The sequence below is a fragment of the Streptomyces sp. NPDC043746 genome, assembly GCF_056436485.1.
The window spans coordinates 1-55,428 of the sequence record NZ_JBWKCM010000028.1 but is presented as its reverse complement, the minus strand read 5'-3'; the positions used below and the strand labels follow the sequence as shown (position 1 = coordinate 55,428).

The 55,428-nt window shown below is 70.8% G+C and carries 61 protein-coding genes (1 of these 61 only partly in view); 29 read left to right on the top strand and 32 right to left on the bottom strand.

Annotated features, from left to right (window positions below; genetic code table 11):
• The 15 genes from AC0682_RS25630 to AC0682_RS25560 all read right to left on the bottom strand — a co-directional run.
• A protein-coding gene (locus tag AC0682_RS25630; RefSeq protein ID WP_478535350.1) for a hypothetical protein crosses the window boundary here: on the bottom strand, positions 1-84 show its start. 900 nt of this gene lie to the left of the window's left edge; 84 of the gene's 984 nt are visible here — the first part of the coding sequence; it begins with the start codon at positions 82-84; its stop codon lies off the left edge, out of view.
• A 15-nt stretch (positions 85-99) separates the two neighbouring features.
• Positions 100-1,005: a phage distal tail protein gene (locus tag AC0682_RS25625; RefSeq protein WP_478535349.1), complete on the bottom strand. Its 906-nt coding sequence runs from the start codon at positions 1,003-1,005 to the stop codon at positions 100-102.
• 3 nt (positions 1,006-1,008) lie between these two features.
• Positions 1,009-3,414 carry a phage tail tape measure protein gene (locus AC0682_RS25620; RefSeq protein ID WP_478535383.1) on the bottom strand — a complete coding sequence of 802 codons (2,406 nt, stop codon included), beginning with the start codon at positions 3,412-3,414 and terminating at the stop codon, positions 1,009-1,011.
• A gap of 15 nt (positions 3,415-3,429) precedes the next feature.
• The gene (locus AC0682_RS25615; protein WP_359350472.1) at positions 3,430-3,654 is read right to left on the bottom strand and encodes a hypothetical protein; all 225 of its coding nucleotides are present in this window, start codon (positions 3,652-3,654) and stop codon (positions 3,430-3,432) included.
• Positions 3,651-4,130: a DUF7426 family protein gene (locus tag AC0682_RS25610; RefSeq protein ID WP_466557526.1), complete on the bottom strand. Its 480-nt coding sequence runs from the start codon at positions 4,128-4,130 to the stop codon at positions 3,651-3,653. Before AC0682_RS25610 ends, AC0682_RS25615 begins: the two co-directional genes overlap by 4 nt.
• A complete protein-coding gene (locus AC0682_RS25605) occupies positions 4,130-4,672 on the bottom strand; it encodes a phage tail tube protein (RefSeq protein ID WP_478535347.1) in 543 nt (180 codons plus the stop codon). Before AC0682_RS25605 ends, AC0682_RS25610 begins: the two co-directional genes overlap by 1 nt.
• Positions 4,673-4,684: 12 nt before the next feature.
• Positions 4,685-5,119: a minor capsid protein gene (locus AC0682_RS25600; RefSeq protein ID WP_478535345.1), complete on the bottom strand. Its 435-nt coding sequence runs from the start codon at positions 5,117-5,119 to the stop codon at positions 4,685-4,687.
• On the bottom strand, positions 5,116-5,466 hold the full coding sequence (locus AC0682_RS25595) for a hypothetical protein (RefSeq protein WP_478535344.1): 351 nt from the start codon (positions 5,464-5,466) through the stop codon (positions 5,116-5,118). The genes AC0682_RS25600 and AC0682_RS25595 overlap by 4 nt, the downstream gene beginning before the upstream one ends.
• The gene (locus AC0682_RS25590; protein ID WP_478535342.1) at positions 5,463-5,783 is read right to left on the bottom strand and encodes a hypothetical protein; all 321 of its coding nucleotides are present in this window, start codon (positions 5,781-5,783) and stop codon (positions 5,463-5,465) included. Before AC0682_RS25590 ends, AC0682_RS25595 begins: the two co-directional genes overlap by 4 nt.
• Positions 5,777-6,175 (bottom strand): hypothetical protein, encoded by a 399-nt coding sequence (locus tag AC0682_RS25585; protein ID WP_466557521.1) that lies wholly within the window; start codon positions 6,173-6,175, stop codon positions 5,777-5,779. Before AC0682_RS25585 ends, AC0682_RS25590 begins: the two co-directional genes overlap by 7 nt.
• Before the next feature lie 2 nt (positions 6,176-6,177).
• Positions 6,178-6,414: a hypothetical protein gene (locus AC0682_RS25580; protein ID WP_478535340.1), complete on the bottom strand. Its 237-nt coding sequence runs from the start codon at positions 6,412-6,414 to the stop codon at positions 6,178-6,180.
• Positions 6,415-6,419: 5 nt separating this feature from the next.
• Positions 6,420-7,430 (bottom strand): major capsid protein, encoded by a 1,011-nt coding sequence (locus AC0682_RS25575; protein WP_478535338.1) that lies wholly within the window; start codon positions 7,428-7,430, stop codon positions 6,420-6,422.
• A gap of 26 nt (positions 7,431-7,456) precedes the next feature.
• Entirely contained in the window at positions 7,457-8,089 is a 633-nt protein-coding gene (locus tag AC0682_RS25570) for a hypothetical protein (protein ID WP_478535337.1), read from the bottom strand.
• Positions 8,090-8,158: 69 nt separating this feature from the next.
• Positions 8,159-8,323: a hypothetical protein gene (locus AC0682_RS25565; RefSeq protein WP_478535336.1), complete on the bottom strand. Its 165-nt coding sequence runs from the start codon at positions 8,321-8,323 to the stop codon at positions 8,159-8,161.
• Positions 8,324-8,381: 58 nt separating this feature from the next.
• Positions 8,382-8,666: an Rmf/CrpP fold protein gene (locus AC0682_RS25560; RefSeq protein WP_478535381.1), complete on the bottom strand. Its 285-nt coding sequence runs from the start codon at positions 8,664-8,666 to the stop codon at positions 8,382-8,384.
• Positions 8,667-8,736: 70 nt separating this feature from the next.
• On the opposite strand from AC0682_RS25560, the gene AC0682_RS25555 reads away from it, so the two are divergent.
• Complete coding sequence (locus AC0682_RS25555) at positions 8,737-8,952, top strand: cold-shock protein (RefSeq protein WP_478535334.1); 216 nt, start codon at positions 8,737-8,739, stop codon at positions 8,950-8,952.
• A gap of 24 nt (positions 8,953-8,976) precedes the next feature.
• Here the strand turns inward: AC0682_RS25555 and AC0682_RS25550 are convergent, their stop codons facing one another.
• Positions 8,977-11,259: a phage minor capsid protein gene (locus tag AC0682_RS25550; RefSeq protein ID WP_478535333.1), complete on the bottom strand. Its 2,283-nt coding sequence runs from the start codon at positions 11,257-11,259 to the stop codon at positions 8,977-8,979.
• Between AC0682_RS25550 and AC0682_RS25545 the strand changes: the two genes are divergently transcribed.
• Positions 11,252-11,548, top strand: a complete 297-nt coding sequence (locus tag AC0682_RS25545) for a cold-shock protein (RefSeq protein WP_478535332.1) — start codon at positions 11,252-11,254, stop codon at positions 11,546-11,548. The two genes, AC0682_RS25550 and AC0682_RS25545, sit on opposite strands and share 8 nt — an antisense overlap.
• Here the strand turns inward: AC0682_RS25545 and AC0682_RS25540 are convergent.
• The 12 genes from AC0682_RS25540 to AC0682_RS25485 all read right to left on the bottom strand — a co-directional run bounded on the left by AC0682_RS25540 (position 11,545) and on the right by AC0682_RS25485 (position 21,003).
• Positions 11,545-13,020 (bottom strand): phage portal protein, encoded by a 1,476-nt coding sequence (locus AC0682_RS25540; protein ID WP_478535331.1) that lies wholly within the window; start codon positions 13,018-13,020, stop codon positions 11,545-11,547. The genes AC0682_RS25545 and AC0682_RS25540 overlap by 4 nt on opposite strands.
• Entirely contained in the window at positions 12,944-13,441 is a 498-nt protein-coding gene (locus AC0682_RS25535; RefSeq protein WP_478535329.1) for an HNH endonuclease signature motif containing protein, read from the bottom strand. The genes AC0682_RS25540 and AC0682_RS25535 overlap by 77 nt, the downstream gene beginning before the upstream one ends.
• Before the next feature lie 67 nt (positions 13,442-13,508).
• Positions 13,509-14,741, bottom strand: a complete 1,233-nt coding sequence (locus AC0682_RS25530) for a PBSX family phage terminase large subunit (RefSeq protein WP_478535327.1) — start codon at positions 14,739-14,741, stop codon at positions 13,509-13,511.
• Positions 14,741-15,187, bottom strand: coding sequence for a helix-turn-helix domain-containing protein (locus AC0682_RS25525; RefSeq protein ID WP_478535326.1), 447 nt, complete (start codon positions 15,185-15,187; stop codon positions 14,741-14,743). Before AC0682_RS25525 ends, AC0682_RS25530 begins: the two co-directional genes overlap by 1 nt.
• Before the next feature lie 114 nt (positions 15,188-15,301).
• Entirely contained in the window at positions 15,302-16,117 is an 816-nt protein-coding gene (locus AC0682_RS25520) for a hypothetical protein (protein ID WP_478535325.1), read from the bottom strand.
• On the bottom strand, positions 16,114-16,557 hold the full coding sequence (locus tag AC0682_RS25515; RefSeq protein WP_478535323.1) for a hypothetical protein: 444 nt from the start codon (positions 16,555-16,557) through the stop codon (positions 16,114-16,116). Before AC0682_RS25515 ends, AC0682_RS25520 begins: the two co-directional genes overlap by 4 nt.
• Positions 16,558-16,732: 175 nt before the next feature.
• Positions 16,733-16,996 carry a hypothetical protein gene (locus AC0682_RS25510; protein ID WP_478535322.1) on the bottom strand — a complete coding sequence of 88 codons (264 nt, stop codon included), beginning with the start codon at positions 16,994-16,996 and terminating at the stop codon, positions 16,733-16,735.
• Positions 16,993-17,799 carry a zinc finger domain-containing protein gene (locus tag AC0682_RS25505; RefSeq protein WP_478535320.1) on the bottom strand — a complete coding sequence of 269 codons (807 nt, stop codon included), beginning with the start codon at positions 17,797-17,799 and terminating at the stop codon, positions 16,993-16,995. Before AC0682_RS25505 ends, AC0682_RS25510 begins: the two co-directional genes overlap by 4 nt.
• Positions 17,796-18,605, bottom strand: a complete 810-nt coding sequence (locus tag AC0682_RS25500) for a hypothetical protein (protein ID WP_478535319.1) — start codon at positions 18,603-18,605, stop codon at positions 17,796-17,798. The genes AC0682_RS25505 and AC0682_RS25500 overlap by 4 nt, the downstream gene beginning before the upstream one ends.
• A 183-nt stretch (positions 18,606-18,788) precedes the next feature.
• On the bottom strand, positions 18,789-19,688 hold the full coding sequence (locus AC0682_RS25495; protein WP_478535318.1) for a recombinase RecT: 900 nt from the start codon (positions 19,686-19,688) through the stop codon (positions 18,789-18,791).
• Positions 19,685-20,734, bottom strand: a complete 1,050-nt coding sequence (locus AC0682_RS25490; protein ID WP_478535317.1) for a YqaJ viral recombinase family nuclease — start codon at positions 20,732-20,734, stop codon at positions 19,685-19,687. The genes AC0682_RS25495 and AC0682_RS25490 overlap by 4 nt, the downstream gene beginning before the upstream one ends.
• Complete coding sequence (locus tag AC0682_RS25485) at positions 20,731-21,003, bottom strand: hypothetical protein (RefSeq protein ID WP_478535315.1); 273 nt, start codon at positions 21,001-21,003, stop codon at positions 20,731-20,733. The genes AC0682_RS25490 and AC0682_RS25485 overlap by 4 nt, the downstream gene beginning before the upstream one ends.
• A gap of 207 nt (positions 21,004-21,210) precedes the next feature.
• Between AC0682_RS25485 and AC0682_RS25480 the strand changes: the two genes are divergently transcribed.
• Positions 21,211-21,657: a hypothetical protein gene (locus tag AC0682_RS25480; RefSeq protein WP_478535314.1), complete on the top strand. Its 447-nt coding sequence runs from the start codon at positions 21,211-21,213 to the stop codon at positions 21,655-21,657.
• A gap of 100 nt (positions 21,658-21,757) precedes the next feature.
• Positions 21,758-21,979 carry a hypothetical protein gene (locus AC0682_RS25475; RefSeq protein ID WP_478535312.1) on the top strand — a complete coding sequence of 74 codons (222 nt, stop codon included), beginning with the start codon at positions 21,758-21,760 and terminating at the stop codon, positions 21,977-21,979.
• A gap of 95 nt (positions 21,980-22,074) precedes the next feature.
• On the opposite strand, the gene AC0682_RS25470 is transcribed toward AC0682_RS25475, so the two are convergent.
• The 3 genes from AC0682_RS25470 to AC0682_RS25460 form a co-directional block, all read right to left on the bottom strand.
• On the bottom strand, positions 22,075-22,380 hold the full coding sequence (locus AC0682_RS25470) for a COG4315 family predicted lipoprotein (protein ID WP_478535311.1): 306 nt from the start codon (positions 22,378-22,380) through the stop codon (positions 22,075-22,077).
• A gap of 446 nt (positions 22,381-22,826) precedes the next feature.
• On the bottom strand, positions 22,827-23,039 hold the full coding sequence (locus AC0682_RS25465; RefSeq protein ID WP_478535310.1) for a hypothetical protein: 213 nt from the start codon (positions 23,037-23,039) through the stop codon (positions 22,827-22,829).
• 923 nt (positions 23,040-23,962) lie between these two features.
• Positions 23,963-27,058 (bottom strand): AfsR/SARP family transcriptional regulator, encoded by a 3,096-nt coding sequence (locus AC0682_RS25460; RefSeq protein ID WP_478535308.1) that lies wholly within the window; start codon positions 27,056-27,058, stop codon positions 23,963-23,965.
• A 581-nt stretch (positions 27,059-27,639) separates the two neighbouring features.
• Here AC0682_RS25460 and AC0682_RS25455 point away from each other — a divergent pair.
• The gene (locus AC0682_RS25455) at positions 27,640-28,506 is read left to right on the top strand and encodes a phytanoyl-CoA dioxygenase family protein (RefSeq protein WP_478535307.1); all 867 of its coding nucleotides are present in this window, start codon (positions 27,640-27,642) and stop codon (positions 28,504-28,506) included.
• Complete coding sequence (locus AC0682_RS25450; protein WP_478535306.1) at positions 28,496-29,641, top strand: hypothetical protein; 1,146 nt, start codon at positions 28,496-28,498, stop codon at positions 29,639-29,641. Before AC0682_RS25455 ends, AC0682_RS25450 begins: the two co-directional genes overlap by 11 nt.
• 36 nt (positions 29,642-29,677) lie before the next feature.
• On the opposite strand, the gene AC0682_RS25445 is transcribed toward AC0682_RS25450, so the two are convergent.
• Positions 29,678-30,973: an MFS transporter gene (locus AC0682_RS25445; RefSeq protein WP_478535305.1), complete on the bottom strand. Its 1,296-nt coding sequence runs from the start codon at positions 30,971-30,973 to the stop codon at positions 29,678-29,680.
• A gap of 143 nt (positions 30,974-31,116) precedes the next feature.
• Here AC0682_RS25445 and AC0682_RS25440 point away from each other — a divergent pair, with 143 nt between their 5' ends.
• From AC0682_RS25440 to AC0682_RS25330, 23 genes are all read left to right on the top strand, one after another.
• Positions 31,117-31,809 carry a helix-turn-helix transcriptional regulator gene (locus AC0682_RS25440; RefSeq protein ID WP_478535304.1) on the top strand — a complete coding sequence of 231 codons (693 nt, stop codon included), beginning with the start codon at positions 31,117-31,119 and terminating at the stop codon, positions 31,807-31,809.
• 1 nt (position 31,810) lies between these two features.
• The gene (locus AC0682_RS25435; protein ID WP_478535303.1) at positions 31,811-32,446 is read left to right on the top strand and encodes a uridine kinase family protein; all 636 of its coding nucleotides are present in this window, start codon (positions 31,811-31,813) and stop codon (positions 32,444-32,446) included.
• Between the two features lie 87 nt (positions 32,447-32,533).
• Entirely contained in the window at positions 32,534-33,619 is a 1,086-nt protein-coding gene (locus tag AC0682_RS25430) for a sugar phosphate nucleotidyltransferase (protein WP_478535301.1), read from the top strand.
• On the top strand, positions 33,616-34,815 hold the full coding sequence (locus AC0682_RS25425; protein ID WP_478535299.1) for a glycosyltransferase family 4 protein: 1,200 nt from the start codon (positions 33,616-33,618) through the stop codon (positions 34,813-34,815). The genes AC0682_RS25430 and AC0682_RS25425 overlap by 4 nt, the downstream gene beginning before the upstream one ends.
• Complete coding sequence (locus tag AC0682_RS25420) at positions 34,812-35,591, top strand: sugar phosphate nucleotidyltransferase (protein WP_478535297.1); 780 nt, start codon at positions 34,812-34,814, stop codon at positions 35,589-35,591. The genes AC0682_RS25425 and AC0682_RS25420 overlap by 4 nt, the downstream gene beginning before the upstream one ends.
• Entirely contained in the window at positions 35,578-36,141 is a 564-nt protein-coding gene (locus AC0682_RS25415; RefSeq protein ID WP_478535295.1) for an NUDIX domain-containing protein, read from the top strand. The genes AC0682_RS25420 and AC0682_RS25415 overlap by 14 nt, the downstream gene beginning before the upstream one ends.
• A gap of 55 nt (positions 36,142-36,196) precedes the next feature.
• Positions 36,197-37,222 carry an NAD-dependent epimerase/dehydratase family protein gene (locus AC0682_RS25410; RefSeq protein WP_478535294.1) on the top strand — a complete coding sequence of 342 codons (1,026 nt, stop codon included), beginning with the start codon at positions 36,197-36,199 and terminating at the stop codon, positions 37,220-37,222.
• Entirely contained in the window at positions 37,219-38,241 is a 1,023-nt protein-coding gene (locus AC0682_RS25405; protein ID WP_478535293.1) for a GHMP family kinase ATP-binding protein, read from the top strand. The genes AC0682_RS25410 and AC0682_RS25405 overlap by 4 nt, the downstream gene beginning before the upstream one ends.
• The gene (locus AC0682_RS25400) at positions 38,238-38,903 is read left to right on the top strand and encodes a phosphoheptose isomerase family protein (protein ID WP_478535291.1); all 666 of its coding nucleotides are present in this window, start codon (positions 38,238-38,240) and stop codon (positions 38,901-38,903) included. Before AC0682_RS25405 ends, AC0682_RS25400 begins: the two co-directional genes overlap by 4 nt.
• On the top strand, positions 38,894-39,496 hold the full coding sequence (locus tag AC0682_RS25395; protein WP_478535290.1) for a D-glycero-alpha-D-manno-heptose-1,7-bisphosphate 7-phosphatase: 603 nt from the start codon (positions 38,894-38,896) through the stop codon (positions 39,494-39,496). The genes AC0682_RS25400 and AC0682_RS25395 overlap by 10 nt, the downstream gene beginning before the upstream one ends.
• Positions 39,493-40,158: a transaldolase family protein gene (locus AC0682_RS25390; RefSeq protein WP_478535288.1), complete on the top strand. Its 666-nt coding sequence runs from the start codon at positions 39,493-39,495 to the stop codon at positions 40,156-40,158. The genes AC0682_RS25395 and AC0682_RS25390 overlap by 4 nt, the downstream gene beginning before the upstream one ends.
• An 82-nt stretch (positions 40,159-40,240) precedes the next feature.
• Positions 40,241-41,188, top strand: a complete 948-nt coding sequence (locus AC0682_RS25385; RefSeq protein ID WP_478535287.1) for an aminotransferase class IV — start codon at positions 40,241-40,243, stop codon at positions 41,186-41,188.
• A complete protein-coding gene (locus AC0682_RS25380) occupies positions 41,185-42,126 on the top strand; it encodes an FkbM family methyltransferase (RefSeq protein WP_478535286.1) in 942 nt (313 codons plus the stop codon). The genes AC0682_RS25385 and AC0682_RS25380 overlap by 4 nt, the downstream gene beginning before the upstream one ends.
• Positions 42,127-42,148: 22 nt before the next feature.
• On the top strand, positions 42,149-44,050 hold the full coding sequence (locus AC0682_RS25375; RefSeq protein ID WP_478535285.1) for an HAD-IA family hydrolase: 1,902 nt from the start codon (positions 42,149-42,151) through the stop codon (positions 44,048-44,050).
• Positions 44,047-44,667, top strand: coding sequence for a histidine phosphatase family protein (locus AC0682_RS25370; protein ID WP_478535283.1), 621 nt, complete (start codon positions 44,047-44,049; stop codon positions 44,665-44,667). The genes AC0682_RS25375 and AC0682_RS25370 overlap by 4 nt, the downstream gene beginning before the upstream one ends.
• 62 nt (positions 44,668-44,729) lie before the next feature.
• On the top strand, positions 44,730-45,842 hold the full coding sequence (locus AC0682_RS25365) for a hypothetical protein (protein WP_478535282.1): 1,113 nt from the start codon (positions 44,730-44,732) through the stop codon (positions 45,840-45,842).
• Positions 45,843-45,882: 40 nt separating this feature from the next.
• Complete coding sequence (locus AC0682_RS25360; protein ID WP_478535281.1) at positions 45,883-46,098, top strand: (2Fe-2S)-binding protein; 216 nt, start codon at positions 45,883-45,885, stop codon at positions 46,096-46,098.
• Entirely contained in the window at positions 46,086-47,072 is a 987-nt protein-coding gene (locus tag AC0682_RS25355) for a LuxR C-terminal-related transcriptional regulator (protein WP_478535280.1), read from the top strand. Before AC0682_RS25360 ends, AC0682_RS25355 begins: the two co-directional genes overlap by 13 nt.
• Before the next feature lie 19 nt (positions 47,073-47,091).
• A complete protein-coding gene (locus tag AC0682_RS25350) occupies positions 47,092-48,276 on the top strand; it encodes an FAD-dependent monooxygenase (protein ID WP_478535278.1) in 1,185 nt (394 codons plus the stop codon).
• A 103-nt stretch (positions 48,277-48,379) separates the two neighbouring features.
• Entirely contained in the window at positions 48,380-49,009 is a 630-nt protein-coding gene (purN, locus tag AC0682_RS25345) for a phosphoribosylglycinamide formyltransferase (protein ID WP_478535277.1), read from the top strand.
• Between the two features lie 308 nt (positions 49,010-49,317).
• The gene (locus AC0682_RS25340) at positions 49,318-50,307 is read left to right on the top strand and encodes a hypothetical protein (protein ID WP_478535275.1); all 990 of its coding nucleotides are present in this window, start codon (positions 49,318-49,320) and stop codon (positions 50,305-50,307) included.
• Between the two features lie 186 nt (positions 50,308-50,493).
• The gene (locus tag AC0682_RS25335) at positions 50,494-52,338 is read left to right on the top strand and encodes an HSP90 family protein (RefSeq protein ID WP_478535274.1); all 1,845 of its coding nucleotides are present in this window, start codon (positions 50,494-50,496) and stop codon (positions 52,336-52,338) included.
• 12 nt (positions 52,339-52,350) lie between these two features.
• Positions 52,351-55,329, top strand: coding sequence for a hypothetical protein (locus AC0682_RS25330; RefSeq protein WP_478535273.1), 2,979 nt, complete (start codon positions 52,351-52,353; stop codon positions 55,327-55,329).
• Positions 55,330-55,428 lie beyond the last annotated feature (99 nt).

Below are 55,428 nucleotides of genomic sequence, written 5' to 3'. Positions count from 1 at the left end.
GGGTGCCATGGTGCCGAGCGGCACGAGGCGGGTGTCTTCGCGGGTCTGCCCGGTGGGCAGCAGCCAACCGGCGCGCACGGTCACGTCGGGTGTTCCTCCTTACCAGTAGGCCGAGCGCCACCGGAGCGAGCAGGCGGCGCGAGGATCGTTCGACCCCGGGGCCGCGCGGAACGTCAGTGATGCCGAGCCGGGGGCGAGCGTGAATGTGTTCTCCGGGACCGAGCGGGCGGTCGCGGTGTAGAGGCGACTCGCGGTGCGGTTGAGCGTCACGGTCCCGTTGTCCGTGTCGACGAGCAGCTCGTCGTCGGCGGCGAGGGTGATGTCGTACTCAAGAACCGCGCCGGTCGTGATGTTCGTGATCGAGGGCAGCGCCACGGGGCCGCGGAAGCGCACGAGCGGGTGCGCGGCGGCGTCGCCGTCGTTGGTCGCGGTGACCGTGCCGGTGCTGCCCGGCTCGCCGAAGTCGAGCGGGTAGGACAACGACTCGGGCCCGGGGTCGAGGTGCCAGTCGAGGCCCGGTTCCGCCATGGGCAGGCGCGTCTCGACCTGCTGCTCGACGAGCTCGTACCGGCGCGGGTCGGATGCCTCGAACTGCAACGCAGCACCCTGTACGACGCCGACCGCGTACCCGCCGGCGGCGACTGGGATCGCGCGGCGGATACAGCGGGCGAAGCACAGCAGCGGCGGCGAGTCGTCAAGGCGGATGACGAGCGGCACCTCGTCGTCGCGCAACGTCGTTGCGGACGACAACCGCCGTACTGCTGCGCCCATTTGGAGCGGCTCGGAGCGGATCACGACGCCGTCGAGGGTGATCGTCCGGGGTTGGGCAAGCAGGCGCCCGGGGTAAGCGCCGTGCGCCGCGGCCCGGTTAACCGTCCCCGAGTCGGTGCCCGGGGAGTCCTCCCACCCGGTGACCGACTTCCATCCGTAGGGGGTGAACGGGCCGAGCAGCAGTCCGTCGTACTCGACGTGTCCGGGGAGGGCGACCAGATCACCCGCGGCCATCCGTCACCCCCTCGTCTTGGCGTGCCATGCGAGGGCGACCGCGGTCTGCTCTGCGGACGCGTCGCCGGAATGCCAGTTCTCAATGTGAACGGCAGGGCCGTAACTGCCCCCGCCGAAACCGGCGTTGGCAGTTGCGGGGGCGCCGGAACTGAACTGCGGTGCGGCGGGAACCGACACGAGGTTGCGCATTGTGCGGTCGACCGCGGGAGCGCCCGCCTTGATTCCCTCGACGATTCCGGCCGGAATGAATTTGCCGATCCGGTCGCGCATGAGACGCGATGGCGACTTGATCCCGAGCGCCTTAGCGATCGGCCCCGGAATCAAATCTTTCGCCCATGACATGAGGGTCGATTTCAGCCAAGAGCCCATGGCCTTGATCCCGTTCCAGAGTCCCCGGATCAAGTCCTTTCCCTTGTCGTACAGCATCGTTCCGAATTTGCCGAAGTGCCCGCCGATCTTGCTGGGCAAGCCGCGCACGAACGAGAGCATCTCGCCCGCCTTGCGTGCCGTTCCGGTCTTGATCGAATCCCAATGCTTGATGATCAGCCCGACGAGCGTCCAGTTCAGGAAGAAGTCGACGACCTTGCGCGGGATGGATTTTATGAAGCCAACTACGGCATTCCAGGCGCGCGCCGTTCCGGACTTGATCGCATCCCAATGCTTGATGATGATTCCAACGAGGGTGAAATTCAGAAAGAGATTGAGCAGGAACTGCCCGATTCCCTTGATCTTGTTCCAGACCCATTCCCACGCGGTTTTCGTGGCGGAAACGATCGTGTCCCAGTTGGCCACGATCAGAGCGACGATGCCGACAACGGCGGCGATCACAAGGGCGATCGGCCCCATGGCGAGCAGCCACGCAGCAGCCATGCGGGCGCCCTGTATCAGGGACTGCGTCCCCATGAGCACCCATGCCGCGACCACGCGTACCGCAGCAGCCCCAGCGCCTACACCCTGCGCGATCCACCCGGCGAGGACTACGGCGTTCGAGACGACGAACCGGGCTGCCCCGGTCACTGCGGCGGCGCTCTGTGTCGCCCAGCTCGTGACAGTCGCCGTTGCGGTCGTTCCCGCCTGTACGGCGAGACCTACGAGCGCCGGCAGCATCACGAGCGTGATCACGCCGGCGGCGATCGTGAGCGCCGTCGAGTGCTCGCCGAGGAACGCTGCCGCGGTGAGGAATGCCGAGCCGAACTTTCCGGCCCACTCGACCCCGGTCACCAGCGCCGGAACCACATAGGTGCCGAGTACGCCGACAACCTTCTGCATCGCGCCGCGCTTGAATTCCTCCCACTTGGTGGCGGCGTTGTCGCGCATGGCGTCGCCCGCGGCGTCGGTGGCGCCCTTGACGTCGCCTAGCGCCTTGACGGCGGTCGCGGGATTGAGCTTGAACAATGCGCCTTGCAAGTCCTCGGCCTTGGTGCCGAAAAGCGCGACGGCGGTCGCATTGCGTTTGGCGGGGTCCTCAATTGCCTTGATGCGTTGCAGGACGTCGCCGAGCGCCTTACTCGCCTCGGGTCCACCCTTGGTGAAAACCTTCGCCATCGTGTCGGCGTTAAGGCCAATGTCCTTGAACGCGCCGACACTTGTGGTCGACATGTCTTTCGACCGGATCGCGAATTCCTTAAGCGCGTCCGCGACCGTGTCGGCGTCGCGTGCACCGCCCTTAAGTCCCTGCTGCATCAGGCCCATTGCGGTAGACGAATCGAGCCCTAGATCGCGAAACTGAGTGCTGTACTCCGAGAAGGTGTCGAGCAGATCCTCGGCCGAATTGACGCCGTTCTGTGTCCCCTTGATGAGGACGTTCATTGCCTCTTCGGCGTTCTTGGCGACGCCGGTTTTCAGCATCGTGCCGACCGCGCGAGAGACGGCGGACACGTCCTCGCCCATGACCGAGGCCGTATCGGCGACCTGCGTCGCCATGGCCTTGATCTGCCCCTGCGTCGCCTCGGGCGGCAACAGGCCCTGTTGCGCTATGCCCTTGATGACCTCGGCGCCGTCGGCGACCGAGTCGACGATCGCGCCGGCGTAAAGGTCCCCGGCCACCTTGCCGTACTCCTTGGCGACGGGCCCGGTCGTGCCGAGCTGCGCCTGCAACTGGCCCGGAATCTTGGACTGTTCGAGCGCCTCGCCGACCCCTGCCATCAGGGCCGCGCCGATTCCGGCGCCGATCGCCGCGGCGGCGAACCCCTTCAAGGCGGTGCCCATGCCGGCCGCGGCCTGGTCGCCGCCCTCGGCGGCGCCGTCGGCGAGGCCGTCGCCGAGCTGCTCGCCTGCCTGCTGCCCGGTCCGGTCGGCGGCGGCGGCGATGCGGTCGCCGCCGCTTCGCACCGCGGCCTCGGCGCTGCGCATCCCCTGCGCAGCGCCCGAGTCGTCGATAACGACGGTTGCGGCGAGCTCGCCGACCATAAGCGCCACGGCTCATCACCTCCGGGCGGTCGTGCCTCCCGGTGGTGCGGGGGCGTCGGGCGGAGGGAGGAGCACGCGCGCGAGGCGGGACTCGGCAGACAGCAGACCGAGCACGCGCAGTCGCAGCCATCGCCAGGAGCGGGAGCGGAGCAGGCCCGGGGCGCCGACGTCGACGCCGTAGATTTCGTGCAGATCAGCCTCGACGAGCGGCCACTCGGCGAGGATTTGCGGCCACGTCACTTGCGCCGCTTGTTCGCCTTTCCGCGGGGCGGTGCCGGGCGGGTACTCGTACCACTCGTAGAGCCCCGAGACTTCGTCGAGCTCGCCGCATCCGATCGGCGACGAGCTGCTCGGTTCGGGGCCAGTCGAGAAGGGTCGCCGGCCGCGTTCCAGAAGCGTTCGGCGGCGCTCTTGTCCTGCGCGATCCACACCATGGCGGTCAACGCGGAGTGCTTGAGCGCCGGCCACGGCACGGCGTCGGCGACCATCTGCTCGTGAGCGTCGCCGAGTACCTCGCGATAGAGGTCGCGCTCGGCAGCATCGCCGAGCACCTGCTCGTCGACGCGCCCACCGTCCGCGGCCACCGCGGCGGCATTGATCAGAGCTTGTGTCCGCAGACCGATCTCGGCCGAGGGCGCCGGAACCTTGTAGGTGCGCCCGCCGATGGGCAGTTCGAGCGACTCGTCGAGCAGCTCGTCGAGCGCCTCGAACGCCACTACGCCTCACCCCCCGACGTCTTCAAGGACTTGGACTCGGCGGCGAACGTGCCGCCCCCGGCGGCGGGGTTGGTGATCTCGACGAGAGGGCCGGAACCGGTAAGCGTGACCTTGATGGTGTCGACCTCGTCGGGGCCCCCGCCGTCGGGCTCCCAGGTGACCAGGGCCGTGCCCTGCTGTGCGTCCGCGGCGCCGTTGCGGTCGTAGTAGCGGACTCGTACGTACGAGGCGGCGCCGAACGACTGGCTCGCCTTGCGCAGGAACTCTTGGGCGGCGTTGAACGCGCCGGTCGTCGGGTGCGCACGGTGCGCGAGCGTCGCCTCGACGGACCAAGCAAGCATGGTCACGGCCTGCTCGGACCATCCCTCGGCGTCGTACGTGGTGACGTCCTGCTGCGTCGGTTCGATCTTCGGTGTGAACTCGGTGATGCCCGGTACGAGCGTCCAGCTCGGAGTACCGGGGGTGTTGCTCGTGTCCAGCTCAAGCCGGTACCGGCGCGCGAGCGCGGTCACCGTCTCGGCCGGAGGCGTCGGCGTACTCAAGTAGGCGCCTCCTTACTCAAGGTGCGGGGCCGCGACGCGGTGCGCGCGGACGTAGAAATTGCTGGTCCGCTCCCAGCGGCCGGCCGAGTCGGCGCCGATCGGGGCGGCCGAGACGCGAAAGACGAGCTGCACCAGCGCGGCCCCGAATCGGTAGGGGCCAGAGCCGTGCAACGCCTCGTGCACTGCGTCGTCGAGGGCGTCGACCTCGCGCGGATCACTGCTCGCGCGGGTGCGCACCTGTATGCCGGTCGTCGTGTCCGTGAGCACCGGAGAGTCGGTTACCGGATACGCCGACAGGCAGATACAGCGGTCGGGAGAGGGGGGAAGGGCGGAAACGGTGATCGCGGTCTCGCCCGCGGCGTACACGCCGTCGGGCCTGTAGATGCCGAGGCCCTGCTCGGCCAGAACGCGGGCAAGTCCGTCGACCAGGGCGACGGTGTAGGTCATCCGCGCAGCGCCCGCCGGATCTGCGCGGCGATCAGCGCCTGCACCTCGGACGCGGTCTCGGGGAGCACGCTTTCGAGGTACTTGGCGCTGCGGCCCGGGGAGTGCCGGGCGTTCAGGTCCTCATGAACGCGCGTCGCGTACGGGGTGTCGTAGGAAACTGCGGCGGTCAGGGTCTGCTCGTCAACGGACGTGCTGCCCGAGCGTTCGAGGGTGCCCTCGTTGATCGGCACCCGCTGACGGCTCGCTGCGAGCACGTGCTCGGCGCCGAGCAGAGCACCGCGGGCAGCAGCCTGCCGCAGCTCTGCGGAGACGCGCGCCCCGTTCCAGCGCACACGGGCACGGCTCATTCACACATCACCTCGCAGCAGGCAGGGACCGGAAGGCCCGGGGCGGTGTGGTGCGCGACAGAGATTGCGGTCGTGATGCGCCCGGTCGGCAGGGTGAGGCGGGAGCCGGCGGGACAGTCGAGCCCCGGCTCGGCGATGACCTGCGCGGTAGACGTAACTTCGCGCCCGTCGGCCGCGCGCACCAGGCGCACGGACTCGGCGACGAGCGCGGGAACGTCGGCGACCGCCGGCCCGTACTGCGGCCCGTATGCCGAATCGCCGAGGTACGGCTCGACGGCGATCCGGTGCCGCAGCAGGAAGAGAGGCAGGCTCACCACGCGATCACCCGCCCCGGGGTGAGTCCTGCGCGGCGCAGGGCGCGGTCGGCGCGCGGGGCGAGCTCGACACCGGTCGTGGCCGCGGGCGCGCTCTTGCGCCCGGACAGGCTTACCGGGCCGATCGAGACGGAGTCCCACACGCCGCCGGCGCCGGTCCCGTCGTCGCCGGTCGCGATCCAGTGCTCGACCTGCGCGCAGACGGCATCGGCGAGCGCAGCAGCAATCGGCGGGTCGGTGGGGTCGCCGTCCTCGTCGACGCGATAGACGGCAGTCAGCAGCGCACTGTCGATGTCCTCGCCCGCGCGGGCGAGCAGCCGCTCGGCGTCGGGCGGGGACGGCTTGCCGAGCCATACGGCGAGCTGCTCGGGGGTGGCGTAGGGCTGCCGCGCCACGATCACCCCCTCTTACTGCGGGCAGCAGAACGGCCCGCCGGCTTGGTGCTCGGCGGGCCGTTCTCGGTGTCCTGTTCCGCCGGCGGGTCGTCGTCGACGGGTTCGAGGGTGTAGCCGTGGCGGCGCAGGTACAGCAGCAGCCCCTCGCCCGGGTCGGTGGCCGTGGCGCGGCCGTCGGCGAACGTGATGTCGGCGAGCTGCTCGTCGCCGTCGTGCGGGGCGGTGATCTCGTAGCGCACGGGCGTCACTGGACCTTGATGTTCCGCAGGACCGCGGCGCTCTTGGTGGCCTTGAGCGCGACCGCTACCGGCCCGAGCTCGACCTCGCCCGTCTTGACGGCGCCCGCGGTCGTGAAGTCCGGCAGCCACTGCCGCACGAGGGGAGCACCGACCGTGGAAACGGCGTGGAAGCCATCGAGACCGAGGCGCAAGGCGTACAGGTCAGACAGGCCCGATATCGCGGTACCGGAACCGGCGCCGTCGACGTCGCGGGACTCGATCGGGATAACCGGCGTGGTCGAGCCGGCCTTGTCGCCGAGGTCGACGAACGGAATCCCGTTGTACGTCTCGACCTTCTGCCCGAACGCGTCCGCGGTCCGCTCGTAGTAGCCGGCCCGTCGGGCGAGGCTGCGCACACGGGCAATGGCCTTCTTGTTCCCGAAGATCGCCGACGGTGTGCCGTCGAGCAGTGCGAGGAACTCGTCGAGGACGTCAAGGGCATCGTTGGCCTTGCCCGCGTCCGAGCCGAGGGTCGCGCCGGTCCAGTCGAGCGAGGCGCCGGCGCCCATCTCGGTAGTGGAGCCAACGAGAGCCTTGTCGAGACCGTCGAAACCGGCCTCGGCCCCCGGGGTCGTGATGCGCTTGCCGTTGATGACCTGATCGGAGAAGAACGCGTTCGACGACTTGATCGTCTGCGTCATCTGGAAGGCGGTCTCGTTGGTCGCCGCGGCGCCGAGGTTGGACAGCACGCGGTCGACCTCGAACGCGCCGCCGAGCGGCGACAGGTCGACGCTGTAGCGCTGCCGCTTGGCCTGTGCCTTGGGGTACTCGGTGTTCAGCGGCCGGAACTGCGCGGGCCGCTCCGTGATGAGACGGGTGTATCCGTAGGTGAGTGTCGCGCCGCCCCCGGCAGGGCTCACGACGTCGTCAAAGGTCAGGTTGTCCAGAAGCCAACTCGACTTGCGGAACTCGTCGATCACCTGAGTGTCGAGGTCATCCTGCGTGTTCAGCCGTGCGTCGGCGAGGGTGATTGCCATAGGCGGGTGCTCCAGTCAGAAGGGGGTCAGGCGCCGAACCGAGCGGCGATGGCGTCGCGCAGGGAAGCGGGGCGGCGCTCGCCCGTCGGGGCGCCGTTGAACTCGGCGCCGCCGCGCGGCGGTCCGGTCGGCACGGCGCGGTACAGGTCGGGGTCGCCCTCAACCGCGGTATTGATCGCCGCGCCGAGAGTGGCGGCGAACGTCTCCTCGGCCGGGTCGAGTTCGGAGATCTCCGAGAGGAAAGAGCGGCTGTTCAGCAGCCGGTCGGCGCGGGCCCCCTGCTCGCCCGCGGCGCGGTAGGCGGCGAGCTCGACGCGCGCCGTACGCAGCTCGGCGGACAGGTCGCCGAGCTGCTTGTCGCGGTCGGCAACCGCGGCGGCGAGCTTGGCCGGGTCCTGCTCGGCCTCGCCGCCGTTGGGGTTGAGCGCCTTGGTCACGGCGTCGAGGGCGGAGCGCAGTTCGTCGCGCTCGGCCGCGGCATGCTCGGCTCGGGTGGTCGCCTCGGCGAGCTGCTGCTCGGCGCCCGGGGCCGGGGTCGGCGGAGCATCCGGGGCGGGGTTCGGCGGGGTGGCCGGGTCGCCGGCGGGCGGTGTGACGGGGCCGGGGCCGACGGTGGTCTCGGACATGACGGGATAGCCCTCCGGGGCTCGTGCGGGCATGAAAAAAGGACCCACCTTTTCGGGTGGGTCCTTGTGTGGGCTAAGCGTTCAGCTCAGCTCACCATCTGCTCAGCTCTCAGGCTGAGCGGCTTGGTCTGTCTTGCTCTCTTCGGCATCCGACGGGCGCTTGTAGGCGCCAGCCTCCTGGGCCGAAGGCGCCGTTTTCCCGACGTCCTGCTTGATCTTGTACGTGCCCAGCTTGGGGCCGAGCTTCGGCGGCTGGTCTTCGGCCATGAGTAATCCTCCGTGACGTTCAGTAGCGGAACGTTGGGATCTTGGCAGGGTTGAGGGGTCAGTCCACCCCTGTTAGGCCATCGCGGGCGGCTCTGCTTGCTGTCATGGCGTAGCCGCGCACCCATGCGGCGCGCAGCAGCGGCTCGTCGCCGCGGTGCGGGCAGTCCGTCGCCGGTCGTCCGGTCAGGGCTGCGCGCGCTCCGGCCTGCCGCGCGCGCACCGCGTCCTCACGGAACCCCACGGGCACCCCCTTGTGGTCAGGGCCGCCCCAGCGGCGGGATGAGCGCCTCTGGGGGCGCAGCTTGAGGTGATCAATCCCCGAGGGGCTGTCACCCGATTGCATCCTGACCAAACGCGCATAGGCGTAGGATGATCAACCCGCTGTAATCAACTAACTACAAGGAGGATGGGCCATGGCTAAGCGCGAGTCGGGTGTGGTGGAGACTTTCGATGATGAGAAGGGGTACGGCTTCATCAAGCCGGATTCAGGCGCCGAGAACGTGTTCGTTCACGCCCGCTCGGCCAAGGGCAACGAGGCCAACCTTCTGAAGCCGGGGATGAAAGTCTACTTTGTGGGCGTTCCCGGCCCGAAGGGCGTGCAGGCGGATGAGGTCGAAACCTACGTGTGAGAGAACACGGTCGCGGCGGGGACCTTAGAACTTGCGCCGTTGATCTTCGCGCGCGTTCCGGGCGGTTTCGCCGGCTCCGGTGCGGACGCCGGTCACCTGCTCGGTGAACTCGGCGAGAGTGATCCTCGGGCTCACCTCCTCCCAAAACCTGATCAGGTCCTCGGACGCTCGTGCGTAGGCAACGTGCGAGGGGCCGCTGAACAGCGAGGAGGGGTCGACGCCGGCGGCGCGTGCCTTGCGGTTGAGCATGAACCCGTTCGTGTAGTCCTCGGCGGCGAGCTCTTGCAAGTAGATGTGCTCTCGGTACATCTCGCGTATCTCGTCGCGGCTGTACGCCGCCCGCTGGGCACGCGCTTCGAGTTCGCGCTCGTACGCCCACCGCTCGGTGGCGGACATGTGCTCGGTGCCGTCGGGGCCGCGCTCGACGTCCGCCCCGTAGGCGCCCCACTCGTCGGGGTCCGCCGGGGGAGGGTCGTCGAGGCGGATCGGGTGCATCGCGTCGTCGAGGGCGTCCCGGGCGGCGAGGGTGTCGGCGACCGTCGCCCCCACCACCGGCGGGGGCGGGGCGGGCGGGTGTCGGCGGTCGATCTCGGCGGCGATCCGGGCGGCGTCCTCGGGCCTCGCGTACCGGATGCCCCACACGAGCAGCTCGTTGTCGAGCCCCGACAGGTCGGCGGCGAGCCGCCCGCCGGGGAACAGTTCGGCGAGGGCCTGGCGGCGGTGCACCTCGGCGCCGATCGCCGGACTGTCCTCGGGGACGTGGCGGGCGCGGGCGACGAGGTCGCGCTCGGACAGGCCGACGAGGTCGCGGCGGATACCGGGCATGGCGGCGTCGATGTCGCGCCGGTCCATCTCCGCCATGACGCGCAGCATGTCGTCGTCGCCCAGGTGCAGGGAGACGCGGGCAAGCTCGTCGTCGCTGAACTCGGCAAGGTTTCCGGCGAGCCGGCCGTTCGGCCGGATGCGGTCGAGCAGGGCCTGCTCGTCGCGGCGGTCGCCCTCGGCGCCGATGCGGTCGAGGTCGCGCCGGTCGAGGACCCCGGGCCGGATGGCGGCGCCGAGCTGCTCGTCGCTCATCTCGGGCAGGGTGCGATCGTCGCCCGAGCGGACGCGCGCCGCCTCGAACGGATCGCTCCCCGGGCCGTCCGGTGCTCCGGGCCGTCCGGCAGTGCCGCGGTCCGGGGGAAGGTTTCCGGCGCCGAGCTGCTCGCGCTCGCGTCGGCGGATGAGCTCGGGGTGCGCGGCGAGGTGCTCGCGCTGCCGCTTCTGCCACTGCCGCACCCGGGCCTCGGCCGCGCGCCGCCCCTCGGGCGAGGTCGAGGCGGCGGAACGGTTCTTCCACTTCCTGATGTTGCGCTCGATCGCCCGCTGCCGCTGTGATGCCTCGTACCCGTCGGGGTCCTCGGAGTGCTCGGCAGGGGCGCGGGTGACGCCGGGCAGATACGCGCTCGTCGAGTGCCTGCAATTGGGGTGCTGCAAGCCACGCTGCCGCGCCTCGTCGAGACTGCCGGCGATGTCCACGCGCACGGTGCGGCCGTCGGCGGTCGCGTGCTCGACCTCGATCGTGCGGGCGCCGTCGGGACCGTCGAGGGAGAGCACGCGCCCCTCGAACGGATCGCAAAGGGGGCAGTTGTGCGGGGCGTTGGAGACGATCACGAGCCCGATACCGGCGGCGCGCAGCCGGTCGCCGTGCGCCTCGACCGCGGCCCTGCCAACGGCGGTGCGCATGGCCATCTCGGCGTAACTCGTCATCTTCCATGCGCGTCCGCTCTTGTCGACGAACGTGCGCAGTCCGCGGTCGCTAAACCGCTCCATCGCCCGCTGTGTGGCTTGGCGGCGGGTGTCGATGCCGAGCAGGGGCGTACCGGATACCTCCGAGATCACCTGCCGGTATCCGTCCTCGACACCGCGCAGGATGCCGCGGTGTGTCTGGGTGACGAGGTCGACGGTTTCCTGCGCGAGCCGGTCGACCGCCCGAGTGTTCGGCGTCGACTCGGCGATGCGGCGTGCGGCGCCGTCGTCGAGAGCGCCGAGCTCGTCGAGCCCTGCTCGGGCGCCGACGTTGTACGCCTCGGCGACCGCATCCCAGACTTCAAGCTGTGTCGCAGTCGCGAGCGCGTCGACAACGGACTGCGCGGCGCGGCGCATGGGCTGCACCGCGGCGAGCTTGGCCGTTGCCCAACCGGGCGCCTCGTACCCGTCGGCGAGCTGCCTCGCCACGACGCCGAGCAGCCGCTGCTCGGCATCGGCGTAGAGGTCGCGGACGGCGGCCGAGAGGTCCTCAACCATGCCGGGGTGGATGGGCATCGCACCCCCTCAGAAACTCACCCATTCGAGTGCGTTTCTTGATCGTCTGAGAGGGGGACGTATCAACGACATGACGATGATGCGCGGACGAGTGAAGTACTTCGACGCCCACAAGGGGTTCGGATCCATCCTGCCCGAGGGCAGCGAAAAAGCCGTCTTTGTTCACCTTTCCGCCGTTACCGCGGCGGGCCTCAACTCCCTCAACGACGGCCAGGAGGTTGAATTCGAGATCGAAGACAACCCCAGGAACGGTCAGTCGTCCGCTATCAACCTGCGAGTTGGGAACTAGGCGAGGGCACCGGCCTGCATCGGGTCGGGCACTGCCTGCCCGGTCTCGGCGAGGATGCGGTCGACCTCGGCGCGCACGGCCGTCTCGTCCCACTCCGGGTGCAGGATGCGCACGCGGGTCTCGGCGCTCACGGACTGCGCCTGATGGAGCAGGGAAAGGGTCTGCGCAAGGCTGGATGCGTCCTCGCTCACAGAGTCCCCGAACGCGATCCGGGGCCGCCCGGCGACGAGGGTCGGAGTGAACAGGCGCCGGTCGAGCAGCAGCACGACGTACAGCATCTCGGCGACCTCGGGCGCCCAGTATCGCGACTTCTTCCCCCGGGTGATCATGCTCTTTCGCTCACGGGCCTTGACCTCGGTCGCGGTGACGGCGGCGCCCTGGTCGCCGAGGCCGAACGTCGCCGCGGAGTATCCCGCGCTCATCACGGCTTGCCGGGTGATCGAGTCCGCAGACTGCGAGTGTTCGGCGACCCTGATCGCGAACTGCGACAGGGTGATGCCTCCGCCCTCGGTGGGCGGGATGTTCAGAAGCTGCCAGATTTCCCGGTCGTCGTCGAAGCTCGCGCCACGGCCCGGACCGTGATCGCGCAGGTAGCCGTCAGGCACGAGCAGGCGCGCGCGGGCGAGCCTGATGTCGCGAATCCAGCTCGACCACGTTGTATCCAACGCGTCGAACAGGTCGTACAGCGGGGCGCCGTAGTCCGAGCGTCCGAACGGGCTGCCGCGGTGGCGCCTGCTCGGCCGGATGTTGGGTACGTACGCCGCCGTCAGCCGGTCGATTCCGGTCTCGATCGAGTCGCCCTCGGGGCCGAGGGAGGCGGCGAGCCCCGCGACCTCGGGGTGCTCAGTGAGCGGCACGCGCTCGCCGAGCCGATCCGGTCCGCCCTGATACAGGGCGTGTTCGATGCGGCCCGGGGAGTGCCGTTCGAGGTGGCGCCATACGGTGCCGGTGTCCGAGCTGAGCTCGTGCCAGAACGTCACTGCTGCCAGATGCCCCCAGCGCCATTCCGGCACGGCGGCGTCGGCGTGCACGACGGTGAGCAGCGGCCGGTCGATGAGTTCGCGGTCCCAGGTAACCCGCAGGTACACGCCGCCGAGGGCCGAGGCGACCTCGGCAGCCTCGACAAGGGTGTTCGCGATGCCGTCGGCCTCGGCGATCTCGTCGAGGCGATCCTGCGTGCGGGTCTCGGCGACGGTGAACGTCGGGGGTTCGGAAAAGAGCAGGTCTGCGGACGCGGTCGCGATGTCGCCGGCGAGCGGGATGTGCAGCCGCGTTTCCCTCTTGCCCGGCTGCACGTTGCGGTCGCGCGCCCACAGGCGGCGGCGTCCGTCGCGGCGCTGCTCGTTGTTGCGGTAGACGGCGGCGAGCTTGTCGTGATCGCCGCTGTACCACGCATCATCGACGCGCAACTCGCGGTAGTGCGTGGCGAGTTGAGTCGGCGGCCACGGGGCGCCGTTGGTAGGCAGGGGCACGCGTCACCCCCTGTCGGTCGTGTCCAGTGCGTTTGCGTTCGGCTCGGCAGGCGCGGCAGTTGCGGGCGCCGCGGGGCGAGACGTAGGTGTTCGCAGCGTTGAAGGGGTGCCCGCGCAGGCAATGTGTCTGCCGGGCATGGCGGGCGGCCGGTCCCTCGCCGCGCAGGATGTTGGTCCGGTGCGAGACGGGTTCGAGGTGCTCGGGACGCACGCACCGCCGATTGCGGCACAGATGGTCAATCACGAGCCCCGGAGGTATCGGGCCGCGCATCGCCTCGTACGCGACGCGGTGCGCGTGCAGCGGGCGCCGGTTGATCCGTACCTGCCCGTAGCCGTTGGGCTTGACGTGCCCTGTCCACTCCCAGCAACCGGACTCGCTCTCGCGGATCTTGTCGAGGAACCGGTCGGTCCAATCACGCATGGTGCGCCCCCCTTGGGCATGGCAGAGCCCCGGGGCCCCGGCGGGGCGCGGCCGGGGCTGTAGATGGTTACGCGGTGGTGGTGAGCAGTCCGCGCCACTCGTGCGCCGTCGAATGGATCACGTAGCGCAGCGCGTCGACCGAGTGATCGGCCGTCTTTACGGGCTTGTCCTCGCCGCGGGCGGCGGCGGACTCGTCCCACACGTACGCGGGCAGCTCGCCGAGCAGCCCCTCGCACGACCGGTGGATGCGTAGCAGCCCCGAGTCGAGGGCGACCGACACCGACCGGATTCCGTCAAGGACCGCGTTGTTCGCGCGGGTCACGCCCGGGTGCCCGTCGGTCCACAACTGCACCAGGAAGGAAGCGGCCGAGGGATCAATGAGCGTCCACTCGGGCACGACGTCGAGCCGGCCGAGCCATTCGCGGACGGCGAGGCTGTATGCGGCGTCGGTCATCTGCCGGTGTGCGGCGCGCGCATCGTGGCGCCACTCGCTCACCGCGTACAGGTGGTCGTCGTTCCCGAGCCCGAGCAGGATCGCCGAGAAGGGATTCGACGTGCCGTAGTCGATGCCGACCCAATAGCGGCGCATCGCGGGCAGCTCGTCGACGACGTGCCGCTGCTCGTCGTACGCGTCGTAGATCGCGCCCTCGGCGACAACCCACTCGCCCAGGATCATGCGCCGTCGCCACAGACCGGTGAACTCGGCGGCCAACGACGCGACGTACGCCTCGGAAAGGCTCGGGTTGTCGGCGAGCTGAAAGTGAAAGTCGACGAGGTCGAGCTCGTGCGCGCGGTCGAGGTACTCGGTTCGCAGCCAGTGTTTCGGCGAGTCGGGGTTCGTGGTGCCGATCAACTGCGCGCCCGGAACGGAGAGGCGGGCGAGCAACTGCCGAAAGAACGGCTCGGGCAGCAGGGTGACCTCGTCGCAGTAGGCGAGCGAGGCGGTCATGCCGCGCAGCCGGCCCTCGGCGCGCGCATCCGAGGCGCCGACGAGGTGCACCACGCGCCCGAGGATCACTGCGGTTGTGGCGCCGCGGGTGTGATGGACCTCGGCGGCGACGTCTCCGAACAGCAGCGGGTCGGCGAGCACGTCGAGGCAGTTCCGCTCGATCGTCTGCAAGCTGCGCCCGACGATCACGACGAGGCCCGAGGCGGGCGCGCGGCGCAGGGCGAGCAGAAAGCGGACAAGGCTCGCGATCGTCTTTCCCGACCGCACGCTGCCGTGCCATATGCAGATACGGGCCGAGGCGCGGCGGATCGAGTCGAGCTGCTTGTCGGAGAGCGGAAGGGGGGCGGTCATCAACCCCCCTCTTGCGTGCCCCCGTTCGACCCGAGTAGGGCGTCGGCGAGGCGGTCGAGCATCGAGGCGCCGCTGCCCCCGGTGCCGGTGTGGCGGGCGAGCTCGGCGACTCGGGCGTGAACCTCGGTCAAGGCACGGGCTGCGGTGGCATGGTCGCGGGCATCGCGCGCCGACTCGGCCCCGGCGGTCTTGACGACTTGCCCGAGGGCGCCGTCGAGGGACTCGTCGGCGAGCTGCTCGCGTCGTGCGGCAGAGTCTGCGCGGTGCGCCTCGGTGGCTGCTGCGACGCGGGCGCCGCCGGCGAACGTCAGGCCAAGCTCGCCCGCGATCTTTGAGACGGTGGCAGCGCCTCGGCCGAGTTCGCGAGCGATGGCGTTGCGGGACTTCCCGGCGGCGTGCAGGGTGCGCACGGCCTCGCGGTCGCGGTCAGTGATCGGCTCGGCCACGCGCTCACCTCCCGACGGGGACATGCGAACGCCCCGCCGCAGGGGGGGAGCGGCGGGGCGTACGAGTGAGGGGCCAGAGTTTCCGGGCACGCCGGAGGCAGGGCCAACATTAGGTCACGAACTGATAACGACGCAACCCCTGTTTTCGTGGTCCTCGGCAAGGGCGGCGACCAGGGCGAGCAGGTCGCCCCACTCCCACACGCGCCGCCCCTGCTCGTCGAGGGGAACGGGCGCGGTGCACTCCGGCCCGGTCGAGCAGGTCACCCTCGGCGCCGCCTCCGGGCCGGTGTGCAGTTCCAGCTCGCCGACGCACCAGGGGCACGCCCGGTCGGGTACCGGGGTGCTGCGCACGTCGAGGCCGAGAGTCCGCAGCAGCCTGCCCTCGGCGATCCGCGCGGTACGCCGTGCCTCGTGCAGCAGGTGCAGGGGGAGCGGAGCGAACGGGGGAGCGGCAGGGGCGCCGCCGAGGTGCTGCTCGGCCGCGGTGTCCTCGTCGAGCACGCGCCCCTCGACCCACACGCAAGCGAAGTGCAGACCGTGCGCCCTGCTGCCGTGCGCTCGGCGGATGTCGACGGCGTCCGGGTCGGCGTACTCCCAACGCCGAGGGTCACGGGGCACGCCGGGCCGCGCCGCGTGCTGGACGGTGGCGGCGAGAGTGTCGGCGAGCGAGAACACGAGCCGCTCGACGGCGAGGCCGGTGTCGAGCGCTGCAAGGTTCAGGGGTGCAGGGTGCTCGCGCAGCACGAGCGGGGCGCGGTCGACGACGTCGAGCTGCTGCTCGTCGTCGACGGCGCGCATCGTGTGCGAGAGCTGCCGCGGGGGCCACACGTCGGCGGGCGGCGTCTCGATCGCGAGCAGCAGCTCGCCCCACTGCTCTCGGATCGTGCGCAGGGCCGCGACAGTCTCGTGCACGGCTCGGGTGTAGTTCATCGGCTCTCGTCCTCGTCGGTGTCCTGCTCGGCCTCGTCGTCGCCGGCGCACGCGCGCCGGATGTCCTCGACGAGCTGCTGCTCGCCGCTCCCCGTACGGGCGGCGAGAGTGCCGACGAGCTGCTCGACGCGGGCGAGCCGGGCGGCGTACTGGTCGCGTTCCGCCTCGGTCTCGACGAGGCATGAGTCGGCGGCGGCGAGGGTGCGGTGCAGTCGCATTGCGGCGACCTGCTGCCCTCCCGCGCTGCGCCGGAAGGTCTCGCACTCAGCGATCTCGGTCTCGACGTAGGAACGCAGGGCCGCGGAGTCCTCGGGGGTGAGCACGCCGCGGTCGACGCGGGCGAGCAGCACGAGCAGGCCGTCGCGGCGGGCGGTGCGCTCGGCGTCGCGCAGGTCGCGCCGGCCGCGGCGGGAGTCAGTACGGGTGCGGGTGTGGTTCATCGGTCCCCCTCGTTCAAGGCTGTGCAGGTGATGCAGTCGGGCGGGCAGGCGCCGCGGGTGTCGGCAGGATGGCGTCGCAGGGGCCCCGGATCGCGTCGGCAAGCGATCCGGCCGAGCGGGATTCCGGAGAGGACGACGAGCACGACAACGAGGGCGGCGACGAGTTGGGCAGTAGTCACGCCTGGTCCGATTCTTCGTGCGCAAGACGACGAACGCCGAATACGCGCAGGGCTTTGCGGAGACCGAGCAGGCGTCGAGCGCGCGGCTCCCGCGCGCGAGGCGCGACCGGTCGCGCGTGCCTGGTGCTGTTGATCTCCCATCCGTCCGCAGTGAGGCGGTCAGACAGGGTCTGTGCGACGAGCGCGGCGAGGTGAGGGTGCACGTCGAGCTCGTCGGTCAGGTGAGCGGCGATCGAGGCGCGCGCAGCGTTCGGGGTCATCGGTGGGCACCTCCGGAGGTGTGGCGGGCGCGGCTTTCTCGCGGGGCGGGCGGGGTGGACATGAGGCGGGCGAGGCGCTGCTGCTCGTCCTCGTCCTGCTCGGCGGCACGGGCCGCGGTGTCGATGCGGCAGGGGTGCGGCGTTGCCCGGTGACCTCGGCCCTTTCGGTTGCGCCGGTAGCCGGTGCGGCACGGCTCGTCGACTGCGGCGCCACACCAACCGCACTTGTGGGCGTAGGCGTCGGCATGTCCGGCGGCGACGGCGGCCTCGCGTGCGGCGCGGGTCGGACGGAACTCGGCGAGCTGCTCGGCGACCTCGGCAGGCATGTACCGGCGCGGCCCGTGGCCAATTCCACCCATGAGAGCGGCGAGACGTTTCTGCCCCGCGACGTTGATCTCGGCCCGGTACTGCGCGGGCGGGGTGTGCCCGTGGGCGACCGCGGCTCGGGTGCCGAGGAGTTCCTCGCGCCATGCCTCGGGGTCGTCGGGGTCGGCGTCCGGCACGGGGTCGGTGTGGCGGTTCATGAGCTCGCCGCGGTGGGGTGCCCATGCGGCGAGCACGTCGTGCGGCTCGACGGCGCGGAACTGTGCGGACCGGTCGCCGCCCCGCTGTTCGTAGTAGCGGCGTACGGCTTGCGAGGCATCCCAACCGGTATCGGGCAGGGTGGCGGGGACCTCGGCGAGGGCGGCCGTCCAATCGGCGATGGTGCGGGCGGACTGCTGCGGGTCGGCGAGTGCACGGCGTACGCGGGAGTCGAGGCGTCCGGCGTAGGCGAGTAGGGCGGCGATGTGTTCAGCGATCACGGGGTGCCCTCCTTCTGGGCTTTCAGCAGGGCGAGCCCGGCGGCAAGGTTGTCGGTGTAGGCGGCGGACGGCGGCGAGCGCAGCGGCACGACGTTGGGGCCGGGCCGAGCGGACGGCGCACGGTCGAGGTCGCCCCACACGCGCAGCCAGTAGCGAGCCGGTTTCGGCTCGGCGCCCGGTTGGGTGCGGCGGGCGGCGAGCTCGACGAGGGCCTCGACGCCGTGCTGCTGGACGAGGCGCCATACGTCGCGCTGCTCGCCGAGGCCGAGCGTCCAGCGGACGGCGACGCCGGCGGCGGCGAGTGCGTCGCCGAGCGGATGCAGTTCGGGAATCAGCGGGGAGCGAGCGGGGGCGGTTGCGCGCGGCTGCTGTGCTTCCTGTTCTCTCTTGTTGCTTACGTTCTGGGGGCCGGTTTCCGATCCCCCCGGGGCCGCTTTCCGACCCTCCCCCGGACCGGATTCCGGCCCCCGGGGGGCCGATTTCCGACCCGGGCCGGAATCTGACCCGGGCCGGAATCCGGCCCCCTCTGTACGGGTGTGGCCGAGGGCGAGCGGCAGACGGTAAACGGTCTCGCCGGCCGGACCGGTGACCCCTGCAACGATCAACAACTCGCCCGAGTCGAGCAGCGCGTCGACGGCGCCCCGGACCGTCGAGCGCGCGGCCCGGGTGCGCTGCATGAGCATCGCGGTACCGGCGTAGGCAGTGCAGTCAGCACCCGCCTTGTCAGCCACGGCGAGCAGCACCACGAGGGCGGTACCTCGGGCGGCGGACTGGTTCCATACCCAATCCGTGGCGTCGAGGCTCAACGGTCCTTCTCCTTACTGGCGTTGGCGACCCGGGCGCCTCGGGCCGTCCGGCGAGAGCAGCGGGGGTATGGGCCGGGCAGCGATGCCCGGTGAGGTAGTGGCGGACGCCGTCGGCGGCGCGGCAGTGTCGGCGGGCGGCGCCGTCCCAGTGACCGCAGAGCAACGGGGCAGCAGGCCCGTGGTTCACTGCGCGGCGTTGGCTGCGGCCGGCTCGGTGGCCTCGGGCCATCCGGCGAACTCCGCCGGTACGTCCTCGACCGTGCCCCCGGCGGTCGGCTGCTGCTCGACGACCTCGCCCTCGATGAACTCGGGCGGCGCGTCGAATCCCTCGGGCGACATGTCGCGGCGCACACCCTCGTCGTGCGCGACCGCGCGGGCGAGCTCGCTCGACTTGGGCAGCAGCTTGAAGAGTTGGCGGATGGCGGTCTTCTTGGCCATGGCGTCGTAGTCCGTCGCCCATGGCCCGAAGTCCTTCGCCTTGCTGCGCTGCCGGATCGCCTCGACGTCCTCGACGCTGAGCACGACGAACGCCGAGCCGCCGTTCGCCATGGTCGCAACGGCGTAGTAGTCCGTCGGGCGCCCGCGGTTCGACCGGGCCGGCTTGTGCTTGAGAACAGGGGTCAGGCCGTACTCGAACTCGAAGTCGTCGCTCTCGTGCACCGTGTGAGCGGCGAGGCCCGCGGCGGCCGGGTGCTGCCAGAACAGGCGGATCATGCCCTGATAGCCGATGACGAGCTGCACCTCGTAGGCGCGTGCCTTCTTTGACCAGAAGGGGAGCAGGTACGCCTCGCCGAGGGCGCCGCCCGGTTCGAGGCCGAGCTGCGCGCAGGTCATCAGCGCGCCGCCGAACGACTCTTGAGTGCACTCGGCGAGGTGCTCGACCCTGCGCAGCTCGGTAAGGGCAATGCGGGCGATGCGCTCGGGGTTGGCAACGTGCGCGGGCAGGGCGCGGGCGATCTCGCCGCGCATCGACTGCACGAACTGCACGAGGTTGGGCTGCGGCGCGGCGGCGCCGCGGTGGGCGGACTGGCGGGCGGGGGCGTTGCGGCGGTTGGCGACGCGCTCGGCAAGGTTGGTGCTCACGCTGCGGTGTTCTCCTTCGGGACGACGAGGCGTCGGGCGCGGTGTGCCCGGAACTCGTCGGGGCGCTCGGCGGCGAGGCGCGCGGTATCGAGCGCGTCGACGCGGTGCGTGTACTGCTGCGCGAGGTTCGGGTGCGCGGCGGCGAAACGTTTCGTCGAGAGCGGGCCGTTCTGCTTCCACGTGAACGCGGTACGGCCCTGCGTCTTGACGATCTCGGCCTCGCCGGCGAGGGACTTCAACCGGTTGTCGACCTCGCGCAGCTCGGCCTCGGTCCGTGCCTCGCGTGCCTTGAGCTCGCGGCGCCGGTCGAGCAGCGGCAGAACCTCGGACGGGTCGGCGACGGTCACGGCGCCCGCCCGCACCTTGTAGAAGTGGCCGAGCAGGGACTCGGTTGCCTCGGACCCGTCGACCGGCGGCGGGACACGGTCGAGCACGTTCTGCCAGAAGCGGCCGACGATCTCGACGAGGTGCTCGACGAGGGACTCGTCGCGCTCGACGCGGTGAATCAGCAGCCGGTTACCGCCGAGCAGCGCGGCGACGTGTGCGTGCTGGTAGCCAGTGACGGCGAGGTACCAATGCGTCTGCAAGGCCGGCCCGTCCGGGACGCCGAGCAGCCACTCGTCTAGTTGGTAGGCCGAGCGCGTCTTGATCTCCAAGAGGCTGGACGGCTGCGCCTGCTCGTCGAGCACGTACCGGTCGACGTTGGCGAGCATCCAACGCCGCTCGACGTGCGCGAGCATCCCGGGGCCCTCGACGACGCCGAGGCCGGTCCGCTCGGCGAACACTCTCGCGATCGTCGGCTCGTGCTGGTGCCCCCAGAACGCCGCCTCGACGAGCTCGGGGGAGCGCGGCACGTCGCCGAGCTCGCCGACCTTGTCGAGGTACAGCTCAAGCGGCGAGGCGTACTTGCTCATCCCGAGTACGGCGGCGATGTCCGACCCCCCGACCCCTGCACGACGGGCGTCGAGCCACTGCTCGCGGTCCAGATCGGAGGGCGCGGCGATGACTCCGGTCGGCGTCACAAGTGCGGGCGGGGTGCTGATCACTTCTGCTCCCCGACGTACCGGGCGTACACCCGGTGTTCGACGGTTCCGCGCTCGACGACCGTCCGGGCGACTGCCTCGAAGGCCCCGGCGGGAAGGTACGCAGCGAGCCGACCACGGCGGATCGCCTGAGCGGCCGACGAGGCGCGGGCGATGGTGCCCGACTTCTGGACGACGCCCCACGACCCGGGGTGCGCCTGTAGCTCGCTCGCGATCAAGGAGTGCTTTGTGTTCTTACTGCGCGGCGGTGGGCCGATGAAGTCGACTGCCACGTGATCCCCCTTGCCTGTTGCAGAAATCGAACGGATACGGGCACAGGGCGCCCCGACTAGGCGTTATGCCTGTTTCTGTTCTCGAACAACGACAACGGTAGGGAACCGAGATCAGCACGTCAACGCCGTTGTCTGGGGTGCATCTAGGGGTGATGGCTGCTTAGATGAGGCTGTTCGCGTTCTGCGACAAGAACGGAGATGAGATTCGTGTCGGAGAGCGACACCATCACTGAGGGCGCCGAGCCCGCCCCCTTCGCCGACATCGTCCGTGAGGCGTTGTCGGTCAAGGGCGAGACGCTGCGAAGACTTGCCGAACGCTGCGTCGACCCCCAGACGGGCAGGGCCGTCGGACACAGCACCCTTTGGAAGATTGCCGATGGGCAGAGCTACAAGCGCGAGCGATGGCTCGTGCGGGCAGTTGCGGCGGGGGTCGGTCGCGATCTTGCCGCAGTGCAGGCGGCTGCGGCGGAAGAGTGGACCGGCTTGGTCGTCGGTGACCCGCTCAAGGCGAGCGCCGCGGGGACGACCGTTGTCGTCGCGTACGCGTCAGGAACGACGCCGGAAGAGCTACCGATCCTCCGGGAGAAGCTCAAAGAACTTGGACTCGGGAACGCGCAGGTCGTAAGCGGAACCGACGGTAACGCGGAGTCGTAAGCGCGTGACCTGCGGTGTCGGTGGGAGTAGTGTGGATCGGACTTTGCCTCGGACATATGTTCGAGTGCAGAGGTCCGGCCATGCCACGAGGGGGGGCATCTTGTACCGCGTCACCCGAACCCGACTCGACGACAAAGCAACAGCGGCCGGCGTCGCCAACGGCGACGACCGGCACGTCATCCTCGATGACCGCTCGATCACGAACACGGGCGCGATAGCGCTCGAACTCGTCTTGAACGCCCTTGCCCCCCACGGTGGCGATCAAGGCGACGAGCGGCGACGAGGGCAGCCAAAGCCCGAGCCGGGCAAGCGGCAAGAGTGAACACAGGAAGGGCCGTGCGGATCGCTCCGCGCGGCCCTTCTGCGTACCGTCCACCTTGACCGATCCGGAGGGTTACGCCGCCCCGGCGGGACTGTCTACGGCCTTGCGACGTGCCAGACGTCCTTCAGACCGTCGCTGAACTTGTCGCCGGCCTTCTTGTCCTTGATGAAGGTGTACAGCGGCTTGCCGTCGTAGGCCCACTGCCTCGTGCCATCGTCCCGGCTGATGTGCGTCCACAAACCCCCTGCGCTGTCGTCACCGGACTGCACCAGGAGGGGCGGCCAAGTCTTGGCGGCCTCGCCGTTACACATGCTCTTGCCGTTCGCGTCCTCGTCGAACGTGTAGAGGGTCATCCCCTCGCGGTCGACCCACATGCCGTCCTTCTCCCGAGCCTGGTGCACTGCTTACTCCTTGTCGTCTGGGGCGGATCGAATGTGGGGCCGACGTCCTTAACCGGTCCGGGTCCGCATCGGCCGGGGCGGTGCGGCGGCCCCGGTGATCCACACATCAGGCTCGCAGCAGCGATCGGCCCACGGTGGCCCCCGGGGACTCGATCCCTCGAACGAGTGGCAGGCCCTGATGTGTGGCCAATGTGTGGCCGGATCGCCCCGGACCGGTCGACAGCCACTGTCAGGGGCTGGTCGGCATCTCCTCTCTGACCTGCACGGATCGTCATGCAGTGTCAGGACCTAAACCCCTGAGTCACCTTCGATCTTGAGCTCGTAATGCGTAGGTCTCGGGTTCGAATCCCGAAGGCGGCTCACTGAAGGCCCAGGACAGAACGCATCTGACCTGGGCCTTTGCGCTGTGCGGTTCTCATCCGCGTGGGCAGGGCGAGGCCGGCGCCTCAGTCTGTTGCTGTGATCGTGTTCATGACGTCCTCGGCGTGGTAGTACGCGCGTCCCGATGCGCGGTACCGCCGCCAGGAGTGCTTGCTGGCCAGCCAGTAGACAGTTCCCTTCGGGAGGTGCCAGATGGCGGCGATGTCGGACACGCTCAGACCCGTCACCGCGTCCCCGCGAGGGTCCGCCGCAATTGCGCCCACTGCTGTGGCTGCCATGTGTGCTTCTCGTTCCTGTCGCAGCTGATATCGGAAAGCACCCGTGTCCGGGCGAGCAGGCTGCCACCGCAGCCCTGGTACGTGCAGTTACCGATCACCCGTCGGCGCGGGCGAGGGGGGCCGATGAGGGAGGCCAATCGTGTGCTCAGCTCGGCGATCTCCCCGGTGAAGTCCTCTGAGGCCGGGTGCTTCGCCAGCCATTCGGCGTGTGCGGCAAGGAACGCGGCCATGGCCGCGACCGTGCGCTCAGGAGCGGGCACCGCGCGTTCTCCCGCTGTCAGAGCCGACCATGAGGCCAGTACGGACCGGGTGGAGGCCCGTGCCTCAACGGCGCGTTCGTTCAGCGGGATGCCGGGCATCGAGCTCCCCGAGACCCGCTCACCCGCATGCGAGTGAGCTGCCACCAGCGCTTGGGCGCTCTCCTCGTACAGCGCGGGAAGCCTGCGCAGTAGCTGCGAGGTATCCGGCGGGCCAATGGGCGGGCAGTCGGCGGTGCCCGCTCCGGAAAGAGGTGGTGCCGTATCCGCGGGGCGGAGCACGGCGGAGGGGTTGGACATGTCAATCCCTTCGGCGCGGATAGGGGAGCACTGCCCGGGAGCGTGGCCGGTGTGGCACAAGCCGTGCCCGCCGGCTGTGCCACACCCTCGTCCGGGCCGCTATGGATGCGCTATCGAAGGCCTTTCGGCGGAGATACCGGTCGGGCTCAGGAGCGATAGCGATCCAAAGGCGCGCCGTTGTTGAGTGTGTCCACACCACGACGGACGGTGATCCGGCCGGTCCGGATCAACCAGAAGAGACAGGAACTCCCATGCGTATGACTATTCGTCGCCGAATCCGGTCCGCCTGTGCTGCCGTGCTCATCGTCTCCGCGGCAGCATTCGCGGCGGCTGCCGTGCCTGCGGTGCCTCGGACCGAGTACACAGTCATTGCGGACGGCCCGGCCGAAGAGACTCCGCAGCCGCGTGATACGCATTGGGGCTGACCGGAGCGATGGTGGCCCCGGGCCGTCCCCCGGGGTACGGGTGGGATGCGGCCGGTCCCACGGCGGTCGCCTCCCGGGCGGCCTCCTCCACCGCATCCAGCGCCTCCCAGGTGCGCCGCTGCCAGTCCAGGGCACCGATTTCCTCGAACAGGCCCAGTGCGGAGCGGAGATGGCGCTGCGCCTCCGCGAAGTGGTCCTGCTCCCGCGCGCAGTCGGCGAGTGCGTGCAGCGCCTGTGCCTCCATGAAGCCGTCATGGGCGAGACGGGCCACTGACAGTGCCTTGGTGAAGTCGGCATGGGCGGCACGGATGCTGCCGTTGGCCCGTGACACCCGACCGAGCCCGAAGAGGGCATGGGCTTCTCCGGCCTGGTCGCGGTTGGACCGGACGAGGCGCAGGGTCTCCCGGAACGCGAGGCCTGCCTCACCGGTGTCGCCGCGCTCCAGATGGAGTTCACCGAGCCGGTAGAGCACCTGGGCCTCCACCCGCCGGCACCCGGTCTCCCTGCCCAGCCTCCGTGCTGTGTCGAGCAGACGTTGGGCCTCGTCGCTCCGGCCGTCCTCCATGGCCGTCCGGGCGAGATTGGACAGGACGTGCGCTTCGCCCACTTTGTCGCCGACCTCACGCAGCCCCTCCGCCGCGATGCGGTACCGGCCGGCGGCGCGCTCCCGATGGCCGCGCACCCGGTCGACGAAGGCGACATTGCGCAGGACCAGCAGCTGACCGTGCCGTTCCCCGACCGCCTCGAACAACTCGTCGGCACGGTTGAAGCGGTCCTCCGCCTCGGGCAGGCGTTTCTGCAGCATGTGCAAGGTGCCGATGGTGTAATGCATGGCTCCTTGACCCCGGTGGTTGTCCGCCCGTTCCGTGGCGTCGAGCGCCAGGGTTGCGGTCTCCAGCCAGTCGTCGTAGTAGCTTCCGGCTTCGAAGAGAGTGACAGAGGTCAGGGCCAGGTCCCAGCAGAGGTCGTCCAGTCCTTCGGCATGGGCGAGCCGTACGGCGGCGATGAGTGAGGTGCGTTCGCTCTCCCACCATGCGGAGGGTTGCCTCAGCAGTTCGGCGACGATGTCGGGCGACAGCGTCCAGCGTTCGGCGGTGCTGTGGAGGATGGTGTAGTCACCTCCGTACTCCGCACGGTGGGCCGACTCGGCCAGCTGCATCCAGGCGCCCAGGAGCCGCCCCACGGCCGCGCGTTTCCGCAGCAGTGCCTCGGACCGTTCGAGCTGTTCCTTGGCGTACAACCGGATCAGGCCGTGGAAGCCGTACCGGGCGGGCGCGTCGCGGGTCGGGACCACCACGGTGAGCAACTGTGCGTCGACCAGCTCGTCGAGCAGGTCCTCCGCGGTCGCGCAATCGGTGTCGAGGAGTGCCGCTGCGACCCAACCGGCGAAGTCCCGGGCCTCGGAGAGCGAGAGCAGGCGGAAGAGATGCCGTGCCTCCAGGCCCAGCCCGTTGTAGGCCATGGCGATGGTCGACCGCAGTTCCTGGCCGCCGTGGGAGAACTCGTCGAGTCGGGCCGCCTCGACCCGAAGGCGGTTGACCAGGCGGCTGATACGCCAATGTGAGCGCATGGCCATCCGTGCACCCGCGATACGCAGGGCGAGGGGGAGCCCGGCACAGATCTGTGCGAGTTCGATGGCGGCGGGCAGTTCGTCCGTGACCCGTTCCCGGCCGGCGATCGCGCACAGCAGGGCGAGTGATTCGTCCTCGTCCAGTACGTCGACCTCCACGCCGTGCAGTCCGGGCACCCCGGTGAGCCGCTGCCGACTGGTGGCCAGGACAGCACAGGTGTGGCTGCCCGGGGTCAGCAGCTGAAGGACCTCGCTGCCGCCGATTCCGTCGAGGACCAGGAGGATGCGGCGGCCGGCCATATGGCTGCGGTAGAGGGTGACGCGTTCGGCCTGGTTGTCGGGGACAGCTTCGCTCGGTACTCCCAGGGCGCGCAGCAGCCACCCCAGGGCCCAGGCGGCCGAGGCATCGGCGGGACGGTCGTGGAAGTCGAGGTAGAGCTGGCCGTCGGGGTATGCCTCGGTCAGCTGGTGCGCGGCTCGTACCGCCAGTGAGGATTTGCCGACGCCGCCCATGCCCGTGACGCCGACCATGCGCACGGAGCCAGGGGCCTCGCTCGGTCCGTCCGGTTCCAGATGCCGGGTGATGTCGGAGAGCAGGCGGCTGCGTCCGGTGAAGTCGGCCAGGTCGGAGGGGAGCTGACGGGGAACGGCGACCGCGGCGGGGCGTGGTGCCTCTGCTCGCAGGGCCGGGGAATCGTCGGGCCCCTCCGGCCGGGGGCCGGCTAGCGCGGGGGAGCTGTTGAGGACGGCCGACTCCAGGCCCTTGAGTTCCTGGCCGGGCTCGATGCCGAGTTCGTCGATGAAATGCGCCCTGGCCCGCCGGTACGTGGCGAGCGCATCGCTCTGCCGCCCGCTCCGGTAGAGCGCCACCATCAGGAGGCCGATGGCTTTCTCGCGCAGAGGCTGAGATTCGACGAGATCGTGCAATGGGGAGACGGCCTGCTGGTGGAGACCCAGATCGAGCAGGTGGCCGGCGAGCTCCTCCTGTGCCGCCAGCCGGCGCTCCTCCAGTGCGTACGCGTGCCGCTGCACGAGGTCGCTGGGCAGCCCCATCAGGGCGGGCCCGTTCCACAGCTGGAGTGCGGACTCGACAGCGTCGGCGGCGGACCGCAGCTCTCCGCGTTCGGCGAGATCGCGTGCTTGGGAGAGCAGGGTGGTGAAGACGTGGGCGTCCACCTGCTGTTCGGTGATCGCCAGTCGGTAGCCTGCGGGCAGCGTCTCGATGAGGCCCGTATCGCCGTTGTCGGCAAGGATGCGGCGCAGCGCGGAGACGCAGATCTGGATCTGTGCGCGGGCGGTGGCAGGCGGGGATTCTCCCCAGACGGTGTCGATGAGCTGATCGACCGGGACGACACGGGAGGCATTGAGGGCCAGCATGGCGAACACAGCGCGCTGCCGCGGGCCACCCAGTTGTAGTTCTGTGCCGTCCGCAGTGGCTCTCACCGGCCCGAGCAGCCTGACGTCCATGCGCCCCCCCGAGCTGCCATTGGCCGACGTGGGACCGCAGGTTGCCGATTACGGCCCTGAATCCCGCGTATGGGCTCTACACTGAGACTTTTGGTCTGAACCAATTGGTCAAGGCATGTTAATGATCGCCTCGCCGAGCGGTCAAGGCTGGGGCGGCGGTGTGCAGGGAGTTCACCGGCCCGCTGTCTGTCCATGGGTTCCCTGGTCGGCAGGCGATCGGAACGTCGATCTTCAACAGGGGGTTGACTTCTGGTCCAGGCGCCAAGAAGATGTTTCCAGAGTTGGACAACTGTGCCTGGAGCTGATCCGGGCTTCTCCTCCTCGGGCAGGGCAATCGAGGCCGCCGCTTGTCGAGCAGGCAGGCCCGCCCGTTAGGCATCCCACCGGAGAGCGCTGACGCTCCGATGCCTGCCCGCAGAGCTGTCCCGCCGTTTCCCCGTCAGATTCACCAGCCCGTACGCGCGCCGTCGCCGCGCCACACCCCGCTGCTCATCCCGCAGGCGTCCGCTGCCGCATGGTCGCGAGGCCGGGCGGTGGTGTGCGGTGCGCCGAGGGCTGTTCCGGAATGAAAGGCAGATGCGATGCAGCAGATGACCGACGCCGAATCACCCGTTGCCGCCGCGGCCCGATCGCTCACCGATGAGGAGGTGGAACGGTTCCACCGGGACGGATACCTGCTTCTCAAGGGAGTGATCAGCAAAGAGGAGGCGGAACGGTGCAGGCAGTACGTGATGGACATGATGGACCCCGACCTCACCCTGCCCATGCCGTGGATGTCGCGCTTCGGCCGCATCAAGCCGCTCCAGCCCGACTTCAGCGAAACGTTCGCCGACCCGGCGCTCATTCCGCTGTTTCAGAACGAGCGGCTGTACCGCGCGGCCAGTCAGCTCCTGGAGAGTGAGCGACTGCGGGTCTTCGACGGCTCGCTCGCCATCACGATCCGCCACGACGTGGGGGAGACTCCGTACAGCCAGCCTCTCCACCTCGATGTCAGGGTGCCGATCGAGGTTTCCCAGTTCCGGCTGGACCTGCCGGAGATGGAGCTCGCCGGCTGCTTCTACCTGACCGACGTGCGGCCGACGGGCGGGGGGATCTGTGTGGTGCCCGGCGGCCACCGGCTGGTGATGGAGGCGGCCCGGGCGCACCCCACCGGTCGCCTGCTGCACGACTTCTGGCGCGACATCAAGGGATTCCCCGAGCCCGTGGAGATCGTCGCGGAGGCGGGAGACTTCGTCCTGACCCACTTCCTGATGCCGCACAACGCCTCCCACAACCGGCTTCCCGAGGCGCGTGTCGCCCAGTTCCTGCGGTGGGTGCGCGACGACCATGTCTACGGGCAGGCCGACGAGGTGCCGTCCGGCCACTACGACGCGGACCAGACAGCCGCCATGTCGCCGCTCGGCCGACGGCTCTTCGGCGTGGAGCCCTGGGACGCCGGTGACCGCTGAGACGGCCGCGCCGGGCGCGGGGTCCGGCGCGGACACGGTCCGCATCTCCTGCGCGATCATGGCGCACCCCGCGCGTGCCGACCGGGCCGAACAGCTGCGCCGCAGCCTGCCCGCCCTGGCCCCCCGCGTGGTCCTCGACCCTCGGCCGGACGGCCCCCGGTCGACCTTGCGGACCGCGCTCGCGGCCTGGTCGGCGTCGGACGGAGGGGCCACGCATCACCTGGTGCTCCAGGACGACGCCGAACCCTGCCCGGATTTCGTGGCTCAGGTGGAGGCCGCGGTGCGGACGCGGCCGCGTTCACCGCTGGTCCTCTTCGCCGAATGGGGTTCGGTGTCGGCGACGATGACGCGCTGGGCGGCGATGTCGGGCCACGCCTTCGCCGAATGCGTCGACGACTACGTCCCCACGGTCGGTCTGGTGCTGCCCGTCCCTCTGGCGCGGGGACTGGTCGACTTCGCCTCTCGTGAGTGCCCGGCGGACGAGCCCGACGACGTGGCTGTCCACCGCTATCTGAGCGGGTGCGGCGAGCCGGTGCTCTGTACCGTCCCCCAACTCGTCGACCATGACGGGCCGCAGAGCCTGCTGGGGCATGGGGAGCACATGGGGCGGCGCAGAGCCGCCCTGTTCCGGACGGCCGACGAGTCCGTGGCGAGCTCCGGGACGCTCCTGGCCCCACCGCTCATTCCGGTGCTGAGCTGGAGCGACGGGCGGGCGCTGGCTGCTCGGTGGGACGCGGTGGCCCGGACCCATGTGGGCACCGTCCCGCTCCTCGAACCGCTGGGTTCGCTGGGCGCGGACACCGGCTCCCTGTTCGACGGACTCGCTTCGACGCTGTCCGATCCGTGCTGCGAGGAACTGCGGACGCTGTCGGCCCCCCGTCTCATCGAGCAGCTCTGGCTGACCGCCGTGGCTGTCGGGGTGATGGCCCCCGGGGTCCGGCCCGACCCGACGGCGCGACAGGCTGCCCGCGCTCTTGCCACCATGGGCCCGGGCGGACTGCGCACCTTGGAGCCCGCGTCCACGTCTGCCCGGTACGGTCCGGCCCTGGCCCGGCTGACCGGCGCCGGAGTCGCCGCGGGGGTGGCGATCCGCGGTGGGGACCACCCGGCCGGGGCCGGCCCTTCCGTGGGCTGAGGCGGCACCGCTGGTCCTGCGCCGGGTGCTCACGCGTCATACGGCCCGGTCCAGGGCCTCCCGCTGCTCAGGCTCCGACGCGGCGGCCGGGGTCAGCCGGTCAGCGGCGAGCAGACAGCACAGGGATACCAGCGAGATCCCCGCCAGCACGGTCCAGAGCACTTCGGGACCGGCGATCAGCCAGGTGAGGAACGCCGGTGCGATCGCGTTGCCCAGGGTGGTGCCCGTGTGGAAAAAGGCGGCCGACCTGCCCATGCCGGAGGGGCCCGCCAGATCGAGGAGGATCGCGTTGACGTGCGGGAAGTAGAGCATGCCCGTGATGGTCAGCAGGATCGTCACGACGACGGCCACCACCAGACCCACTTCCGGCCCCGGCGCGGGCGCGCCGGTACGGGAGTGGACGAGGAGGAGCGCGAGAGCCGCACACGTCGTGACGGTGCATCCGATCAGGGAAACGGAACGGGGCCGGCGGCTGGTCAGCCGGGTGAGCGGTGGCTGGGCCAGCATCACCAGGACGTAGGCGAAGGTGATGAGGGCCGGAACCAGCCAGGCGGGCTGGCCCCAGTCCCGTACGAAGACGATCGGGAACACGAACGCGCTCATCAGCAGAACCGGGGCGAAGAGGATGTTGCCCACTCCGAGCAGCAGGCTGGGGCGGTCCCTGAGCAGGGTCAGCCATTCGCGCATCCCCTGCCCGCGACTCTGCTGCCGGAAGGAGCCGTCCGGCCGGAACCGGATCAGGATCGCTGCCCCCGCAAGTGAGGAGGCGATGTTGCAGCCGATCAGCCACTTCATCGCAGTGACGTTGCCGTCGGCGATGGCCAGGGCGGCGATCGCGCCTCCGGCCACGAAGCACCCGGCCTTCAGCGACTCCAGGAAGGAGAACCAGGACTCGACGGACGAGTCGGCGGCCAGCTGCTTCAGAAAGGGTGGCCAGCAAGCGAGAAACAGCCGCTCGGACAGGGCCACCACCAGCATTCCGGTGAAGATGCCGAGTTCCCCGTCGGCCACCAGGTAAAGGGCGTAACCGACCGCGGAACCGACATTGTTGAAGATCATGGCCCGGGTGGGGCCGTACCGCTGGACCACCTCTCCGGCCAGCACGCCGAACGGCAGCGACAGCAGTGTCGACAGCGTCAGCAGCAGACCGATGCGGGACGCGGAGAGATCGGTCGTGCTGAGGAAGAACAGCAGCGAGATCGGGAGGAACAGGCTCGCCCCGAACGTGTCCAGCACGACCGACAGCAACGGACGCCCCCGGCCCTCGATCGGTGGCATGCCCCAGCGGCTGAGCAGCCGACGGGAGCGTCGGTCCGGTGCGGGGGATGTCATGGCGGGACCTCCGACGGTGGTTGCAGCCGCTCTCCTGGCGGTCTTTGGGCTCATCGTCACCCCGCCCTCCGCCCACGGAGAGGGCTGGCAGGTTGCTGACACACGGCCGGCCCGGTTCCGCTCCTTATATACGGAGGTCACGCATGGCGACATATGGCCATGGCGCTGCGGCGCCATGGAGCATCCTGGAGACCCATGCTCCGGCAGGCGCGCCGGTGAGCGTGCTGACACCGGTCCAGGTGGCCGGGACGATCGGTGCGGCCGCGCGCACGCTGACGCTTCTTGCCCCCGGTCCGCCCGACCGGGGCAGGGAGGGCCCGGAGATGCGCGGTGCGCTGGAGGCGGCGCGCGCGGGCGTGGCCGTGCGGATCTGTCTTGGAGGCGGCGAGTTCGAGGAACTGACCTCGCTGGAAGGGCGGCTCACGGTCAGCCGATGCCCGGTTCCTCTGCCCGCACTGGTCGTCATGGACAGTGAGCATCTGATGGCCTCGCTGAGCGGCCGGGGCTACGAGGGCGGCGCGCTGCTGATCCGCGGGGCCGCTTGGGCCGCGGCCGTCGAACGCTGGGCGCTGGACGCTCACCGCCAGGGCGATGCGTCCGTGGCCCTGGATGCCGGCGACCGCACCGTACTGGAGCTGTTGCGCGCGGGCCTGACCGACGAACAGGCGGCATGGCGACTGGGTGTGTCCACGAGGACCTACCGTCGTCGGGTCGCGAGCCTCCTGCGGAGGCTTTCCGCGAAGAGCCGATTTCAGGCTGGGTACCGGCTCGCCGAGCTGGGACTGGACCGGCCGACGGCCGACTTCACGGAGCAGACACACGACCGAAGGAGATGAGATGTCCGAACTGAGCCTCTACGACGTGCGCGCATTCTGCGCCGACGTGACCGATCGGGCGCGGAGCAGAGGCGGCCGGTTCCTGATGGGGATCGACGGCCCCGGTGCGTCCGGGAAGAGCACGCTGGCCGAGCAACTGGCGGCCCGCCTCCCCGGGGCGGAGATCGTCCACGTGGACGATTTCTACCTGCCCAGTGAGGAGCGGCAGGGCCGTCCCCGGGCGATCGGCCCCGGCTTCGACCTGGCACGCCTGCGCGAACAGGTCCTCGCCCCGGCTTCCCGGGGAGAGGAGGTCACCTACCAGAAGTACGACTGGGACAAGGACCGGCTCGGTGAGTGGGTGACGATCGCGGCAGGCACCCCGCTCATCGTCGAAGGCGTCTACAGCACCCATCTGGCGGCCCGTCCCTACTACGACCACCGCCTCTTCTGCGTCGCGACGCGGGAGACGCGACTGCGCCGCGGCCTCGACCGTGACGGTGCCGAGGCGGAGTCGCTCTGGACCGACGAGTGGATGCCGGCCGAGGACCGCTACCTGGCGGCCGAGGAACCGCATCTGTCCGCCGATGCCGTACTCCACAGCGACCGGGACAGCGCCACCGAGGGAGAGGCGCGCTACTGGTCCGAGACCGGCTGAGATCCGCTCCCGAACCTGGCACCCCCCGTACGGCTCGTACGGGGGGTGCCTGTCTTCCCGCAGACCCCGACCCGTTGGACGTGAACCGTGATCGCATCACTTCTTGCGGCGCAACCACCCGCTCCGCACCGGCCGCACGAATCCTTCGAGCTTCCCGGACTGTCGGCGATCGTGCTGGCCGCGGGAGAGGGACGACGGCTCCGCCCGCTGACCGAAACCCTCGCGAAGCCGCTCGCCCCTGTGCTCAACATTCCCCTGCTGTACTGGAACGTCACCCTCCTGAGCGGTCTCACGAACCGGATTGCCATCAACTCTTCTTACCTCTCAGAGCAGTTGACCCGGGCGTCGGGCCTTCTGGGCCGAGAGTTCGGAAGGGCCCCCGCCGTGGTCGAGGAGCCGGTGCTCAGCGGGCCCGCAGGGGGCATGCTCGCGGCCCGGAAGGCCCTCCCGGGCAGCACGTGCTTCCTGGTCGTCAGTGGCGATGCGCTGATCGAGGAGGACCACCGGGACCTGGTTGCGGCGCACCGGTCGAGCGGGGCGGACCTCACCATCGCCGCGAAACCCGTCGAGGACCCGCGGCGATTCGGCGTCCTGGAGCTGGACGGGTCCGACGTCGTCGGGCTGCGGGAGAAGCCTGCCGACGCGCCGCCGGGCTCGGTGGTGAGCTGTGGCATGTACGTGATTGGTGACCGGGCCGCCGGACTGCTGCGACCGATGCCGCGCACCCTCTACGACTTCAAGCACGTGGTACCGGAGCTGCTCGCGGCCGGGCTCAGCGTGCGCGTCCACCTTCAGGAGGGCCACTGGAGCGACATCGGGGACGTGGCGGCGTTGCACACGGCGAACCTCTTCGCCCTGCGGTCCGGGCTGCTGGAACGAGCGGCTTCCCGGAGCACCGACCCGCACGGGGCGTGGACCCAGGGTCCGGTGTCCGCCTGCCGCGACCTCGATGCGACGGGCCCGGTCTGCCTGGGCGCCGGAGCGCGGATCGGCCCGGGATGCGCGGTGGACCGGTCCGTCATCGGCCCTTACGCGCACATCGGAGCCGGCAGCCGGGTCCGTGACGCCGTGCTGCTGCCCGGGGCCCGTGTGCCACCGGGCGCCGACATCGACCACGCCGTCGTCACCGGCGACCACGTCCTTTCCGTGCCGAGAGAAACGGCTCTGACATGACGCTCCGGATTCTTCTTCTCACCTCCGCCTACCCGCCGGTCATGGGCGGCGCGGAGACGTACGCCCAGGAGATCGCCGAAGGCATGGCCGGCCTCGGCCACGAGGTACGGGTCGTCACCGATGCGGCGGCGGGCCGGCCCGGACAGCACGTCGCATCTTCACGGGCGGTCGGCAGGGGCGTGCGGATCGACCGGCTCGCCGGGTACCGGGGGCTCCTTGCGGACCCCAGCAAACTTCCCTGGGAACAGCTTCTCTTCGGCGTGCTGCCCGAGCTCGCCGGGGTGCTCGGCGCCTGGCGCCCCGACCTGGTCCTTGCCAACAGCCTGGAGACCGCCGTGCTCGGCCGTATCGTCGCCGACGAATACGGTGTGCCGCTGGCCTCGGCTTTCCATGAGCACGAGCCGGAGAACGAACCGTTCGGCAAGGGCCGTTGCTCTCTCGTGTACCGCTGGGTGCGGCCCGACCTGGTGCTCGCGGGTTCCCAGTTCTACGCTGCGCGGGCCCTTGCCCATGTCCCCGGGGACGGCGTCGCGCTGATCCACCACGGAATCGATACCGACCTTTTCGCCCCGGTGCCCAAAGACGCGCCCGGTCGGCGGGAAAGGCGGCGGGCCTGGGGGGTGGCCGAGGACGAACTGCTGATCGTCAGCGTGGGCCGGCTCAAGCCCCGTAAGGGCCAGGCCGAGCTGCTGCGGGCCTTCACCCGACTGCCCGCTCTGCGCGCCGTTCTCGTACTGCTGGGTGGCGTCAGCTCCGGCTCGCCGGAGTACGCGGAGCGGCTGCGGGCCGACATCGCCGCCGCCCGGGCCGCCGGGTTCAGGGTCGTCCTGGACGAGGGCGTCGACCGGGAAGGGATGCCCGCGGCGCTGGCCGCCGCCGACCTTGCGGTGCTGCCCAGCCATTCCGAAGGCCTGGGACTCGCTCTCCTGGAGGCACTGAGCACCGCACTGCCGGTGATCGCCACCGAGATCGAGGGGTTCGCGGAGGTTCTCGACGGATCCGCGGTCGCGCTGACCGTGCCGCTCGGTGACGAGGAGGCCCTGGGCTGCGCCCTGTTCTCACTGACCACCGACCCTGGCCTGCGGCAGAAGCTGGGGACCCTGGCACGGGATCGGGCCGTCGAGCACTTCTCCCGGCGGCGGATGACTCGCCGCACACTCGCCCGCCTGGAACAACTCGTCGGAGGTGTCCGGTGATCGGACAGGTTGTCGTGCTCGCCGGAGGACGGGGCACGAGGATGCGTCCGCTCTCCGACCGGCTGCCGAAGCTGCTGTTCCCGGTCGCTGGGCGGCCCTTCCTCGACCATGTCGTCGCCAACTACCGCGACCAGGGCGTACGCCGCCTGCATCTCTGCCTGGGCCACCACGCCGAGCAGGTGATCGCCCATGTGCGGGAACTGCCGCCCACCGGAATGGAGATCACCGTCTCCGTCGAGGACCTTCCCCTGGGCACCGCGGGTGCGCTGAGGTTGGCCCGGCCCTTCCTGGCCGATCGCTTCGCCGTCGTCATGGGGGACAGCTGGCAGCCGGTCTCCCTGGCCGATCTGACCCGATGCTGGGAGTCGTCCGGGAGACCCGCGGCGATGGCCGTGTGCCGGGAACTGGACGACGTGGTTCCCGGGAACACGGAGGTCGACGACGGGCTGGTCACGGCCTACGGAAAGGGCAGGGCACCCGGAACGTTCGCGTTCGTCGACTACGGCACCTTGTTGCTCACCCGCGCCCACGTCGACCGGGTCGCGACGGGGGAGACAGACCTGGCGGATCTCATCGGTGCCCTGGTCGCGGAGCGTGGCCTCGCGGCGCTGGAGGTGGCCGAGCGCGACCGGTTCCACGAGATCGGTTCCTTCGAGGGCTACGAGCAGTTCCAGAAGTACTGCGCACGCCACCCCGCACAGTTCGGCGCGGTCGGCTCCCCTCCGAGGGAGTACCACGCCCCGCAGGAAGGAGCCCTCACCCATGGAGCCGTGTGAGGACAGTGGAGAGCGGCCCGCGACCAAGCGGCCCGTCGGCTCGCGCACCGTGTACGCCAGCCCGTGGATGAGAGTGCGCGAGGACGTGATCGCGCGCACCGACGGTTCGCAGGGGCGGTTCGCCGTCGCCTCCCGGTCCGACTTCGTCGTCGTCCACTGCCTGACTCCGCAGGGCGTCGTGCTGACCGACCAGTACCGGTACGCGGCGGGCCTCTGGAGCGCCGAGCTGCCCCAGGGCGGGATCGAACCCGGGGAGTCGCCGCTGGACGCGGCCCTGCGGGAACTGCGCGAGGAGACCGGCTGGATCGGCTTCGGCGCCGGAACCGTCGGCGGCCGTGTCTACGAGGCGGCCGACTGGGCGACCCAGCACTTCACCGTGGTCAGCCTCCGCGCCGAGGTACGTGCCGCCCCCGCACCGGAGCGTGAGGAAGCCGGTCTCACCAGTCGCACGGTCCGATCCCAGGAACTGGACCGGATGATCCGCTCCGGCGAGATCACCGACGCGGCGACGCTCGCCGCGATCGCCCTGGTGAGGCTCGCCGATGGCTGACGCAGGCCCGCCGACGCACCGTGCCACCCGACCCGAGACACGTAAGGAAGTTCCCGTGCCCACACCTGACCTGCCAGGACCCACGGAATCCACGCCCATGTACACGCTGGTGACCGGAGCCGCCGGGTTCGTCGGCAGTCATGCCGTGCGGTACCTGCTCGGCACCGGCCGCCACGTCATCGCGACCGACACCCTGCCGGCGGCCCGCGCCGACCGACTCGCCGGACTGGAATCACCTGCCTTCCGCTATGTCGAGGGGGACCTGCACACACTGCTGCCCGGCGTACTGGAAGGCGTCGGCGAAGTGTGGCACTTCGCCGCCAACGCCGACATCCCCCTCGGCGCCACCGAGACGGGGGTGGACCTCAGAGAGAGCGTCCAGCTCACCCAGTCGGTCCTGGAGGGCATGCGCACGCACCACGTCCGCACGCTGGTCTTCGCCTCCAGCAGCGCCGTCTACGGAGACCTCCCCCTCGTCTCCGTCACCGAGGCCGACGGCCCTCTGCTCCCCAACTCCCTCTACGGGGCAGGCAAAGTGGCCTGCGAAGCGCTGATCTCCGCCTACTGTGCGAGCTTCGGGCTCCGGGCCCGGATCTACCGGCTGGGCAACGTCGTCGGCGGCACCATGGGGCGCGGGATCGTCCGCGACTTCATCCGCAAGCTGGGTGAGGACCCGCAGCGGCTCTCCGTGCTCGGTGACGGACTCCAGCGCAAGAGCTACGTACTCGTCGACGACGTGGTGGCCGCCATGGACCACCTCACCCGCACCACGACCGGCCCGGGGGACCCAGCCTGCGATGTCTACAACGTCGCCGCGGGCGCGAGCGTGTCCGTGCGGGAGGTCGCCTGGCTGACCGCCGACGCGATGGGCCTCTCCGCCCCCGAGATCGTGACGAGCGGGGAGAAGCTTTCCTGGACCGGGGACCAGCCCGTGATCGAGCTGGACACCGGCAAGGCCCGGGCCGCCGGCTGGCAGGCCGCGCATGCCGCCAGCGCCGCCGTCAGTATCTCCGCCCAGCGCCTCGTGGGGGAACGCGCCGTCGGCACCGTCGGCACCGTCACCGCCGGAGCCGCCCGGTGAGCGCGGTGCCGGGCGGCGAGCGCATCGTCGTGGCGAGCACCCCCCTGCGGATCTCGCTCGGCGGAGGGGGCACCGATCTGCCCTTCTACGCCGACCGGTTCGGCGGTGACGTCCTGTCCGTGGCGATCACCCTCCGCGCGACCGTCACGGCACGCCGGGGACGGGTGGACGACCGCATCAGATTCACCCACGACGAGACGAGCCTGTCCGAGGACGCGACGGCCCTGCATTCGCCGTACGTGGCCGAAGCCCTGGACATGACCGGTCTGACCGGTTCCTGCGAGATCACCTCGTCCGGTCCCGTCCCCGCCGGTACCGGCCTCGGCAGTTCGGCCGCGTTCACCGTGAGCCTCCTGGCCGCGCTGCGCAGGCTCGCGGGCGACCGCGACGTCACCGGCGCCAACGCCGAACTCGTGGAGCAGGCCTGGAAGCTGGAAGCCGTCCGCCTCGGCCGGCCCGTCGGCCGCCACGACCCGTACGTATGCGGGCTCGGCGGTCTGCGGAGGCTGGTGATCGCCCCCGACGGCTCGACCGAGGCATACGTGCCCGATGTCCCCACCGACACGCTGCATGCCCTTGAGCAGCGTCTGCTCCTCCATTACACGGGCCGCAGACGGGACAGCGCCGTTCATCTGGCCCCGTCCTCCATCGGGCTGGCCGAGCGGATTGAGCGGCTGCACCGCACCCGGTCCGTCGGCGAGGAAATGCTCCTGGCCCTGCGGAAGGGCGACATCGACCGGGTGCCCGTGCTGCTGAGGGAACACCAGCGGATCAAACAGGGGGACGACGGCGGTACGGCCCACGGCTTGGGGACCGCCCTGGCCCACGGAGCACTGGCGGGCAAGCTCGTGGGCGCCGGCGGCGGTGGCTTCCTGCTGACCTTCGCCGAGCCCGACCGTCACCAGGTCATCGATTCGGCCATGAGCGCCATCGCCATGCCCCGCGTTCCCTTCCGGTTCTCCCGGGGCGGTACGGCTGTCACCGAGATCAGTTACGACACGGAGGAGACCTTCGCATGACCCTGACCGAGACCCTGACCGAGCCGCGCAGCCCCGGTGCGCCGCACCCCGAGCCCAGCGCGTCCGGCCACTCCACACGCTTCATGGAGGTTCTGGCGGCCGTCGCCTCCCGCGTGGACGTGGCGGTCATCGACCGCATCGCCCACCGGCTCGCCGAGGTCAGGGAGGCGCAGGGGCGTCTGTTCCTGCTCGGCGTGGGCGGCGGTGCGGGCAACGCCACCCACGCGGTCTGCGACTTCCGCAACCTCGCCGGGCTCGATGCCAGCTCCCCGACCGACAACGCGGCGACGCTCACCGCGTCGATCAACGACCGGGGCTGGCGCAACGCCGTGGCCGAATGGCTCCAGTGCAGCAACATCGGCCCCCGGGACGCCGTCATGGTGTTCTCCGTCGGAGGTGGCAGCGAGGAGCCTGCGGTCAGCGTCAACCTGGTGGAGGCGCTGCGCCGTGCCCACCAGGCCGGGGCCTACCTGAGCGGAGTAGTCGGGCCGGACGGTGGGGAGACCGCTCGGCTGGCTCACGACTGTGTCCGCGTCCCCGTCGAGGAGCGGGACTTCCGTACGACGCACACCGAGATCTTCCAGGCCGTGGTGTGGCACCTGCTCATCACCCACCCGGCGCTGGCCAGGACCCGGCCCCGCTGGGAGACGCTGTGCCGCTAGCCGCACCTCCGGCCGCCCTCGTCCTGGACCGTGACGGAGTCCTGAACGAGCTCTGGTACGAGCCGGAGTTCGGCACGGTCGACTCCCCCCACCAGCCGGGGCAGGTCACCCTCTGCCGCGGCGCCGCGCAGGCCGTACGGATGGCCAACGCGGCCGGGATCCCCGTCCATGTGGTCTCCAACCAGCCGGGCATCGCCAAGGGCAAGTGCAGCCCCCGGCTCCTGCTGGACGTGACGGGACGGCTGGTCGAACTGCTGGCCGACGAGGGCGCCCGGATCGACGGCATCCACTACTGCCTGCACCACGATTCCGCGTCCGTGGAGCGGCTGCGGGGGGACTGCCCCAACCGCAAGCCGCGGGCAGGCCTGCTCGAAAAGCTCTGCCGCACAGAACGCCTCGAACCGCAGGACTGCTGGTTCGTCGGCGACACCCCGCGCGACATCGAGGCCGGCCGGGCCGCCGGATTCCGTACGGCCTGGGTGGGCAGCGTCCGCTGCGACGTCTGCCCCACCCGTCGCGCGGCCCGGCCCGACATCTCCGCCACCGACCTGACCAGTGTGATCAGCCAACTCCTAGGGAGCAGTACGACATGAAGATCTTCCTCGACAGCGCCGACGAACTCCAGATCAAGTTCTGGTCCGGCCAGGGGGTCCTGGACGGTGTCACCACCAACCCTCTCGTGCTGCTGCGCGACGGGGTGACGGACCCCGAGCGGGTTCTGGCCGGACTGGCCCGGCTCACGGCTCCCGGTGTGTTCCACGCCGAGGTCACCCGGGCGAGCGGGCCCCATCTGGTGTCCGAGGCCCGGGAACTGGCCTCCATCGGCGACAACGTGGCCGTCAAGGTGCCCGTCCTCACCCCGGCGGGGGAGTCCTGTCTCGCCGAGATCAGCGAACTCTCCCGGGCCGGTGTCGTCGTCAACACAACCGCCTGCCTGACGCTCGGCCAGGTTGTGCTGGCGGCCAAGGCCGGTGCCCGCTACATCAGCGTGCTGGTGGGCCGGGTGGACGACGAGGGCGGCGACGGGGCACAGGTTCTGGCGAAGGCCCGCGAATGGCTCGACCGGTGGGGGTACGAGGCCGAGCTGATCGCCGCCAGCGTGCGGGGGACCGCGGACGTGATGCGGGCCATCGACGCGGGCGCGCACTGTGTGACCGTGCCGCCCGCCGTCCTCGCCAAACTCGTCGACCACAAGTTCTCCCGCCACACCGTCCGGGAGTTCCTCGACGCCGCCGAGACCACCAACGCCGCCTGAACAGCGTCCCTCCGGCGGGCCACCTCCGTGGTTCCGCACCCATCGGCCCGCAAGCCGCGCAGGACGCAAGAAAGGAACACTCGTGAGCGAGCTCACCAGGCCCGAGTACATCTGGTTCGACGGGGCGGTCCGCCCCTGGTCGCAGGCGACCGTGCACGTCTGGTCGGAAGTCGTCCTGAGGGCGGCCAGCGTCTTCGAAGGGATGCGCGGCTACTGGTGCCCCGAGGAGTCCCGGCACTACTTCCTCCACGCGGACGCGCACGTCCAGCGGTTGAGGGAGTCGGCCCGGGTCGTGCGGATCCCCAATGACCTGACGGTCGCGGGGGTGCTGAAGGGAGTCAACCAGATGATCGGCGCCCTCGGTTACCGCGAGGACATCTACATTCGCCCCACCCTGTACCTGGAGCGTGGCCGGTACACCAACGATGCCGACATCGCCGACACCGGATACTTCATGCCGGTCTTCCCGGTCCCGCGCAGCGAGAGCATCACCACCGGCCAGTCGGTCATCGTGTCCTCGTGGCGCCGTTCCGGCGACGACACCGCCCCGCCGCGGGTCAAGGCGGCCGCCAACTACTACAACCTGCGCCTCGCCCGGCTGGAGGCGGAGGCGGCGGGAGCGGACGAAGCGATCCTGCTGAACGCCGCCGGCAAGGTCGCCGAGACCGGTGGGGCCGCCGTCTTCCTCGTCCGTGGCGGCAGGGTCGTCACACCCGCCGTCAGCGAGTCCATCCTCGACAGCATCACCCGCCGCTGCGCCATCGAACTTCTTCGCGAGACGGCCGGGGTCGAGGTGGAGGAGCGCCCGGTCGACCGCACCGAGCTGTACCAGGCGGACGAGGTCTTTCTCACCGGCACCCTGTGCGAGATCACTCCGGTGGTCTCCGTGGACCGGCTTGCCGTGGGCTCCGGCGCTCCGGGGCCGCTCACCAAGGTGCTCCAGGACACCTACTACGCGGCATGCCGCGCGGGCGCGGCCGACCGGCGCGGCTGGCTCACCCCCGCCGACGCGGTGGTGCCGGCCCGATGAAGCATCTCAGGCGGGACGAAGATGCCCCCGGCACCGGCGTGCTGCGGTTGTTGTGGCGTGAACTGCGTTCCGCACGGGACGACATGACCCGTGCCCGCTCCCTGTGGCCGGGCCCGGCAGGGCGGGCACTCGCCCGCTCGGCCGTCCGTTACCACTGGCTCCTCGCCACCGGCAGGAATGGCACCGCACGGCGCCGCAGCCTGCGATTCGGCCGAGGCGGTACGGATGTCGTCTGCCACTTCCGGGACAACCCCAGCGACCTGTACGTACTGCGGGAGATCTTCCTCGACGAGATCTACCGGTTCCCCTACGAGGACCACTGCGAGGGGCCCGTACGGCGGATCGTGGACATGGGCAGCAACATCGGCCTGTCACCGCTCTACTTCGCGCTGATGTATCCGGATGCGGGTATCGCCGCCGTCGAACCCGTCCCGGAGAATCTCGACCTGCTGCGGGCCAACCGCGACAGCAACCGGTCCGACTGGCAGGTGCTCCAGGCGGCCGTGGCCGACCGACCGGGCACCGTCACGCTCTATCCCAGCGGCTGGTGGTCGTCCAGCTCCACGGTGCGTTCGGTGGCCGAACAGCGCAGTTCCCACCCGCACCGACCCGAGAGCCGGCTCGTCCGGCCGGCTGTGGAGGTCGAGGCGGTCGCCGTGCCCGAGGTCTTCGAACGGGTCGGCTGGGACCGGGTGGACATCCTCAAGATGGACATCGAAGGAGCAGAGGAAGCCGTTCTGCTGGCGGACGACACCTCCTGGCTGGACCGGGTCGGCGTGCTGGCCGTCGACATCCACGACAAGTACGTCGACCGGCTCTCCCTCGTCTCCGCTCTCGCGGCGCACGGCTTGTTCCAGGCCGCAGAGTCCGGCCACCACTCCGCGGTGTTCGTCCGCACCCCCCGGGGCCGGTCGGCCGACCGGCCGGAACCGATATGAGAAAGGAGGGGTTCCTGTGCCCGTGCACCCCCCTGTGAACGACGGCCCGCTCGGAACGGTCCGCACACCGCCACGCGCCATTTTCTTCGACGCAGGTCTCACCCTCATCCATGCCGACGGCGATGTGCTCCTGGAAGAGCTTGCCCGTGACGGATTCGGCGCCGGCCTGTCGGCCCGTACGGCAGTGACCGCCCTGGTGCTGGCTGCCGAGGCGCGCCACTTGCCGCTTCCCACCACGGACGACGGGACCGACAAGGTCGTCCGGACCTGTGCCCTGCACCTCGGTCTCGACCCGCTGTCGGCCGCTCCCGCACTCCGGCGGGCCCTGGAGCGCGAGGATCTCTACCGGGTGCTCGATCCCGAGGCGCGGGACACCCTGCGCGCTCTGCGGGCACAGGGCATCGCCATCGGCGTGATCTCGAACTCCGACGGCACGGTCCGCGACGACCTGGAACGCCACGGCCTGCTGGAGTACACCGACGCTGTGTTCGACTCCACGCACGTCGGTGTGGAGAAACCGGACCCGTCCATCTTCCTCCAGGCGCTCGGTGAGTCGGGCCTGGACGGGCGGGACTGCTGGTACGTGGGCGACGGCCTGGTCAATGACGTGCTGGGCGCCCTGGGCGCGGGCTTCGCCCTGGGCATCCTCTACGACCCCTTCGGCGCCGGCGGACATCTGCCGGCCGTGCCCAGGATCACCCGGCTGACCCAACTGGTCGACTGGGCCGGGCGGAGCACCGCCGGCCGGGAGCCCCGACCGTCGGAGGCCGGACGGCGCGACAGCGCCACCCGGATCGTGGACGCACTTGCCGTCCTCTGGGACCCGGAGGCCCGTGCCAGCAAGCCGCTGTGGGAGTTCACCGTGCCGCTGGCCCTCGCCGTACTGTCCGGACTGCGGGAGGCCGCGGACCGGGCGGGACTCCGTGCCGAACTGGAGCAGACCGTGACCGGGTTGAGCATCACCCCCGCCGACCCGGGCATCCGGGAGGCCGCGATCGACCGTGCCGCCCGGGTGTTGAACGCAGCCGGTTCCACCCCCTCGCTCGATACCGCGCTGAAGGAATTCGGCTCGACCGCAGCGGCCCGGCTCGTGAGCGGGACGGAGTGGGGGCCGGCTCGGGCGGCGGCCGAACCGGAGCCGGCGCGGCCGCCTAACCCCCGGAGCCTGGAAGGCGGCTGGGACATCACCGTCGTTGTCGACTTCCGGGCTCTGCCGTCTGATGTGGCACGGCTGCGCAACGTCCGGGCTGTGCTGCGCGCACTGTCGGACCAGACCCTCGACCGTGCCGCGTACCGGGTGGTCGTGGTCGAACAGGACGCGGAGCCGCGCAACCGCGCCATGGTCGAGGACTGGGCGGATGCGTACATTCATGCGGCCAACTCAGGTCCTTATAACCGGAGTTGGTCCCACAATGTCGGTGCTGTGCGAGTTGCGGGCCGCAGCAGGGTGCTCTGTTTCCTCGACGCGGACATCCTGCCGCCGCGGGACCTGCTGGAGCGGATCACCGACGCGGTCACCGGGACGGCTCCGACCGTGCTCGCATACGACCGGGTGGTCTGCCTCGACGAGGGAAGCACCCGGGTCGCCCTCGCGGACCGGTTCTCCGGCGCGGGCGCCCTTCGCCCCGAGCATCTGCGCGGCTATCACCTCCACCCCACTTTCGGCGGCTGCGTCGCGGTGACCGACGCGCTCTTCCACCGGATCTCCGGCTTCGACGAGAGCTTCGAGGGCTGGGGTGACGAGGACAACGACTTCTACCACCGGGCCGCTGCCCACGGCCACGGTCGGCTCACGGGCACGCTCTACCACCTCCACCACGGTCGACCGGCCATGGAGCGTCCCCCGGTGGACGTCGTGCGCCGCGAACGCGCGCCGGTCACCGTCATCGGCAGTCCCGACCTCTACACGGAGACCACACCATGACGCGCATCCTCTTCGTCCGGCACGGCCGGACCGCTCACAACGTCGCCATGGTGATCACCGCGGCGGCTCCCGGAGCTCCGCTGGACGAGACCGGCAGGGCTCAGGCTCGGCAGCTCGCGGACGAACTGGTCGACGAGAACGTCGAGGCGATCTACACCAGTCCGCTGACCAGGGCCGTACAGACGGCGGACATCCTCGCCGACGGGCTCGCGGCCGGCAGGCCCCGGGTCCACCCGGGGCTCCGCGAGTGCTCCGTCGGTGACCTCGAGGGAAGCTCGGGGCCGGAAGCCTTCGCCGAGTTCGACCGCGCGATAGAGAGCTGGCACCTGAGGTCCGCCCTCGACCTCCCGCTGGGGCCCCGGGGCGAGAGGGGCACGGCGGCGGTGCGGCGTATTCGCGAAGTGGCCGCCGAGATCGAGGCCCGCCATGAGGGAACTGTCGTCGTCGTCAGTCACAGCACCGTTCTGCAGATCGCGTTGCCGAACCTCTGCGTGAACCTTCCCGAGTCGTACGGGCACCGCCGGTGGATCGCCAACGCCGGATACGTCGAGACCCGGACGGCCGAGACCGGACTCACCTGCGTCACGTGGTCGGGCGCGGCCCTGGAGACCGTATGAACCTCCCGGCCGTATCCACCCTTTCCGAACTTCGCCACGAATCCCCTGAGGAAGCCAACCCCATGAACGAGAAAATCACTTCCGTCCCTCCGGTGGAGGTTCACTGCCACGGTTTCGGTGATGTGGACTTCTCCGACTTCCGTAAGGTCGACCTGGTCCGACTGGACGCCTGGTGCGCGAGCGAAGGTGTCCAGGCCCTGCCGACCATGTACCTGCGGCGCGACAAGCTCGGTGAGTTCGAGGAGTTCGTGCGCCGGTACGACGCCATGCGCAAGGACGGGCTTCTCCCGCACATACCGGGCATCGCCCTGGAGGGCCCCCTGCTGGCCAGCCACGGCGGCACCCCCGCGCAGACGGTCTGGGCCCCCAGCCGGGGCGAGTGGTCCCGGCTCGCGGCGCTCGGTGAGCTCGGACTGATGTACACGGTCATGTCCCCCGATGCCTTCCGGCCGGGTTCCACGCTCCACGATGCTCCGGAAGCCCGTGAGGCGGGGTTCGACTGGATTCTGCCCGAGCTGCTTGCCCACGGAGTGCGCCCCGCACTCGGCCACTTCACCCGTCACGACCCGCAGGTCAGCGCGGAGCTGGCCGGCGAGATGGTCGAGATCGCCTGGCAGTCAGAGTTCGGCGGAAGCGGTGCCCGGGTGGTCACCGACCATCTCTTCAACGACATGCCGCTCACCATCCGGCACGCCTTCCGCAGCACCGCCGCCCGCCGCGAGCGGGACCGCATCATCGCCTCGTACGACCTGCCGGGGTGGAGCCTCGACACGCTGGACACGATCGTCGGGCCCGTCCCCGCGACCATCATGCGCGAAGCTGCCCGGGGCCGCGTCGCCGCCTGCATCAACTTCGACGGCGAACACGTCGACCTCGCCATCGCCACCCGCGCCGTACAGCTCATGGGGATTCCCCACTCGATGATGATGACCGACCGTTGCGACTCGGCCCGGCTGGGCGGCCAGGACCTGCACCGCACGGAGGACAACGGCCTCTGGTACCAGAACGCCGGTATCGTCGCGGCCGGATCGCAGCCGCTGGCCCGCCAGATGGCCAATGCGCTCAGGCAGGGCCTCACGGAACCGGAAGTCCGGATGCTTGCCGGCGGCACTGCTCACCGGGCCTTCGGGCTCACCACGACGGCACCGCAACTCGCCTCGGCGGGGCGACGGTGACCACGCGCCGAGGGGCAGCGCACTCCCGTGAGGCGGCACTGTGTCCGATGCTCTGATCTGCCTGTGCGCCGGGGTCCCCGAGAGCGAGCTGATCCGGGCCGCGCTGCGCTGGCCCGGCGACCCGGTCGCGGTCGGTGACGCGACCGGTGCCGGGTCCGGGTGCGGCGACTGCCTGGAAGAAGTCGAGGAGATCGCCGCGCTGTCCGTGACTGGCGACATCGCCGGCCCGGGAGAGGGGGCGGGATGCCGGATGTGAGCGGTGGCCGCAACGGGGTGGCACGGGGAAGCGCCCCCGGGAGCCTCCAGCCCTCCGGCTCCTGGGGCGGGGCGGAGGGGACGTCGCAGCATTCGGTGAGCGATCTGCTCGGACTGATCGCCGACGGTCCCGCCGACGTGGAGCAGAGTCCTCGGGAGGCACTGCGCCGCGCCCTCGAACAGGGCGCGGCGCAGGCCGGGCAGGCCGCGGACCGCTTGTACGAGGCGCGAGAACAACTGGCGAAGCTGTCCGGCCGTGTCCTGACAGCCGTGGCCGACCGGGGGCACGGCCCCGGTCCGGCCGAATGGGTCCGGGGCCGGCAGGAGGTCGAGGAACTGCTGGCCGGCCTGCTGGCCACGAGCGAAAAGGAGTTCCTCGCCCTGCGACTGGGCCCGGGCCCGGATACGGATGGGGCGAATCTGGCCCCGGACCGGCTACGGCAGAGTCTGCGGAGGGGGGTACGGGTCAGGATGATCGACGACGCCGTGCCGTCCGGCTGCCAGGCTCGGCCGCGCCATCTGTCCCGTCTGCGGGACGAGGGCGCTCGCGTGCGCATCGGAAGTACCACGTCACTCCGGCTCGCCGTGTTCGACCGGACCACCGCGGTCCTGGTGACCGCCGAGAGGCCGGAGGCGCTGGTGCTGCGCGAGGCGGCCTTCTGCCACGGGCTGGCCGGACTCTTCGAGACCTGCTGGGACAGCGCCTTGCCCGCGCTCGCCCCGGCGTCGGCCGATGGTGCCGGGCCCTTCGAAGCCCGGCACCGGGCCGTACTGCGGTTGCTGGCCCGCGGTGTCAAGGACGAGGCGCTGGCGCGCCGTCTCGGGATCTCGCGACGGACGCTGACCCGCGTGATCGGGGAGATCATGCGGGAGCTCGGCGCGGAGAACCGTTTCGAGGCGGGGGTCCGGGCCGCCAGGCTGGGCCTGTTGGGCCCGGCGCCGACTTCGCGGGGGTGGCCACGTGCCCGGTCATGATGGCGGGGGGCCGCGGGTCGTGGTGGCTGGAGCGGGGCCCGCCGGCCTTGCTACCGCCCTGCTGCTGGCCCGTGGCGGTGTCCCCTGCCAAGTGCTGGAGGCGGCCGGGGTGCCGACGGACCCGTGGGGGGCCACCGGCGGTCCGTACACCGCACAGCCCTACGTCTACTCGGGCCTCTTCCGGCGCCGACTCCTGGAACAGCTCCCCGACGTGTACGCCGATCTGCTCGCCGGGGGCGCCCAGACCTTCTGCACGGACGGTGCTCCCGGGGCTCTCTCCCCGTACGGTGACCTCGCCGGACGTGAGGGGAAGGCGGTTCAAGGGGACCGGCTCTCCCTGATCTGCCCGGGCACCGTCGTGTCGGTGGCGCTGGCCCGGGCCCTTGCGGCGGAGCCGCTGGCCCAGGTGCGCCGCGGGAGCCGGGTGCGGGGCCTGAGTACGGAAGGTGACCGGATCACCGGTGTGCGGCTGGCCGGTGAAACGGTCGAGGCCGGCCTCGTGGTAGATGCCCTGGGCCGTGGGTCTCCGCTCGCCCCGGACTTCACCGTGACGGTCGACGAGGTCGATTGCGGCGTAATGCACTCCACGCGCCTCTACCGGCTGGATCCCGCGGACGTGCCCGTCGGCACCGGTCAGGTGCTCACGTTCCAGGGGGAGGCGTTCAGCGTCCGCATCCTGCCCCAGGGGCCCGGCGCTTTCGCCGTCACCTTCCGGTATCTGGCCGGAGACGGGGCTCTGGAGCGACTGGCGGTACCGGAGGGGTTCTCCCGGGCGCTTTCCCTCCTGAAGGGAGTCGGCGATCGGCTGGCCGTCGCCGTACCCGCCGGAGCCGTCGTCACCGGGCATGATCCTGCCCTGCTCATGAGGGGCGTGGACAGCCAGGCCCCGACGGGCTATCTGCCGGTGGGGGACGCGCTGTGCACGGTCGACGCGGAGTCGGGGGCCGGGGCGGCACTGGCCCTGGAGGGCGCGATCTGCATCGCTCGGGCACTCACCGCGCCGCTGGACGGCACGCCCGGCGAATCGATCGGAGCCTTCGCCGACGGGATGCTGCGGAGCGCATACGAGCGTTCTGCCCGGCGGAGCATCGTGCGCGCCCGGCTCTGGGAAGCGGCGGTCACAGCAAGGGAACCCGCTGTCCGGCCCGGTCCGAACGCCCGGTTCCCCTCTCGCGCGGCGATGGCGCGTGCCCTCCTCCCGTGAGAGCGGCAGTGGCCCCGCGCGATGTTCTTCCCGGCACTGCCCGGGAGACCGGCGGCCATCGCACGGTAGTCCGTCGAGGCCGGAACGACTATCAAGGAGACAGATGCTTCGCATCGCTGTGCTCACCTCAGGGCGGGGCACTTTGCTCCGCTATACGATCAGTGCCTGCTACGACGGGGTGGTGGACGGGGAAGTGGTGGCAGTGGCCACCAACCGCGACTGCCCGGCCCTCGATGTGGCGCGCAAGGCGGGGATCGGCACCGTGGCGGCATACCCACTGAGCGGTTACGGTTCCCTGGCCGAGCGCGATGCCGCGATGGCGGCCGACGCGCTCGAAGCGGGGGCGGACTTCGTTCTGGTGGGTGGATACACCGAAGTTCTCGACACGGCGTTTCTGGCGCATTTCCCGGATCGGGTGATCAGTGTCTACCCCACCATCCTGCCGGCCTTCGGGGAACTGGACGAGTCGATCGGCCCGGCTCTCGACTACGGGGTCAAGAGCCTTGGCGTGACCATCCACCTCCGCGACCCGCACTCGCTGTCGGACGGGCCGATCATCGCCCAGATCCCCATACCGGTGGAGGTCGACGACACCATTGAGTCCGTCACGCCGTACATAGCGGCGGTCGAGCGGGAACATCTGCCGCTCGTCATGCAGGCGTTCGCCGAGGGACGTGTGCTCAGGGAAGGCCGCAAGGTGCGCGTGGTCGCCCCGAAACGGAGGGTTTCCTAGGGCCCTGGTCCTTCCCTTTTCACCCGGCCGGTGAGGCGTCCGGGAGAGTCCGCTCGCGGATCTCCCGAACGCCTCACCGCGTCGCCATGACGTACAGGAACCGGGTTCTTCGCATCCCGAAGGCAGACCCGCCCGACAATCTCCATGAAAGCCCCAGGCCGAACTTTTCGGCCTGGGGCTTTTCCTTGTTTCTCGCCGCGGTACAGCCAGCGGCCGTGAAGCCCCTGTGAATATCCCGTAGAGCCCCTGTCAGAGGCCCCCCTTATGCTGCACCCGAAGATCACGCGGCATCAGGGGAGGGCTCGGGCATGCTCGGGAAGTTGTTCGGTCGGGGTGGGGAGAGAGCGGTGGCGGGGGATCCGTACGCCCTTCCGGCGGAGCGGAGGCGCAAGGGCGGGAGCTATGAACTGCGGGCGCTCGGGGATCGGCGGGTGCTGGCGGTGGTCGAGGCGGCCGGGGCGGGGGACTGGGAGGGGGTCAAGGCGGGGCTCGAGCCCTTCGATCTCGGTCGGGACCATCAGGTGCTCGGTGAGCTGGTCGACGTGGGCGGGGTGGAGGAGTGGATCGGGCGGGCCGTGGCGGAGGACGCCGAGCACCGGGCCGCCGCTCTGCTGGTGTCCGGGGCGCGCCACGTCATGTGGGGGTGGGAGGCCCGAACCTCCGCGCGGGCCGTCGACGTCACGCGGGAGCAGTGGCAGGTCTTCGGGGAGCGGCTCGCCCTCGCGGAGGAACAGCTGTTGGCGGCAGCGGAGTTGGAGAGCACGTGGGTCACGCCCTGGAGGTGGCTGCTCGCCTCCGGGCGGGGGATGTCCTTGGGGACGGAGGTGAACCGGGCCCGGTTCGATGCCGCTCTGCGGCGGGAGCCGCTGGACCTGGGCATCCACATCGACTGGCTCTCGCAGTTGCAGCCCCGGTGGGGCGGCGAGCCGGGGGAGGCGCTGGCCTTCGCCCGTGAGGCGCTCGGACGGGCTCCTCAGGGGCATCGGCTCGGCTGTGTGATCGCCATGGCCCGTATCGAGGAGTGGGTCGAGGCGGACGGCGGGGACTGCCTCGAAACGGACGAGATCCGGGCGGAGTTGCGGGCCGCGGCCGATCACAGCATCCTCCACCCCTCCTACGTACGCAGCCTCGGCTGGCAGTACGACTTCAACACGTTCGCCATGGCCCTCTCCCTCGCCGGTGAGCGCCACACCGTCCGCCGGGTCTTCCAGGCGCTCGACGGCGCCCGCACCGAGTGGCCCTGGGACTACTTCGCCGACCCGGAGGAGCAGTTCGACCGGCGCGCCCGTCGCGGCTGAGGCCGGTGCCCCCGCGGGCCGGTTCCGGTCCGTGTCCGCGTAGGTCCGTTCCGGTTCATGTCCCCGCGGGGCGGTTCCGGTTCGTGCCCGCGTGGGTCGGTTCCGGTTCGTGCCCGCGCAGGGCGGTTCCGATCCGTGCCCGCGCTCTTGCCCGTTGCTCTCTGATCTTCTTCCCTGGACGCTTCCATGACCCTGACCCCCGCCGACCGCGCCTTCCAAGTCGATCTGCGCGGCCTCGTCGATCTCCTCTCCCACCACCTCTACTCCAGCCCCCGCGTCTACCTGCGTGAGCTTCTCCAGAACGCCGTGGACGCGCTGACCGCCCGGCGCGCCCTCGAACCTGCCGCCCCCGCCGACGCCTTCGGCATCCGTCTGTACGCCGACGGGTCCGTCGTGCGCGTCGAGGACGACGGGGTCGGGCTCAGCGAGGCCGACGTGCACACCTTCCTCGCCACCATCGGGCGCAGCAGCAAGCGGGCCGAGGGGATCGCCGAGCAGCGCGGGGAGTTCATCGGGCAGTTCGGGATCGGGCTGCTGTCCTGTTTTCTCGTCGCCGATGAGATCCATGTCCTCAGCCGGTCCGCCCGCACCCCCGACGCCCCCGCCGTGGAGTGGCGCGGGCACGGGGACGGCAGCTACAGCGTCCGGACCCTGCCCGCCTCCGCCCGGCCCCGGCCCGGAACCACTGTCACGCTGACCCCGCGCAGCGACGCGGGCGAGTGGACCCGGCCCCCCCAGGTGCAGGCGCTCGGGCGGCACTTCGGGTCGCTGCTGCGGCATCCGGTGGTCTTCGACGACGGTTCGGGAGGGGCCGGGGTCTCCGTCAACCCCGAGCCGGCGCCCTGGGCCCGTACGTATCCGACCCCAGGAGCCCGGTCCCGCGCGCTCGCGGCGTACGGGCAGGAGGTCTTCGGGTTCGCGCCGTTGGACACCATCGAGCTGGACCTTCCGGCCGTCGGGCTGAAGGGCATCGCCTGCGTGCTGCCCGAGGCCGTGCCGGCCGGGCGGCGCCACGGGCATCGGGTGCACGTCAAGGGCATGCTGCTCTCCGAGCAGGCCGACGAGATCCTGCCCGAGTGGGCCTTCTTCGTCCGCTGTGTCATCGACGCCGAGAGCCTGCGCCCGACCGCGTCCCGCGAGGCGCTGTACGAGGACGACACCCTCGCCGCCGTACGCGACGCCCTCGCCGAGCGGCTGCGCGAGTGGATCGCGCGGGCCGCCGCCAGCGACCCCGAACTGCTCGGGCGGTTCCTGCGGACGCACCACCTGGCCGTGAAGTCGCTGGCCGTGCACGACGACGAGATCCTGCGGTTGCTGCTGCCCTGGCTGCCGTTCGAGACCACCGACGGGCACACCACCCTCGACGAGTTCGCGCGCACCCACCGCACGGTGCTGGTCACCTCGAGTGTGGAGGAGTTCCGCCAGGTCGCGGCCATCGCCTCGGCCGCCGGGCTCGGCGTCGTCAACGGCGGCTACACCTACGACCGCGAACTGGTGCACCGGCTTCCCGAGATCCGGCCCGGGGCGAGCGTCGCCGACCTCGATCCGGCCACCCTCACCGCCCACCTCGACCCCGTCGACCGGGAGACCGAACTCGCCGCCGCGGCCTACCTCGCCCTGGCCCGCGACGCTCTCGCCGTCTTCGACTGCGATGTCGCGCTGCGCACCTTCCACCCCGCCTCCGCGCCCGCCCTCCTCGTCGACAGCCGCGAGGCCCGCCACGAGCGCACCCGCTCCCAGCTCGCCCGCGAGCAGGAGGGCGGCCTCTGGGGTGACATCCTCGGCGCACTGCGCCAGGAGGCCCCGCGCGCCCAGCTGATCCTCAACCAGCTCAACCCGCTGGTGCGCACCGCCGTCGCCATCGACGAGCCGGAACTCGCCCGTACCAGCGCCGAAGCCCTCTACGGGCAGGCCGCGCTGCTCTCCCGGCGCCCGCTCAGGCCCGCCGAGTCGAGCCTGATCAACCGCTCCTTCCTCGACCTTCTCGCCCACGCCCTGCGCAAGGACAGCTCCCTGCGCGAGGACAGTTAAGGACAGCCGACGATGCCGACCGACGCACCCCACCCCCAGAGCACCGACGAGCTGCTCCACGCCCTCCAGGAGAACCACCGGCGCCCCTACGGCCGGACCAGGACCGTCACCGCCGAGGAACTCGTCGACGCCGCCGAGCGGTTCGACGAGCCCGTGCCGCTCGTCCACGCCCTCCTCGAACTCCAGGAGGCGTACACCTACGGATCCGACCCCCGGAAGTCGCCCGTCGTCTTCGCCCGGCTGCTCACCCTCTTCGACGAGCAGCCCGACGCCTTCGACGAGCGCCTGCGCCACCAGCTGTTCTGGCGGTTCAAGTGGGTGGCCAACGCCCTGACCGCACTGCCCGAGATACCGCTGAGCAGCCTGCGCCAGTGGCTGGGGGAGATGCGGGACCGGTACGAGAAGGCCGGACTCGGCCTCCAGCCCTACTACGGACAGGCCTACCAGCTCGCCGCCCACGTGGGTGAGGACACCACCCTCGCCTACGAGTTGTGGGCCGCGCGCAGCCGCACCCCGCTCAGCGACTGCGAGGCCTGCGAGATCCGCGAGCGCGCCCTCCACCGGGCGGACGCGGGCGACGACGAACGCGCGCTGGAGATCTGGGCGCCCGTCCTGGCGGGCCAGGAGTCCTGCCAGGAGGAGCCCGCCCGCTCCGTCTCGTACGCCCTGCTCCCCCTGGTGCGCACCGGCCGCGCCGACCGGGCGCGCGAGCTGCACCTCGCCGGGTACCGCGCCTGCCGGCGCACCCCGGGGATGGCCGGAGAGGTCGGCCGCCACCTGGAGTTCTGCGCGCTGACCGGCAACGAGGGGCGGGGTGTCGAACTCCTCGCGGAGAACCGGAACCTGTTCGACGAGGTGGAGTCGCCGCTGGACCAGCTCCACTTCCTGACCGGTGTCGAGGTGCTGCTGAGCCGGGTCGAGGGCCTCGGCCACGGTGAGCTGCCCGTCCCCGGGTACGCGGGGCGCGCCTGGACCGTGGCCTCGCTGCGGGCCGAGGTACGGGAGCGGGGCGACGGCCTCGCCGCCCGCTTCGACACCCGCAACGGAACCACCCTCCACTCCGACCACCGCAGGGAACGGCTCGACCGGGCCCCGCTCCTGGACGCGCTGGAGCTGACCCTGCGCCGCCGCGGCCTGGACGACGTGGCCGAAAGCGCCTCCCGTACGGATGAGGCCACCGGCCCCGGTACGACGGCCGCGCCCCCCGTCTCCCGTACCGTCGACGCCCTTCCGGAGTCCCTGCCCGAACTCATCCTGCGCGCCCGGGAGCTGGACGAGTCGGGGCACCCGGACGCGCGGGCCTGCTGGGCCCGGCTGCGTACCCTCGTCGCCGCTCCCGGCTACACCCACCCCGACGACCCGGCCGTCGGCCCGTTCGTCCGGCTCTGCGCGGACCTGCTGTCCGACGAGGGCGACCGGGCGGCGGAGCGGGACGAGTTCGCCGTCGCCGTCGAGCTCCAGGAGGAGGCCGCCGGGCTGTACGAGGACGCCGGCGCGCCGGGTGACGCGGCGCTCGCCCGTGCCTGTGCGCTGCTCGCGGCCGCCGAGATTCCCGCAGAGACCGCCGCGGGGGGCGGGGAGGCGATGGCCGACGCGCTGACCGAGGCCCACGCGGGTGTGGTCCGGCTGCACGAGGGCACGCCCGATCTCGATCCGTACGTCGAGGGGCGGCTGCTGCGGCTGCGGGCCTCCGCGCTCGGTCTGCGCCTCCAGGCGTCGGGGGACCCGGCGCACGTCGCCCCCGTCCTCGCCGAGGTCGAGCGGCTGGAGGCCTTCGCCGTCCGGCACTCCATCGACGGGCAGGTCTCCGGCGCGATGCTGCTGCGCGCCGGTACGTACGCGCTCTCCGGCGACCTCCCGGCCGCCGTCACCGAGGCCGACGCCCTCCGCGAGCGTCTGAAGGAGCACGGCCCCGCCTGGCATCTGCCCCGCGTCCTCGGTCTGCGCGGCCGGCTCCAGCTCGGCCTGCGGGACGCGTCGGCCGCGTACGCGGATCTGACCGAGGGGCTGCGCCTGGCCGCCGCCTGGCCCGCCGACGCGGTCGACACCGGTCGGCTGCACGGCGACCTGGCCGAGGCCTGCATGCATCTCGGCCGTCCCGACGAGGCGCTGACCCAGCTGACCCGGGCGGCCGAGGCGGAGCTGCGGGCGGAGAAGCGGACGGACGCGTTCTGCGCCTACAGCAACGCGGCCCAGCTCTGCCTCGACCTGGGCCGGATCGAGGACTGCATCGCGCTGCTCGACTCGCTGCTGACCGAACCGGACGTGGTGGCGGGGGAGGTGGACGACCGGCTGGTGGCCCAGTTGCGGCTGGTCCGGGCCCGCGCACTGCACGCCGGAGACGATCTCAAGGCCGCCACGGCGGAGTTCGTCACCCTCGCCGCCGAGTCGGCAGGCTGGGAGGACGACCCGGGCAGCCACGCCATGATCGCCGCCGAGACGGCGACGCTGCTGGCGGAGTCCGGTGAGTTCGAACGGGCCGGTGAGGCGGTCGGCCGGGCGCTCGCCGCCCACAGCCTGGCCCCGCGGTACGAGCAGCTCAGCAACTGCCTGCGCGAGCTCGCCCGCCTCCAGGCCCAGCGGCAGGGGCCCGACGGGCTGGACGGCGCCCTCGCCCATCTCGCCGGGGCCGGGCGGATCGCCGACGAGGCCCGCGCGGCCGGGTTCGAGCCCGTGGGCCGCTCCCTGGACAGCGCCCTGGCCTACGAGCACGGGCGGGTCAACGCCTATGCCGAGCGGTACGAGGACGCCCTCGCCGCTCTGGAGAAGGCCCTCGCCCTCGTCGGGGAACCGGGGCCGGAGGCGGGCAGCGCCGGTGAGTGGGCGGAGTGCGTCCGGCTGGCGGGCATCGTGGAGGGGGTCTACCTGGAGCGGCCCGCCGCCGCGCTCTCCCGTCTCGACGCGGCGGTCGATCGGCTGGCGGCCCTCGGCCACACCGACGAGCGCGAGCCGCTGGCCTCGCTGGCGGCGCAGCTGCGCGACGAGGAGTGAGGAGGCGGGGGCGGGGGGGGGGGGGGGGCGGGGCTCCCCCCCCCCCCCCCCCCCCCCCCCCCCCTTCCCCGCTCTGCGCTGTGTTGTCTGCCTCGATCC

What these genes read in the sequence shown, in the direction of transcription:
- AC0682_RS25565 (WP_478535336.1), bottom strand. Translation starts at nt 8,323, where the DNA reads ATGGCCGAAGACCAGCCGCCGAAGCTCGGCCCCAAGCTGGGCACGTAC.
- AC0682_RS25390 (WP_478535288.1), top strand. Translation starts at nt 39,493, where the DNA reads ATGAAGATCTTCCTCGACAGCGCCGACGAACTCCAGATCAAGTTCTGG.
- AC0682_RS25595 (WP_478535344.1), bottom strand. Translation starts at nt 5,466, where the DNA reads ATGAGCCGTGCCCGTGTGCGCTGGAACGGGGCGCGCGTCTCCGCAGAG.
- AC0682_RS25335 (WP_478535274.1), top strand. Translation starts at nt 50,494, where the DNA reads ATGACCCTGACCCCCGCCGACCGCGCCTTCCAAGTCGATCTGCGCGGC.
- AC0682_RS25340 (WP_478535275.1), top strand. Translation starts at nt 49,318, where the DNA reads ATGCTCGGGAAGTTGTTCGGTCGGGGTGGGGAGAGAGCGGTGGCGGGG.
- AC0682_RS25380 (WP_478535286.1), top strand. Translation starts at nt 41,185, where the DNA reads ATGAAGCATCTCAGGCGGGACGAAGATGCCCCCGGCACCGGCGTGCTG.
- AC0682_RS25600 (WP_478535345.1), bottom strand. Translation starts at nt 5,119, where the DNA reads ATGACCTACACCGTCGCCCTGGTCGACGGACTTGCCCGCGTTCTGGCC.
- AC0682_RS25425 (WP_478535299.1), top strand. Translation starts at nt 33,616, where the DNA reads ATGACGCTCCGGATTCTTCTTCTCACCTCCGCCTACCCGCCGGTCATG.
- AC0682_RS25415 (WP_478535295.1), top strand. Translation starts at nt 35,578, where the DNA reads ATGGAGCCGTGTGAGGACAGTGGAGAGCGGCCCGCGACCAAGCGGCCC.
- AC0682_RS25455 (WP_478535307.1), top strand. Translation starts at nt 27,640, where the DNA reads ATGCAGCAGATGACCGACGCCGAATCACCCGTTGCCGCCGCGGCCCGA.
- AC0682_RS25625 (WP_478535349.1), bottom strand. Translation starts at nt 1,005, where the DNA reads ATGGCCGCGGGTGATCTGGTCGCCCTCCCCGGACACGTCGAGTACGAC.
- AC0682_RS25400 (WP_478535291.1), top strand. Translation starts at nt 38,238, where the DNA reads ATGACCCTGACCGAGACCCTGACCGAGCCGCGCAGCCCCGGTGCGCCG.
- AC0682_RS25460 (WP_478535308.1), bottom strand. Translation starts at nt 27,058, where the DNA reads ATGGACGTCAGGCTGCTCGGGCCGGTGAGAGCCACTGCGGACGGCACA.
- AC0682_RS25535 (WP_478535329.1), bottom strand. Translation starts at nt 13,441, where the DNA reads ATGCGTGATTGGACCGACCGGTTCCTCGACAAGATCCGCGAGAGCGAG.
- AC0682_RS25555 (WP_478535334.1), top strand. Translation starts at nt 8,737, where the DNA reads ATGGCTAAGCGCGAGTCGGGTGTGGTGGAGACTTTCGATGATGAGAAG.
- AC0682_RS25570 (WP_478535337.1), bottom strand. Translation starts at nt 8,089, where the DNA reads ATGCCCGCACGAGCCCCGGAGGGCTATCCCGTCATGTCCGAGACCACC.
- AC0682_RS25510 (WP_478535322.1), bottom strand. Translation starts at nt 16,996, where the DNA reads ATGACCCCGAACGCTGCGCGCGCCTCGATCGCCGCTCACCTGACCGAC.
- AC0682_RS25545 (WP_478535332.1), top strand. Translation starts at nt 11,252, where the DNA reads ATGGGCATCGCACCCCCTCAGAAACTCACCCATTCGAGTGCGTTTCTT.
- AC0682_RS25435 (WP_478535303.1), top strand. Translation starts at nt 31,811, where the DNA reads ATGTCCGAACTGAGCCTCTACGACGTGCGCGCATTCTGCGCCGACGTG.
- AC0682_RS25440 (WP_478535304.1), top strand. Translation starts at nt 31,117, where the DNA reads ATGGCGACATATGGCCATGGCGCTGCGGCGCCATGGAGCATCCTGGAG.
- purN (WP_478535277.1), top strand. Translation starts at nt 48,380, where the DNA reads ATGCTTCGCATCGCTGTGCTCACCTCAGGGCGGGGCACTTTGCTCCGC.
- AC0682_RS25515 (WP_478535323.1), bottom strand. Translation starts at nt 16,557, where the DNA reads ATGAACCACACCCGCACCCGTACTGACTCCCGCCGCGGCCGGCGCGAC.
- AC0682_RS25520 (WP_478535325.1), bottom strand. Translation starts at nt 16,117, where the DNA reads ATGAACTACACCCGAGCCGTGCACGAGACTGTCGCGGCCCTGCGCACG.
- AC0682_RS25355 (WP_478535280.1), top strand. Translation starts at nt 46,086, where the DNA reads ATGCCGGATGTGAGCGGTGGCCGCAACGGGGTGGCACGGGGAAGCGCC.
- AC0682_RS25620 (WP_478535383.1), bottom strand. Translation starts at nt 3,414, where the DNA reads ATGGTCGGCGAGCTCGCCGCAACCGTCGTTATCGACGACTCGGGCGCT.
- AC0682_RS25550 (WP_478535333.1), bottom strand. Translation starts at nt 11,259, where the DNA reads ATGCCCATCCACCCCGGCATGGTTGAGGACCTCTCGGCCGCCGTCCGC.
- AC0682_RS25530 (WP_478535327.1), bottom strand. Translation starts at nt 14,741, where the DNA reads ATGACCGCCCCCCTTCCGCTCTCCGACAAGCAGCTCGACTCGATCCGC.
- AC0682_RS25330 (WP_478535273.1), top strand. Translation starts at nt 52,351, where the DNA reads ATGCCGACCGACGCACCCCACCCCCAGAGCACCGACGAGCTGCTCCAC.
- AC0682_RS25445 (WP_478535305.1), bottom strand. Translation starts at nt 30,973, where the DNA reads ATGACATCCCCCGCACCGGACCGACGCTCCCGTCGGCTGCTCAGCCGC.
- AC0682_RS25370 (WP_478535283.1), top strand. Translation starts at nt 44,047, where the DNA reads ATGACGCGCATCCTCTTCGTCCGGCACGGCCGGACCGCTCACAACGTC.
- AC0682_RS25560 (WP_478535381.1), bottom strand. Translation starts at nt 8,666, where the DNA reads ATGCAATCGGGTGACAGCCCCTCGGGGATTGATCACCTCAAGCTGCGC.
- AC0682_RS25365 (WP_478535282.1), top strand. Translation starts at nt 44,730, where the DNA reads ATGAACGAGAAAATCACTTCCGTCCCTCCGGTGGAGGTTCACTGCCAC.
- AC0682_RS25575 (WP_478535338.1), bottom strand. Translation starts at nt 7,430, where the DNA reads ATGGCAATCACCCTCGCCGACGCACGGCTGAACACGCAGGATGACCTC.
- AC0682_RS25465 (WP_478535310.1), bottom strand. Translation starts at nt 23,039, where the DNA reads ATGGCAGCCACAGCAGTGGGCGCAATTGCGGCGGACCCTCGCGGGGAC.